At 71.5% G+C, this 56,879-nt stretch carries 48 protein-coding genes and 1 pseudogene (2 of these 49 only partly in view); 22 read left to right on the top strand and 27 right to left on the bottom strand.

The window, feature by feature from the left end; genetic code table 11:
• Positions 1-771, bottom strand: the 5' end (the start) of a protein-coding gene (locus ACIOKD_RS20945) for an ATP-binding protein (protein WP_402085961.1). Its footprint begins 1,302 nt before the window's first position; only the first 771 of its 2,073 coding nucleotides appear in the window; the start codon lies at positions 769-771; the stop codon falls past the left edge of the window.
• A 170-nt stretch (positions 772-941) separates the two neighbouring features.
• Here ACIOKD_RS20945 and ACIOKD_RS20940 point away from each other — a divergent pair, with 170 nt between their 5' ends.
• Together ACIOKD_RS20940 and ACIOKD_RS20935 are read left to right on the top strand one after the other, a co-directional pair.
• Positions 942-1,847, top strand: coding sequence for an MEDS domain-containing protein (locus ACIOKD_RS20940; RefSeq protein ID WP_402085959.1), 906 nt, complete (start codon positions 942-944; stop codon positions 1,845-1,847).
• On the top strand, positions 1,844-2,812 hold the full coding sequence (locus tag ACIOKD_RS20935) for an anti-sigma factor RsbA family regulatory protein (RefSeq protein ID WP_402085956.1): 969 nt from the start codon (positions 1,844-1,846) through the stop codon (positions 2,810-2,812). The genes ACIOKD_RS20940 and ACIOKD_RS20935 overlap by 4 nt, the downstream gene beginning before the upstream one ends.
• A 33-nt stretch (positions 2,813-2,845) precedes the next feature.
• Here the strand turns inward: ACIOKD_RS20935 and ACIOKD_RS20930 are convergent, their stop codons facing one another.
• Positions 2,846-3,424, bottom strand: a complete 579-nt coding sequence (locus ACIOKD_RS20930; protein ID WP_402085953.1) for a TetR/AcrR family transcriptional regulator — start codon at positions 3,422-3,424, stop codon at positions 2,846-2,848.
• A gap of 111 nt (positions 3,425-3,535) precedes the next feature.
• On the opposite strand from ACIOKD_RS20930, the gene ACIOKD_RS20925 reads away from it, so the two are divergent.
• Positions 3,536-5,734 carry an MMPL family transporter gene (locus tag ACIOKD_RS20925; protein ID WP_402085950.1) on the top strand — a complete coding sequence of 733 codons (2,199 nt, stop codon included), beginning with the start codon at positions 3,536-3,538 and terminating at the stop codon, positions 5,732-5,734.
• Positions 5,735-5,781: 47 nt separating this feature from the next.
• Here the strand turns inward: ACIOKD_RS20925 and ACIOKD_RS20920 are convergent, their stop codons facing one another.
• The 4 genes from ACIOKD_RS20920 to ACIOKD_RS20905 form a co-directional block, all read right to left on the bottom strand.
• Positions 5,782-6,528, bottom strand: coding sequence for a GntR family transcriptional regulator (locus ACIOKD_RS20920; protein ID WP_402085948.1), 747 nt, complete (start codon positions 6,526-6,528; stop codon positions 5,782-5,784).
• Between the two features lie 182 nt (positions 6,529-6,710).
• The gene (locus ACIOKD_RS20915) at positions 6,711-7,865 is read right to left on the bottom strand and encodes a serine hydrolase domain-containing protein (protein ID WP_402085945.1); all 1,155 of its coding nucleotides are present in this window, start codon (positions 7,863-7,865) and stop codon (positions 6,711-6,713) included.
• Between the two features lie 137 nt (positions 7,866-8,002).
• Entirely contained in the window at positions 8,003-8,971 is a 969-nt protein-coding gene (locus ACIOKD_RS20910) for an acetylxylan esterase (RefSeq protein WP_402085942.1), read from the bottom strand.
• A 517-nt stretch (positions 8,972-9,488) separates the two neighbouring features.
• Entirely contained in the window at positions 9,489-10,103 is a 615-nt protein-coding gene (locus ACIOKD_RS20905; protein WP_402085939.1) for a hypothetical protein, read from the bottom strand.
• A gap of 349 nt (positions 10,104-10,452) precedes the next feature.
• Here ACIOKD_RS20905 and ACIOKD_RS20900 point away from each other — a divergent pair, with 349 nt between their 5' ends.
• The 3 genes from ACIOKD_RS20900 (at position 10,453) to ACIOKD_RS20890 (ending at position 13,752) form a co-directional block, all read left to right on the top strand.
• Positions 10,453-12,954 (top strand): phosphoketolase, encoded by a 2,502-nt coding sequence (locus tag ACIOKD_RS20900; protein ID WP_402086418.1) that lies wholly within the window; start codon positions 10,453-10,455, stop codon positions 12,952-12,954.
• 77 nt (positions 12,955-13,031) lie between these two features.
• Complete coding sequence (locus tag ACIOKD_RS20895; protein WP_402085937.1) at positions 13,032-13,466, top strand: hypothetical protein; 435 nt, start codon at positions 13,032-13,034, stop codon at positions 13,464-13,466.
• 121 nt (positions 13,467-13,587) lie between these two features.
• Positions 13,588-13,752: a hypothetical protein gene (locus ACIOKD_RS20890; protein ID WP_402085935.1), complete on the top strand. Its 165-nt coding sequence runs from the start codon at positions 13,588-13,590 to the stop codon at positions 13,750-13,752.
• Positions 13,753-13,790: 38 nt separating this feature from the next.
• Here ACIOKD_RS20890 and ACIOKD_RS20885 read toward each other — a convergent pair whose 3' ends face one another.
• The gene (locus tag ACIOKD_RS20885; protein WP_402085933.1) at positions 13,791-14,600 is read right to left on the bottom strand and encodes a ferredoxin reductase; all 810 of its coding nucleotides are present in this window, start codon (positions 14,598-14,600) and stop codon (positions 13,791-13,793) included.
• 7 nt (positions 14,601-14,607) lie between these two features.
• Positions 14,608-15,213, bottom strand: a complete 606-nt coding sequence (locus tag ACIOKD_RS20880; RefSeq protein ID WP_402085929.1) for a sulfite oxidase-like oxidoreductase — start codon at positions 15,211-15,213, stop codon at positions 14,608-14,610.
• 297 nt (positions 15,214-15,510) lie between these two features.
• Here ACIOKD_RS20880 and ACIOKD_RS20875 point away from each other — a divergent pair, with 297 nt between their 5' ends.
• Both ACIOKD_RS20875 and ACIOKD_RS20870 read left to right on the top strand, forming a co-directional pair.
• Complete coding sequence (locus ACIOKD_RS20875; protein WP_402086416.1) at positions 15,511-16,449, top strand: zinc-binding alcohol dehydrogenase family protein; 939 nt, start codon at positions 15,511-15,513, stop codon at positions 16,447-16,449.
• On the top strand, positions 16,446-17,174 hold the full coding sequence (locus ACIOKD_RS20870; protein WP_402085928.1) for a GNAT family N-acetyltransferase: 729 nt from the start codon (positions 16,446-16,448) through the stop codon (positions 17,172-17,174). The genes ACIOKD_RS20875 and ACIOKD_RS20870 overlap by 4 nt, the downstream gene beginning before the upstream one ends.
• A gap of 71 nt (positions 17,175-17,245) precedes the next feature.
• Here the strand turns inward: ACIOKD_RS20870 and ACIOKD_RS20865 are convergent, their stop codons facing one another.
• Positions 17,246-17,788 (bottom strand): MarR family winged helix-turn-helix transcriptional regulator, encoded by a 543-nt coding sequence (locus ACIOKD_RS20865; RefSeq protein ID WP_402086414.1) that lies wholly within the window; start codon positions 17,786-17,788, stop codon positions 17,246-17,248.
• A gap of 342 nt (positions 17,789-18,130) precedes the next feature.
• On the opposite strand from ACIOKD_RS20865, the gene ACIOKD_RS20860 reads away from it, so the two are divergent.
• The 3 genes from ACIOKD_RS20860 to ACIOKD_RS20850 all read left to right on the top strand — a co-directional run bounded on the left by ACIOKD_RS20860 (position 18,131) and on the right by ACIOKD_RS20850 (position 22,069).
• Entirely contained in the window at positions 18,131-18,931 is an 801-nt protein-coding gene (locus tag ACIOKD_RS20860) for a putative protein N(5)-glutamine methyltransferase (protein ID WP_402085926.1), read from the top strand.
• 527 nt (positions 18,932-19,458) lie between these two features.
• Entirely contained in the window at positions 19,459-21,474 is a 2,016-nt protein-coding gene (locus tag ACIOKD_RS20855) for an FAD-dependent oxidoreductase (RefSeq protein ID WP_402085923.1), read from the top strand.
• A 40-nt stretch (positions 21,475-21,514) separates the two neighbouring features.
• On the top strand, positions 21,515-22,069 hold the full coding sequence (locus tag ACIOKD_RS20850; RefSeq protein ID WP_402085921.1) for a PadR family transcriptional regulator: 555 nt from the start codon (positions 21,515-21,517) through the stop codon (positions 22,067-22,069).
• Between the two features lie 50 nt (positions 22,070-22,119).
• Here the strand turns inward: ACIOKD_RS20850 and ACIOKD_RS20845 are convergent, their stop codons facing one another.
• Both ACIOKD_RS20845 and ACIOKD_RS20840 read right to left on the bottom strand, forming a co-directional pair.
• Positions 22,120-22,668, bottom strand: a complete 549-nt coding sequence (locus ACIOKD_RS20845) for a hypothetical protein (RefSeq protein WP_402085918.1) — start codon at positions 22,666-22,668, stop codon at positions 22,120-22,122.
• A 160-nt stretch (positions 22,669-22,828) separates the two neighbouring features.
• Positions 22,829-23,827 (bottom strand): fibronectin type III domain-containing protein, encoded by a 999-nt coding sequence (locus tag ACIOKD_RS20840; protein ID WP_402085915.1) that lies wholly within the window; start codon positions 23,825-23,827, stop codon positions 22,829-22,831.
• 418 nt (positions 23,828-24,245) lie between these two features.
• On the opposite strand from ACIOKD_RS20840, the gene ACIOKD_RS20835 reads away from it, so the two are divergent.
• Positions 24,246-25,019 (top strand): glycoside hydrolase family 75 protein, encoded by a 774-nt coding sequence (locus tag ACIOKD_RS20835; RefSeq protein WP_402085913.1) that lies wholly within the window; start codon positions 24,246-24,248, stop codon positions 25,017-25,019.
• A 112-nt stretch (positions 25,020-25,131) separates the two neighbouring features.
• Here ACIOKD_RS20835 and ACIOKD_RS20830 read toward each other — a convergent pair whose 3' ends face one another.
• The 4 genes from ACIOKD_RS20830 to recA all read right to left on the bottom strand — a co-directional run bounded on the left by ACIOKD_RS20830 (position 25,132) and on the right by recA (position 28,701).
• Entirely contained in the window at positions 25,132-25,575 is a 444-nt protein-coding gene (locus tag ACIOKD_RS20830; RefSeq protein ID WP_402085910.1) for a PTS fructose transporter subunit IIA, read from the bottom strand.
• Positions 25,568-26,167 carry a dihydroxyacetone kinase subunit DhaL gene (dhaL, locus tag ACIOKD_RS20825; RefSeq protein WP_402085908.1) on the bottom strand — a complete coding sequence of 200 codons (600 nt, stop codon included), beginning with the start codon at positions 26,165-26,167 and terminating at the stop codon, positions 25,568-25,570. Before dhaL ends, ACIOKD_RS20830 begins: the two co-directional genes overlap by 8 nt.
• 68 nt (positions 26,168-26,235) lie before the next feature.
• Positions 26,236-27,228, bottom strand: coding sequence for a dihydroxyacetone kinase subunit DhaK (dhaK, locus tag ACIOKD_RS20820; protein WP_402085905.1), 993 nt, complete (start codon positions 27,226-27,228; stop codon positions 26,236-26,238).
• A 396-nt stretch (positions 27,229-27,624) separates the two neighbouring features.
• Positions 27,625-28,701, bottom strand: a complete 1,077-nt coding sequence (recA, locus tag ACIOKD_RS20815; protein WP_402085903.1) for a recombinase RecA — start codon at positions 28,699-28,701, stop codon at positions 27,625-27,627.
• Positions 28,702-29,025: 324 nt separating this feature from the next.
• On the opposite strand from recA, the gene ACIOKD_RS20810 reads away from it, so the two are divergent.
• From ACIOKD_RS20810 to ACIOKD_RS20800, 3 genes and pseudogenes are all read left to right on the top strand, one after another.
• On the top strand, positions 29,026-29,556 hold the full coding sequence (locus ACIOKD_RS20810; protein ID WP_402085900.1) for a hypothetical protein: 531 nt from the start codon (positions 29,026-29,028) through the stop codon (positions 29,554-29,556).
• Entirely contained in the window at positions 29,553-29,906 is a 354-nt protein-coding gene (locus tag ACIOKD_RS20805) for a transcriptional regulator (RefSeq protein WP_402085897.1), read from the top strand. Before ACIOKD_RS20810 ends, ACIOKD_RS20805 begins: the two co-directional genes overlap by 4 nt.
• Positions 29,900-30,316, top strand: a pseudogene (locus tag ACIOKD_RS20800) (ABC transporter permease); the annotation flags it as partial. The gene ACIOKD_RS20805 and the pseudogene ACIOKD_RS20800, both read left to right, overlap by 7 nt.
• A 387-nt stretch (positions 30,317-30,703) precedes the next feature.
• On the opposite strand, the gene ACIOKD_RS20795 reads toward ACIOKD_RS20800, so the two are convergent.
• Complete coding sequence (locus tag ACIOKD_RS20795; protein WP_402085894.1) at positions 30,704-32,953, bottom strand: MMPL family transporter; 2,250 nt, start codon at positions 32,951-32,953, stop codon at positions 30,704-30,706.
• Positions 32,954-33,667: 714 nt separating this feature from the next.
• Between ACIOKD_RS20795 and ACIOKD_RS20790 the strand changes: the two genes are divergently transcribed.
• Together ACIOKD_RS20790 and ACIOKD_RS20785 are read left to right on the top strand one after the other, a co-directional pair.
• On the top strand, positions 33,668-34,546 hold the full coding sequence (locus ACIOKD_RS20790) for a helix-turn-helix transcriptional regulator (RefSeq protein ID WP_402085890.1): 879 nt from the start codon (positions 33,668-33,670) through the stop codon (positions 34,544-34,546).
• Between the two features lie 28 nt (positions 34,547-34,574).
• On the top strand, positions 34,575-35,045 hold the full coding sequence (locus tag ACIOKD_RS20785; protein ID WP_402085888.1) for a nuclear transport factor 2 family protein: 471 nt from the start codon (positions 34,575-34,577) through the stop codon (positions 35,043-35,045).
• A 67-nt stretch (positions 35,046-35,112) separates the two neighbouring features.
• On the opposite strand, the gene ACIOKD_RS20780 is transcribed toward ACIOKD_RS20785, so the two are convergent.
• The 11 genes from ACIOKD_RS20780 to ACIOKD_RS20730 form a co-directional block, all read right to left on the bottom strand.
• Positions 35,113-35,793 carry a response regulator gene (locus tag ACIOKD_RS20780; protein ID WP_402085886.1) on the bottom strand — a complete coding sequence of 227 codons (681 nt, stop codon included), beginning with the start codon at positions 35,791-35,793 and terminating at the stop codon, positions 35,113-35,115.
• Positions 35,790-37,061, bottom strand: a complete 1,272-nt coding sequence (locus ACIOKD_RS20775; protein WP_402085884.1) for a sensor histidine kinase — start codon at positions 37,059-37,061, stop codon at positions 35,790-35,792. The genes ACIOKD_RS20780 and ACIOKD_RS20775 overlap by 4 nt, the downstream gene beginning before the upstream one ends.
• A gap of 7 nt (positions 37,062-37,068) precedes the next feature.
• A complete protein-coding gene (locus tag ACIOKD_RS20770) occupies positions 37,069-39,312 on the bottom strand; it encodes an MMPL family transporter (protein ID WP_402085881.1) in 2,244 nt (747 codons plus the stop codon).
• 172 nt (positions 39,313-39,484) lie between these two features.
• Positions 39,485-40,813 (bottom strand): alpha-glucosidase/alpha-galactosidase, encoded by a 1,329-nt coding sequence (locus tag ACIOKD_RS20765; protein ID WP_402085879.1) that lies wholly within the window; start codon positions 40,811-40,813, stop codon positions 39,485-39,487.
• Complete coding sequence (locus ACIOKD_RS20760) at positions 40,813-41,778, bottom strand: carbohydrate kinase family protein (RefSeq protein ID WP_402085876.1); 966 nt, start codon at positions 41,776-41,778, stop codon at positions 40,813-40,815. Before ACIOKD_RS20760 ends, ACIOKD_RS20765 begins: the two co-directional genes overlap by 1 nt.
• A 125-nt stretch (positions 41,779-41,903) precedes the next feature.
• Complete coding sequence (locus ACIOKD_RS20755) at positions 41,904-42,839, bottom strand: carbohydrate ABC transporter permease (RefSeq protein ID WP_402085874.1); 936 nt, start codon at positions 42,837-42,839, stop codon at positions 41,904-41,906.
• Positions 42,836-43,870: a carbohydrate ABC transporter permease gene (locus tag ACIOKD_RS20750; protein ID WP_402085871.1), complete on the bottom strand. Its 1,035-nt coding sequence runs from the start codon at positions 43,868-43,870 to the stop codon at positions 42,836-42,838. Before ACIOKD_RS20750 ends, ACIOKD_RS20755 begins: the two co-directional genes overlap by 4 nt.
• 11 nt (positions 43,871-43,881) lie before the next feature.
• Complete coding sequence (locus tag ACIOKD_RS20745; protein ID WP_402086411.1) at positions 43,882-45,219, bottom strand: ABC transporter substrate-binding protein; 1,338 nt, start codon at positions 45,217-45,219, stop codon at positions 43,882-43,884.
• 593 nt (positions 45,220-45,812) lie between these two features.
• Positions 45,813-46,658 carry a hypothetical protein gene (locus ACIOKD_RS20740; protein ID WP_402085868.1) on the bottom strand — a complete coding sequence of 282 codons (846 nt, stop codon included), beginning with the start codon at positions 46,656-46,658 and terminating at the stop codon, positions 45,813-45,815.
• Between the two features lie 349 nt (positions 46,659-47,007).
• Positions 47,008-48,348, bottom strand: a complete 1,341-nt coding sequence (locus ACIOKD_RS20735) for an AbfB domain-containing protein (RefSeq protein ID WP_402086409.1) — start codon at positions 48,346-48,348, stop codon at positions 47,008-47,010.
• A 340-nt stretch (positions 48,349-48,688) separates the two neighbouring features.
• Positions 48,689-49,942, bottom strand: a complete 1,254-nt coding sequence (locus ACIOKD_RS20730) for a right-handed parallel beta-helix repeat-containing protein (RefSeq protein ID WP_402085865.1) — start codon at positions 49,940-49,942, stop codon at positions 48,689-48,691.
• Positions 49,943-50,240: 298 nt separating this feature from the next.
• Here ACIOKD_RS20730 and ACIOKD_RS20725 point away from each other — a divergent pair, with 298 nt between their 5' ends.
• The 5 genes from ACIOKD_RS20725 to ACIOKD_RS20705 form a co-directional block, all read left to right on the top strand.
• Entirely contained in the window at positions 50,241-50,642 is a 402-nt protein-coding gene (locus tag ACIOKD_RS20725) for a four-helix bundle copper-binding protein (protein ID WP_402085861.1), read from the top strand.
• A gap of 108 nt (positions 50,643-50,750) precedes the next feature.
• Entirely contained in the window at positions 50,751-51,941 is a 1,191-nt protein-coding gene (locus ACIOKD_RS20720; protein WP_402085858.1) for an acyl-CoA dehydrogenase family protein, read from the top strand.
• 62 nt (positions 51,942-52,003) lie between these two features.
• Positions 52,004-52,861: an oxygenase MpaB family protein gene (locus tag ACIOKD_RS20715; RefSeq protein WP_402085855.1), complete on the top strand. Its 858-nt coding sequence runs from the start codon at positions 52,004-52,006 to the stop codon at positions 52,859-52,861.
• Positions 52,862-52,921: 60 nt separating this feature from the next.
• Complete coding sequence (locus ACIOKD_RS20710; protein ID WP_402085851.1) at positions 52,922-55,291, top strand: tetratricopeptide repeat protein; 2,370 nt, start codon at positions 52,922-52,924, stop codon at positions 55,289-55,291.
• A 342-nt stretch (positions 55,292-55,633) separates the two neighbouring features.
• Positions 55,634-56,879 carry the 5' portion of a phytoene desaturase family protein gene (locus ACIOKD_RS20705; RefSeq protein WP_402085848.1) on the top strand. 317 nt of this gene lie beyond the right edge of the window, so only the first 1,246 of its 1,563 coding nucleotides appear in the window; its start codon is at positions 55,634-55,636; its stop codon lies beyond the right edge, outside the window.

The raw sequence follows: 56,879 nt of genomic DNA, 5'->3' as shown, positions 1-56,879 counted from the left end.
GCCGATCGCCGTGCGAAGCGTCTGGTGCCGGGCGGGCCGAGGCCGGGCGGGCGAGACGAGCAGGTCGAAACGCGAGTCGAGACCCTGCAGCAGACGCCCGAGAGAGAAGCCACGCAGGCGTACCGCCGCCAGTTCCAGGGCGAGCGGAATCCCGTCGAGCCGGGCGCAGACCGCCGCGACGTCGGCCCGGTTGGTGTCGGTCAGCGCGAACGACGGCACCGCGGCGGCGGCGCGGGCCGTGAACAGCGCCACCGCGTCGGCGTGCTCGCCGAGTGGCAGCGGTGTCACCGACAGCAGATGCTCACCGGGCACGCCCAGCGGCTGACGGCTGGTGGCCAGGACACGTAACTCCGTTACACGCGCGAGGAGTTCCTGGACCACACGGCCGCACTCGGCGAGTACGTGCTCACAGGTGTCCAGGACGAGCAGCAGGGGCCCGTCGTCGAGATGCTCGCAGAGCGCCACCAGGAGCGGGCGGAGTGTCTGCTCGGTCAGCCGTGTCGCCTCCGCCACCGCGTTCGTGAGGAGGTCCGCGTTCTGCAGATCGGAGAGGTCGACCAGCCATACTCCGCCGGGGAACGCGGTCTGCGCGGTGTGTGCGGCCCGCAGCGCCAGCCGGGACTTGCCGACGCCTCCGGGGCCGGTGAGGGTGAGGAGGCGCGTGGCATCCAACAGCGAGCCTATTCGGGCGAGTTCCACGTCGCGGCCGACGAACGTATTGGGCTCGGCGGGAAGATTGCCGCTCCTGCCGTTGCGTACCGAGGTGCCCATCGTTCCTCCTCACCCCGACCGATGGCGGTCACCCTAACGCTCGGCGACGCCCGTGTCCGAGTCCCGGCGGAGTGACGGAAATCGGGTACTCATCCTCTCGCAGAGGTGCCGACGGGCGTAGCGTGGAGGTGTTCCGGCACACCGAGCGGGAGATCTGGGAGGTGCGGGAAATGGAAGTTGTGCCCGCGCTCAGAGCGGTCGGAGGGATGCGCGCCGGAGACCACCTGCTGCTCGGTTACGACGCGGACGAGGAGCGCGAGACCGTGGTCGCCGCGTTCCTCCTCGACGGGCTCGCCAGCGGGCACCGGGGGCTGGTGCTGGGCCCGGCCGATCTGCCGGCCGAGCTCGCGCTCACCTTTCTGGAGTCCCGCGGCTGTGCCGTCGACGACGAACTCGCAGCCGGCCGGCTGACGGTGGACCCGCACCTCGGGACGCCCGAGGGGCTGTGGGACCTCGACGAGGTGATCCGCCGCGAGACACGCCGTGCGGTCGGGGACGGCTATCTCGGCCTGCGCGTCAGCATGGAGATCATGCGCGGCCAGGCGGGCAAGGGGCTCAAGACGCTGCACGACAGCGAACTCCTCCTGGAACCCGTCTTCGCGTCCCTGCCGGTCCTCGGGATCTGCCAGTACGACCGCAGGGTCTTCGACGACGTCGAACTTGCCCCGCTCGACGGGCTGCACCACGGGCGGGTCGCCGCCGACCTGGTGTGGCGCGACGAACTGCTCTCCATCACCCGCACCTTCGCCCCGCCGGGCCTGGCGCTCGACGGCGAGGTGGACGACACGAACGTGACGGCCCTGGCCCGCGCCCTGCGGGCCGAGACCACCCGCGCCCGGGCCCGTCCGGTCAACGGCACGAGCATCCGGCTCGACCTGCGCAAGCTGGCGTTCATCGACGTCGGCGCGCTGCGCCTGCTGGTCTTCTCGGCCCTGTCCCTGCACACCTCCGGCGCCACCCTGGTCCTGCACGGCGTCGCCCCGCACATCCAGCGGCTCATGCGCGTCACCGGCTGGGACAGGATTCCCGGTCTGCGCCTCGACCCGGGCGACGTGAGGGAGGGAGCGATTCCATGACCCGTCCGGGGTTCGTCCACCAGGCGCTGTGTTACGGATCGGACGAGGAGTTCCTCGACGGCGCGGCCACCTTCGCCCTCGACGGCGTGCACGCCGACGACACCGTCCTCGCGGTCCTCGCGCCCCGGAACATCGGCCTCCTCGGCCGGGCGCTCGGCCGCCGTTCGGACGAGGTGGAGTTCGTCCGCGCCGACGACTGGTACGGCTGCCCCTCCCGCACCCTGGGCCGCTACCACACCTACTGCGCGGAGCACGACACGGACGGGGCGGGCCGCCCCACCCGGGTCCGGATCATCGGCGAGCCCGTCTGGCGGGGCCGCACGGACTTCGAGACACGTGAGTGGATGCGCTACGAATCCCTGCTCAACGTGGCCTTCGCGGACACCGGCCACTGGATACTCTGCCCGTACGACACCCGGGTCCTGCCGGCCGCGGTGGTCCGGTCGGCGACCCGCACCCACCCCGAACTCGCCCTGGGGGCAGGCGAGGCGACAGCCAGCGACCGCTACGCGGACCCGGCCGACTTCTCCGCCGAGTGCGACGCGGCGGACCCCCAAGAACTGCCCGCCGGCCGTGACGACATCCCCTTCGGCCGCGACCGGTCGGCGCACGTACGGTACGCCCTGCGCAGCTACGCCCGTGACCTGGGAGTGCCCGAGCAGCGGACGCACGACATGGTCGCAGCGGTGCACGAGGTGATGGTCAACTCCGTGCGCCACGGGGGCGGCCGAGGGGTTCTGCGCCTGCGCAACGACGTCGAGTACGTGATCTGCGAGGTCTCCGACATCGGTACGGCCGGACCGACCCGGGCGCCGCCCTTCCCCGGGCATCTGCCGCCGGACCGCCGGGCCGAGCGCGGCCACGGGATGTGGGTGGTGCGTCAGTTGAGCGATCTGCTCACGGAGACCTTCGATCCCGCGGGCTCGGTCGTGCGCCTGTACTTCAAGAGAGCGGTGCCCGTGTGACCGCCCGCCGACGGCGGTCGCAGGGCGTGTCCCTCAGGAGGCCGGGCCGGGCGGCAGGGTCGCGAGTCCGGCGCGCAGGAAGGCCATCGCCGTGTCGATGTCGGCTTCCTGGGGCCGATAGCACACTTCACTGACGACCGCGGCCGCGGCGGCCGACGCCATGCGCGGTCCGAAGTCCTCGGGTGAGCTGCCCTGCTCCTCGGCGAGGATCTGCGCGCCGAACTTGATGACCTCCGTCAGCCGAGCCTCGGCGACCGCGCGCAACTGCGGGTTCAGTTCCAACACGCGGTCGGTGAGATCCGCCAGGCCCCTGGGGTCGGCGATCTCCTCGCGCAGCCAGCGCTCCAGCGCGTCCAGGATCGTCAGGCCGGGCTCCCGGTCGTGCACGGCGGTCCTGACCCGGTCGGTGACGGAGTCGAACTCCGACATCGCCAGTTCCAGTTTGGACGGGAAGTACAGGGTCACCGTACGGGGTGAGACCTCCGCCGCCGCCGCGATGTCGGCGATCGTCGTCGCCTCGAACCCACGGTCGGCGAACAGCTCGTAGGCCGCGCGGACGATTGCCTCCCGACGTCGCGCCTTGCTGCGTTCCCGTAGGCCGTCACTCATCATGACCGCACTTTACCACCCTTAGCTAATTTACATCGGACTGTAAAAATGCTTTAAGATGTAGAGATGTCGCGGTCCGACCGGGGTCTGCGGGGAGAGGGAGGAAGACGGTTCATGGCGTCACGCCTGTACACCTTGGGACGATGGGCGGTACGCCGCCGGGGCCGCGTCCTGGCCGTCTGGCTGCTGCTGCTCGCCGTGGTCGGAGGCCTCGGAATCACCCTGCACGGCAAGGTGAGCACCGAGTTCTCGGTGCCGGGGATCGAGTCCCAGAAGGCCCAGGAACTGCTGAAGGAGCAGTTCCCGGCCGCCGCGGGCGGGGTGGCCCGGGTCGTGTTCGCCGCCCCCGACGGAGACACGCTCAGTGAGCCCAAGGCCGAGGCGGCCCTCACCGCGAGCCTGAAGAAGGCCGCGGGGGTGCCCGGCGTGGTGGACGTCTCCGATCCGGCCGGGACCGGGACGGTCTCGCAGAACGGGCGCATCGGCTACTCCGACGTGCTGTTCCGCCAGGCGGCCGACAGCGTGCCCGAGACGTCCAAGGACGCCCTGTCGGACGCGATGGAGCAGGCCCGGGACGCCGGTCTCGAAGTCGAGTTCGGCGGCTCGGCGATGCAGCCTCAGACCGAGGTCGGCGGCCCCGCGGAGATCGTGGGCGTCGTCATCGCCTTCGCCGTCCTGGCCCTCGCGCTCGGCTCACTGATCGCGGCCGGACTCCCGCTGCTGACCGCCGTCGTGGGGGTCGCGATCGGCGTGCTGGGCGTCCAGTTCGTCTCCCGCTTCGTGGAGATGACCAGCACCGCCACCGTGCTCGCCCTCATGATCGGCCTGGCGGTGGGCATCGACTACGCCCTGTTCATCCTCTCCCGCCACCGAGAGCAGCTCGCCGACCCCGACATGGACGTCGAGGACTCCATCGCGCGGGCCGTCGCCACCGCGGGCGGTGCGGTCGTCTTCGCCGGAGCGACCGTGATCATCGCGCTCTCCGCGCTGGCGGTCACCGGCATCCCGTTCCTCACGATCATGGGCCTGGCCGCCGCCGTGACCGTCCTGCTCGCCGTGCTCATCGCCATCAGCCTGGTGCCCGCGGTGCTGGGGATGCTCGGTGAGCGGCTGCGCCCGCGCCCCCGCCGCTCGGAGCGCGCCCCCGGCTCCTGGGCCCTGGGCTGGGCCCGGCTGGTCACCGGCAAGCCCGTGATCGTTCTCCTGGTGGGTGTGGTCGGTCTCCTCGCGCTCGCCCTGCCGGCCCGCGATCTGCGTCTCGGCCTGCCCGGATACGCCTCCCAGCCCGTCGAGAGTACCCAGCACAAGAGCTACGACCTGCTGAGTGAGGGCTTCGGAGTCGGCTTCAACGCGACCGTCACCGCCGTCGTCGACACCAGCGGGATACCGGCCGCGGAGCGCACCGAGACACTCACCCGGCTGCGTACGAGCCTGGCCGGTGACTCCGGAGTCGCCGCCGTCGCCAAGCCGGTGACCAACCCGGACTCCAGTCTCGCGGTCGTCGCGGTCGTGCCGAGGACCGGCCCGGACGCCCAGGCCACCACGGACCTGGTGCACCGGCTGCGGGACAACGCGCCCAGCGTCGACAAGGCGGGCGGCACCCTCTACATCGCCGGCGCCACCGCCGCGGCCATCGACGTCGCGGGCAAACTGTCCGACGCCCTGCCACTGTTCATCGCCATCATCGTGATCCTGGCGCTGATCCTGCTGACCATCGCCTTCCGGTCCCTGCTGGTTCCGGTCAAGGCCGCTCTCGGATTCCTGCTGTCGGTCGCCGCGTCCCTCGGCGCCACCGTGTGGGTCTTCCAGAACGGTCACCTCAACGGCGTCCTCGACATCCCGTCCGCCGGACCCGTCACCAGCTTCCTCCCCGTCCTGCTCATCGGCGTCCTCTTCGGGCTGGCCATGGACTACGAGGTCTTCCTGGTCAGCCGGATGCGCGAGCACTACGAGCGGACGGGCAGCACGTCCGAGGCCATCGTCCACGGCGTGGCGCGCAGCGGCCGGGTGGTCAGCGCCGCCGCACTGATCATGGTCGCGGTCTTCGGCGGCTTCGTCTTCAACCACGACCCGATCATCAAGTCCATAGGTTTCGCGCTGTCCTTCGGCGTCCTGGTCGACGCGTTCGTGGTCCGGATGACCCTCGTCCCGGCCACCATGGCGCTCATCGGCCGCCGCGCCTGGGGACTGCCGGGCTGGCTCGACCGGGTCACGCCCGACGTGGACATCGAGGGTGCCGAACTGCCGCAGCGCGCCCCGGCCGGACAGGAGGACGAGCACCGCGAGGCTGTCGGCGCCCCTGGTTCCCGCTGACCGCCACACCCGCCGGCCGGAGCCCCCGCGCGTCTTTTGGCCGGCCCTTACGACCCGTGCGGCTCGGTGACCGCCGGGAGCGTGAACTCGTAGACCAGTGCCTCCTGTTGTGCGTTCACCACCAGATCGGTGATCTCCAGGGGCCGGGCGTACTGGTCGTGCACCCGCCGCGTCACCCGCACCGAGGCCGCGTCGCCGGGCCCGGTGATGGAGTCGCGGTGGTGCAGGGTCAGCCCCGCCCGGCGCATCCAGTCGTACACGCGCCGCAGTTGGGCCGACGACGTACCGTCGGCGCGGTCGCGGTAGCGGGCGAGTTCCTCGACCTCCGAGAGCGCGACCGCCGAGAACGACGTCATCGCTGTCCGCCGCCCGTGCCCGTCCGGTGCGGCGGACTCGTAGCGGTGCACCAGCGTCGGCCGCCACGGGGCCAGTCCCAGCGCCGCCGCGTGGTCCGGCGGGGGAGTCTCCCAGGTCACGGTGGCACGGTCGGCGGCGCGTGACGGCCTCGTGTCGGCGCCGAGCGGAAAACCGAGCGACGGGAGATGCCCGACCGGCAGGCCGGGCAGCTTCGCATGGGTGCCGCGCCGGTCGGTGGAGACCAGACCGTCCCGGCGAAGGATGTCCAGGGCCTGCCGGACCGTCTCCCGGCTGGCTCCGAAGTGTGCGGCCAACTGCCGCTCGCCCGGCAACCGTTCGCCGGGCGGAACGGATCCGTCGCGCAAGGCCCCGAGCAACTCCGAGGCGATCCGCGAGTACAGCGGCTGAGGTTCATCGTGCGTGGTGCTGCGGGCCATGTCCGCGCTCCCCTTGTGACAAGACGTAGCCGTGCGGGCTGTGGACCCGCGCCCCCCGGAGCCCTGGTCATGGGGCTGTGAAGGCGCGGTTCCTCGTACGCCACCATCTCTAGCATTGGTCTAAACCATGCTGGAAGTGCGTCCCCGTGGATCGGCCGATTCCAGCCCGTCCGGCCCCGCCCTCAGAGCGCGCTGTAGAGGGCGTCGACGAGCGCCGTCTTCCGTGGGTCGTCGGCGATGCGCGGCCCCATACGGTTCATGACGTACCCCAGTGAGACACCCGCCTCCGGGTCGGCCAGACCGCAGGACCCGCCGAAGCCGTCGTGTCCGACAGCCCGGGGGTTGGGGCCGTAGGAGCGGTTGGAGCCGCTGAGCCACAGGCCCAGGCCGATCTCCGTCTCTCTCTCGAAGCCGGCGCCCAGCACCAGGTCGCGGCAGGCGCCCTGTCCCTCGCGGACCCGCTCGGCGGCCTCGGGCGACAGGACGCGGTGCGCCCCGTACGAGCCCCGGCCGGCGAAGATCCCGTACAGCGCGGCGACCGCACGGGCCGTGCCGTGCCCGTTGGCGGCCGGGAGTTCGGCGGCTCGCCACGCCGCCGTGCCGGCCTCGGGCGCGCCCGCCGCCGGGTTCGTCAGCGCGGCCAGCGCCACCGGTGTCAACTGGCTGAAGATCGCCGCTCGTTCGCTCGGCTCGGCGGCCGGCGGATGCACGAGTTCGGCCGCGCGCCCCGCCTCCTCCTCCGGCAGCCCGATGGTGAAGTCGATACCGAGCGGCCCGGTCACCTCCCGCCGAAGGAACGCGCCCGGCAGCAACCCCGAGACGCGGCGCACCACTTCACCGACCAGGAAGCCGTACGTCAGCGCGTGATAGCCCGACGCCGTCCCCGGCTCCCACCAGGGCTCCGTCGCCGCGAGACGCTTCGTGGTGAGCTCCCAGTCGAAGAGCTGCTCCAGCGAGTGCGGCTCGCGCAGCCCGGCGAGACCCGCCCGGTGCGACAGCAGATGCCGTACGAGCACCGACTCCTTGCCCGCCGCCGCGAACTCCGGCCAGTACGCGGCCACCGGGGCGTCCAGATCGAGCAGCCCGCGGTCGGCCAGGATGTGCGCGCACAGCGCCGTCGGCCCTTTCGAGGTCGACCACACGTTGACGAGCGTGTCCCGTTCCCAGGCGCGCGTCCCGGCCGCGTCGGCCCAGCCGCCCCACAGGTCCACGACGACCTCGCCACCCACCGTGACGCTCACGGCCGCGCCCAGCTCCCCGCGATCGCGAAAGTTGACCTCGAACGCGTCACGCACAGCCGCGAAACGTGTCTCGCAGCGCCCCTGAACCTGAAACATGGCTCCTCCGTCATCCGTCGGCAGACTTGCTCCCCAGGGGCGCGGGAAACGGCGCGACAAGCCCCCACCGGCCTCGCCGGCCCGCAGCGACCCGACAACCCCGACGCCCCGCCCACAACAACAAGCACGAGACCCGCTCAGAAATACGCAGGCAGCCAAGCCAACTTGACCGCCTCCTGATAAGGCCCCCCACCCTCGTGGTCGTTGAAGTCGTAGACCTCGATCCCCTTGTCCGCATGCCCCCACGCGTTGAACGCCGCGAACACCGTGGACGGAGGACACGTCTGATCCTCCAGCGCCGCTGAGAACAGCGCGGGCGCCCGCCCCCGCGCGGCGAAGTGCACCCCGTCGAAGTACGACAGCGTGTGCAGCACCGACTCGGTACGCCCGCGATGCGTCTTGAGATAGTTGCCGATCTCCCGATACGGATCGCGATCCGTCAGCCTCGTGGCGCGCGGGTAGTCGCACAGGAACGGCACATCCGGCGCTACCGCCACAAGATCCGGCACCAGCCCGCCCACCGCGATCGAGATACCGCCACCCTGACTCGTACCGACGACCGCGGTCCGCGAGGCGTCGACCAGCGGATGCGAACGCGCGGCCTCCACGGCCCGTACCCCGTCGGTGAACACCCGCCGGTAGTAGTAGTTCTCGGGAGCGTCGATGCCCCGCGTCATGAACCCGGGATACGCGGGCACGCTGCCCACCGGGTCCGGGGTGTCACCGCCGCCGCCCCACGCACCGCCCTGGCCCCGCGTGTCCATCACGAAGTGCGCGAACCCGGCCGAGGCCCACAGCAGATGCGTGTGCGAGAGACCGCGTCCGCCGCCGTACCCGATGAACTCCACGACCGCGGGCAGCGGCGCGTCCGCCCCGGCCGGAAGGGTCAGCCAGCCCCGCACCGGGTGACCGCCGAACCCGGCGAACGTGACGTCGTACACCGTGACGTTCCGCAGGTGCGTCTCGACCGGCTCGAAGCGGGCGCCCAGATCGTGCTCGCGCGCCTCGTCCAGCGTCTTTCCCCAGAAGGCGTCGAAGTCCTCGGGCTCCACGGACGCGCTGCGGTAGGTCCGCAGTTGATCGAGAGGAAGGTCGAACAAGGCCATGGAAGACCGCCTTTGCTACGGATAAGGGTGCGGATGATCCACACGGTACGGGTGGTGTCCGAAGGCCGCCAGGCCATGTCCACGGACCGGCCGACGGTCCTGGCCGCGCTGACGGCAGGGTCGCCGCCGTGGGCGGGCCGGGGGCCGACTCGACGGACCACGCCTCCCTGTGGTCGAAGACCCGAGGAGCCCTCCGCCTCGACCGCTACCGGGGCGGCCCCGGCACGAGGACGGCCCGCGACGCCCTCGACATCGCGCCCGGTGGTTCGGCCCAACGCCTCTGCCGTGCAGCTGAGTTGGGGTGTCCGGGACCTGCCCCGCACGAGGTGGCGCCCGTCGGCACGCTGAGCGACCCCGTCGAGGCTTGCCTGTTTACCTGCTCACCTGACTGGACTGCGGGCCCGGCCGGGGAGCCGACCGGCGACAACGGCCAACAGGACCTGCCACTGGCGTGGTTGGCCCGGTCCCCGTGGACGGACGGACCGCTTTCGCCGCCCGCCGGGGCCGCCCCCGCCCGTCAGGTCCGGTGCCGCGCCCATTCGGGCCCCGTACGCGCCCACTCCCGTTCCCACTCGGCCAGACGGCGGCGTACGGCGACCCGGCGTATCAGGGCGTGCAGCGCCAGCACGCCGGCCGCGGCCACCCCCGCGGCACAGGCACCCACCGCCAGCGTGTGCTGCCAGACCACCGTGCCGCTCGTCGGGGCCGGGACGATCCGGTCCTGCTGGTCCAGCCAGATGTACGTGCGGTCGCCGACCCCGGCTCCGGCGGGCACCCGGGTCTCACCCGTGCGCGTCCGCTCACCCGGCTCGGTCCAGCGGACGCTCACCCGCTTGACCGGCCGCCGGTCCCCCTCGCCGCTGGGCGGGGAGGCGTGCCTCCCCTCGACGATCTCCGCGAGGACCCGGTGGCGTTCGGCCCGCTGCTCCGTCGCCGTGGACCGCGCTCCGCCGTACGCCCACCAGCCCGCCGCCAGCCCGGCCAGCGGCGCACCGGCCCACAGCACGACGGAGACGACCAGCGCGGTCCACGCCTCCACCACGTCCGCGCGACGGCACAGCGGATTGTGCCGCCAACGCCGCCCGATCACCCGCGCCCGCTTCTCGCTCGCCCGCTGTTCCCGCGTCCGCATGTCCCGCCTCCTCAGCACCCGCGACCGTGCCGCGCCGCCCGAGCCACCGCCGTACACCGTGCGTGTGCCCCGTGTAGGCCGAACGGATCCCTCCAGGGGCCGGTATCGCCACTTCCGGCCGGCCGGCGGCCGGTGCGAGCGACACGGGGGCCGTCCGGAGAGGGCCGACCACCGGACACGACCACCATGGCCAGGAGCGACCGCGGCCAGGAGCGACCGCGGCTGACGATGACCGCGGCCGAGATCCGCCGGTCCCGCACACGAACGGCCGAACAACGTGTCCTTCCACGACTGATCGGAGCCCCGTGTGGAACCCGCGTCGCATCCCCCGGAATCCCGGAATCCCGGAATCCTGGAATCCTGGAATCCCGGAGCCACCGCGACCCCGGAACCTTCAGAACCCCCGGAACAGGAGTCCCTCACCATGGCCAAGGACCGCATGGCGGCGCTCGACGCGCACTGGCGTGCCGCGAACTACCTGGCCGTCGGTCAGATCTACCTGCTCGGCAACCCGCTGCTGACCGAGCCGCTGAAGCCCGAGCACATCAAGCCGCGGCTGCTCGGACACTGGGGCACCTCGCCCGGCCTCAACCTGGTGCACACCCATCTCAACCGCGTCATCGCCGAGCGCGACCTCGACGCGATCTGCGTGTGGGGCCCCGGCCACGGCGGCCCCGCGGTCCTTGCGAACTCCTGGCTGGAGGGCAGCTACACACAGACGTACCCGGACATCACCCGGGACGCCTCCGGCATGGAACGCCTCTTCCGGCAGTTCTCCTTTCCCGGCGGAGTCCCCAGCCATGTCGCCCCCGAGACCCCGGGCTCCCTCCATGAGGGCGGCGAGCTGGGCTACTCGCTCGCCCACGCGTACGGGGCGGCCTTCGACAACCCGGACCTGCTGGTCACGTGTGTGATCGGGGACGGCGAGGCCGAGACGGGACCCCTCGCGGGCTCCTGGCACTCCAACAAGTTCCTCGACCCGGTGCACGACGGCGCCGTCCTGCCCGTCCTGCACCTCAACGGGTACAAGATCGCCAACCCCACCGTGCTCGCCCGGCTGCCGCGCGCCGAACTCGACGAACTCCTGCGGGGATACGGACACGACCCCATCCACGTGTCCGGCGACGACCCCCGTCGCGTACACCGGGAACTCGCGGAGGCGATGGACCAGGCGCTGGACCGCATCGCCGGGATCCAGCAGGAGGCCCGCGGCGGGAGGACCGGCCAGGGCGGCAAGGGGCAGAGCGGCAAGGGACGAAGTGGCAGGGGCCGCGGCGGCACGAGCGACGGCGCGGGGAGCGGGCGACCCCGCTGGCCCATGATCGTCCTGCGGACCCCGAAGGGCTGGACCGGCCCGGCCGAGGTCGACGGGGAGCCGGTCGAGGGCACCTGGCGCTCCCACCAGGTCCCGCTCGCCGGTGTCCGTGAGAACCCCGAGCACCTGCGGCAGTTGGAGGCCTGGCTGCGCTCGTACCGACCCGAGGAACTGTTCGACGCCGAGGGGCGTCCCACCCGCCTCGTCCTCGACGGTGTGCCCGAGGGTTCCCGCCGCCTCGGCGCGAACCCGCACACCAACGGCGGTCTGCTGCTTACTTCGCTGCCCATGCCGGACCTGGACGCCTTCGCCGTCCCCGTGGACAAGCCCGGCGCGAGCATCCACGAACCCACCCGGGTCCTCGGCGGGATGCTCGCCCGCATCATGGCCGACACGGCCGAGCAGCGGAACTTCCGTGTCGTGGGCCCCGACGAGACCGAGTCGAACCGCCTGGGCGCGCTGTACGAGGCGACGGGCAAGGCCTGGCAGGCGGAGACCCTCGACACCGACGAACACCTCGCCCGCGACGGCCGGGTGGTGGAGGTGCTCTCCGAACACCTCTGCCAGGGCTGGCTGGAGGGTTATCTCCTCACCGGCCGGCACGGTCTGTTCTCGTCGTACGAGGCGTTCGTGCACATCGTCGACTCGATGGTCAACCAGCACATCAAGTGGCTGAAGACGTCCAGGGAGCTGCCGTGGCGGGCGCCGCTCGCCTCCCTCAACTACCTGCTCACCTCGCACGTCTGGCGCCAGGACCACAACGGCTTCTCCCACCAGGACCCGGGCTTCGTCGACCACGTCCTCAACAAGAGCCCGGAGGTCGTACGGGTCTATCTGCCGCCGGACGCCAACACCCTGCTGTCCGTGGCGGACCACGCCCTGCGCAGCCGCGACCACGTGAACGTGATCGTCGCCGGGAAGCAGCCCTGCTTCGACTGGCTGTCCATGGACGAGGCCCGCGCCCACTGCGCCCGGGGCGCGGGCATCTGGGAGTGGGCCGGCACGGAGAACGGGAGCCGCGAACCGGACGTGGTGCTGGCCTGCGCCGGCGACGTACCCACCCAGGAAGTACTCGCCGCCGCCGCGCTGTTGCGCACCCACCTGCCCGACCTGGCGGTCCGTGTCGTCAACGTCGTCGACATGGCCAGGCTGATGCCACAGGGTGAACACCCGCACGGTATGGCCGACTCCGAGTACGACGCCCTCTTCACCGCGGACAAGCCGGTGGTCTTCGCCTATCACGGCTATCCGTGGCTGATCCACCGGCTGGCCTACCGGCGCACCGGCCACGCCAACCTCCATGTGCGCGGCTACCGCGAGTCGGGTACCACCACGACCCCCTTCGACATGGTCGTCCGCAACGGCCTCGACCGGTACCGCCTCGTCATGGACGTCATCGACCGTGTCCCGGGCCTCGCCGTGCGCGCCGCTGCCGTACGCCAGCGGATGGCCGACGTACACACCCGCCACGAGGCCTGGATCCGCGAACACGGCACCGACCTGCCCGAGGTCGCCGAGTGGACCTGGTCCGGCTGACGACGAGAAGACGGGGACCGAAGACCGAAGACCGAAGACCGAAAGGCAGAGGTGGTGAACCGGGAGGGGCGCGCACCGTGAGGAAGAGCATCCGAGCCGTCACCGTGAGCGTCGACGGCTCCCGCGCCGGTCCCGATACCGCCGACCGGGCGGCCCGCGAGGCCGAGCCCCGCCGTCTCACCCTGCGGCTGCTGCACGCGTGCGGCAAACCCACCGCGTCCGTGCCCGTCGCCGGGTCCGTCCGCGGCTTGGCGCCCGCATCCGAGGCCGCGGGCGGACTCCCCGTGGACGAGCGCGTACCGGTCGACGCGGGCGAGGACACCACAGCCTGGGCCCGGCCCCCGTACCCGCCGGTGGTCCTGCGGCTCGACCCGGCCGACCCGCCCGACGAGCTCATCGGCTACGCCTTCGGCGCGGCCGACTGTCCGGGCCGTGCCCGTGCACGTCGTGCACGCCTAAACGCTGCAGCCGCTGCAGCCGCTGCAGCCGCTGTAGCCGCTGCGCGATGGTGACGGCGGCGCGGGGGCGTCGGATGCGAGGGCGCGCAGCAGGACGCCGGGGGGACGCGCCCTGGCGGCGGTCCTGGAACCGTGGCGCCACGAGTCCCCGCGGACCGAGGTCTCGCGGGAGGTCGTGTACGGGCACGCCGGTCACCATCTGCTGAAGGCATCGACGCGGGCGACGCGGGCGGGGCTGCTCGTCGTCGGCCGGTCCGTGGCGGACCAGGGCCTGGGACGGGCAGCGCACTCCCCGGTCCACCACTTCACGTGCCCGGTCGCCGTGGTCCCGTACGGCTGACGGCCGCCGGGACCGGCTCGGTTCCGGGACCGGGGCGGTCAGCCGAAGCGTTCGATCCGGATACGGTCCACCGGCTGGCCCGCGTCCACCAGCAGCCGCGAGGCATGCTCGGCGAACCCGTTCGAGCCGCACACATAGGCCTCCCACCCACCATCGGGCCGGTCGGCCAGGAGCCGAGCCACATGTGAGGCCGCCACACGGCCCACGGCCACACCCTCCGGGGCGCCGCGCGTGAACACCGTGGTGGTCTCGGCGCCGTACTCCGACGCATAGATCAGTTCCTCGGGACGGCGCGCGGACACGAGGAGCCGCAGGGGCACCGCGAGGTTCCGCGCACGGTGGTGGCGGACCATCGACATCAGTGGTACGACGCCGGAGCCCGCGCCGATCAGCAGGGCGGGCCGGTCGCCGGGCCAGGCGAAGAACCCGCTGAGCGGTCCGCGCAGCTCGACCTCGTCGCCCGGTTCGGCGACCGTGTGGAACCAGCCGGACACCTCCCCGCCGTCGACGTGGTCGAGGGTGAGTTCGACGTGTCCGTCGTCGTCGGGAGGCGAGGCGATCGAGTAGTGCCGCTGGGCGACGTAACCGTCCTCCGCCCGCAGCCGGAGCATCAGATGCTGGCCGGGCAGATGCCCCGTCCACGCGGGCACGGCGAACCGGAAGGTCGCCGCGTGCGGTGTCTCCCGGCGGATCTCGGTGAGGGTGGCACGCTGCCAGGTGGCCGCGGCGCGGTTGCTCACCGCGATCCGGCCGGGCACGGCGAACCGCGTCGCGGGCGCCCGGCCCGCGGGGGCGGCAGCCGTCGGGGACGAGGGAAGCGCCGGGGCGGCGGGAGTCGTCGGGGTCATGGAGGTCTCAGTCACCGGAGTAGCGCTGCTCTTCCCAGGGATTGCCGCGGTGGTGGTAGCCGTTCTGCTCCCAGAAACCCGGCTCGTCGTGATCGAGCAGCCGGATGCCCGCGATCCACTTGGCGCTCTTCCAGAAGTACAGGTGCGGCACGATCAGCCGCGCCGGGCCACCGTGCTCGGCGGGCAGCGGCTCGTCCCCGTACTCCCAGACGATCCAGGCCCGTCCGCCGGTCAGATCGGCGAGCGGCAGGTTCGTGGTGTAGCCGGTGTGCGAGTAGGCGACCGCGTGGGTGGCCTCGGCGGCCGGGCGGGCGAGATCGAGGAACACGTCGAGCGACACGCCCGCGAACCGCACCCCGAACTTCGACCAGCTCGTCACGCAGTGGATGTCGCCCTCGTAGGCGGACGGCGGCAGCGCGTGCGCCTCGTCCCAGGTCCAGGTGCGCTGCTCGGCGACCAGCCCGTCGACGGTGAACGTCCACTGCTCGGTCGCCAGCTCCGGCGTGACCTCCGCGGACAGGACGGGCCAGTCGTCGCGGGCGTCGTACTGGCCGGGCGGCAGTCCGTCGTCGCGGACGCGCGGACGCCCGGCGAAGCCCCGGGTGACGTTCATCGGGTCACGTTCATGCGAGTGGTGCCTCCAGGCCGGCCGGACGCCAGCCCTTGATCGTTGCGTACGTCCTCCACGGTACCGGGCCCGCCATGACACCCGACCGGGGATCATTGCCGCCGTATGAACACTCGTCGGGTGCGGGGGCTCCCGGGAATAGCCGCACCCGCGATCTTCCTTCCCGATAGTGCCCGGCCAGTGCCCGGCCAGTGCCCGGCCAGTGCCCGGCCAGTAGCCGGCCAGGAGCCGGTCAACAGCCGGCCAGTGCCCTCATCGGCGTGAAGGAGAGTGACGGAGCAGATGCCCAAGGCGTACGTCTTCACCCAGTACGGCGGTCCGGAGACCGAGGCCCTCGTCGAGCAGGACCGGCCGGCCCCCGGGCCCGGCCAGTTGCTGGTCGCCGTCCGGGCGGCGGGCGTCAACCCCGTCGACTGGAAGCAGCGCACCGGCTACCAGCGGCCCGGCCAGCAGCGGCGTGAGCTGCCCGCCGTCCTCGGCAACGAGGCCGCCGGTGTGGTCGAGGAGATCGGCGAGGGGGTCACGGGATTCGAGGTCGGCGACGCGGTCTTCGGCAACCCCGTGGCCGGCGGCTATGCCCAGTACGCGCTGTTCCCCGTGGCCGTGACCGCGCACAAGCCCGCCGGGATCTCCTTCACCGACGCGGCCACCCTGCCCGTCGCGGCGGCCACCGCCTACGACGGAGTACGCCAGCTGGCCCTCCCGACGGGCGCGACCCTGCTGGTCACGGGCGCGGGCGGCGGTGTGGGCGTCGCGGTCGTCCAGATCGCCCGCGCCGACGGACTGAACGTCATCGGCGTGGCGAGCGCGGGCAAGAAGGACCTGGTCGAGTCGCTCGGCGCCGCACACGTGCCGTCCGGTCCGGACTTCGCCGAGGGCGTCCGGGCCCTGGCGCCCGACGGAGTGGACGCCGTGTACGACCTGGTCGGCGGCGAGGTCCTGGAGGCCGCGGCCGAGCTGGTGACGGACCGCACCAAGCTGATCACCGCGGGCGGCAAGGACATCGTGGAGGGCCTCGGCGGCTCACCCGTCGTACGGGCCCGTACCGCCGCGGTGCTCGACGAGGTGGCCCGGCTCGTCGTCGACGGGAGTCTCGACCCCCTGGTGACGCGGACCTTCCCCCTCGAAGAGGCCGCCGAGGCGCTGCGTACCGTCGAGGACGGCCACGCCCGCGGCAAGGTCGTGATCGAGGTCATCGAGGTCATCGAGGCCGCGGAATGAGCGCCACGCCCCACGTCCTGGACAACCCCGCGCGGGCCTCGCTGACCGGCCCGCACGCCCACTTCGCCGAACGCCGCGGTCGCGTGCTGCGCTACCAGGCCGACGTGTCGCCCTGGCTGGCCCTGCCCGACGACCCCGACGCCGGTGACTGGGCCGACGTCGCGGTGCTCGCGGGACCGGGCGAGGAGATCGCGCTGCCCGGTTTCCGCGGTGAGATCCCGGAGGGCTGGGAGGTGACGTTCCGCGCGGAGGGCGTGCAGTTCGTGGACGACGGCCTGGCCGCCGCGCCGGACCCGGAGGCCGTGCGGCTGGGGCCCGCCGACGTACCGGAGATGCTGGCCCTCGTGGAGCGGACCAGACCGGGCCCGTTCCTGCCGCGCACGGTCGAGCTCGGCACCTATCTCGGGATACGCCGGGGCGGGGCCCTGGTCGCCATGGCGGGGGAGCGGTTGCATCCGCCCGGCTGGACGGAGATCAGCGCGGTCTGCACCGATGCCGCCGTCCGCGGTCAGGGCCTGGCGACCCGGCTGACGCTGGCGGTCGCGCACGGCATACGCGCCCGGGGCGAGACCCCGTTCCTGCACACCGGCGCGGACAACACCACCGCCGTCCGCCTCTACGAGTCGCTGGGCTTCCGGCTGCGGCGCAGGACGAGGTTCCTGGCTGCGCGGGTGCCGGAGCGGCCGAACCGGCCGGCGGACGGGCGGGTGGTGGTGGTCGGCTGAGGGGCGGGGAGGTCGGGGCCGGAGGCCGCTCGCTCAGAGGCCGTTCAACCGCCGCTCAGCCGCTCAGCCGCTCAGCCGCTCGTGGGCGAGTCGATCGGCGACGCGGTCACCCCGGGCTCCGGCTCCGGGTCCGGCTCCGGGTCCGGGTCCGGCTCCGTGTCCGGGTCTGAGCCTGTGCCTGGGCCTGGGCCTGGGCCCGCCGTGTTGTACCGCAGCAGGTAGCCCGCGAACCGTCGCAGATCCTCCTCGGGCCAGCCCGCCAGCCGTTCGCGGAAGGCCACCCGGCGGCTCGCGGTCACCTGGGCGAGGATCTCCGTCCCGGCCGACGTGAGGTGCAGCACCTGGACGCGCTGGTCCTGCGCATCGGATCGCCGCTCGATCAGCCCTGCGCCTTCGAGGGCCGACACCTGACGGCTCACCGTGGACTTGTCGAGGGCGTAGTGGGCGGCGAGATCGGTGGCGCGGCAGCCGCCGCTCTCCTCCAGATGACCGAGCAGCGTGTACGAGACCAGGGACAGCTCCGGGTGCAGACGGCCGGCCGAGGCCCGTGCGCGACGGGCGAAGGCGGTCATCTCGTGGTGGATCGTCTCGATGGCCACGTCGGCCGCGGTCACGGCTGGGTTCACGGGTCTGTCCCTTCGCGGATGGTTGCACACTACAACCGTAGGTTGTACAGGGCAATCAGAAGGTCTGCAGGGGGGTGGGGTGGGGGAGTTCGGGGTCCGCGCCCCGGCCGGGAGCCTCGGCGTGTAATGTTGCCGTCCGGCTGAGGACTGCCCCAGCCGTGCCGGACCAGGACCGGCCAGGACGGACCAAGGAGGTGAGCCCCATTACCGCTGTGTCAGCTCGGGTGCTCCCGCCTCGTGGCTTCGTCGGCACCAGGTGACCTGAACCAGGCCTGGGCCCTGTCGGCCCGGAGAGCGCCCTTCGGCTTCCCGAAAGGCTCCTCGGCTTTCATGCCACCTTCATACGCCCATGTCGTCACCGCGCTCCGCTCCGCGGGCTGTGTGTTCGCGGAGGACGAAGCACGACTCATCCTCACCGCCGCCCGTACCCCGGTCGAACTCGCCGCCATGGTGGACCGTCGTGCCGCGGGCCGGCCTCTTGAACACGTCCTGGGCTGGGCCGAGTTCAGTGGTCTGCGGATCGCGGTGGAACCCGGCGTCTTCGTGCCGCGCCGACGCACCGAGTTCCTCGTCGGGCAGGCCGTCGGCCTAGCCCTCGCCCTCGCCTCCGAGTCGCCGGTCGTCGTGGACCTGTGCTGCGGCTCGGGGGCGGTGGGTGCGGCGCTCGTGGCGTCTTTCCCCGGCGCCGAACTGCATGCCGCCGACATCGACCCCGTGGCCGTTCGCTGCGCGCGCCGCAACGTCGGCGAACGCGGCCGGGTCTACGAGGGGGACCTCTTCGGGCCGTTGCCGCGCGGTCTGCGCGGGCGGGTCGGGGTCCTGGCCGCCAACGTGCCGTACGTGCCCACCGGGGAGGTGGGGCTCTTGCCGCCGGAGGCCCGCGACCACGAACCGCTCGTCGCGCTCGACGGGGGAGGGGATGGGCTCGACGTCCTGCGTCGCGTGGTCGCGGAGGCGCCGGAGTGGCTCGCGCCCGGGGGGAGTCTGCTCGTCGAGACGAGCGAACGGCAGGTGGAGCTGGCGGCCTTGATCTTTGCCGATGCGGGGCTTATGCCGCGCGTGGAGGTCTCGGAGGAGCTGCACGCGCACGTCGTGACCGGGCGACGCCCGCTGCGGCCGGACTACGCCTGAGCGCCCCGCTCGGGGGCGTGCCGCAGGACTATGTGTGCGGCTCCGCTGTGGCTGGCCGCGCAGTTCCCCGCGCCCCTTAGGGAGTGGAGCGTGTCGTGGGTTCGTGTGCGGGTCCGTCGTGGCTGGCCGCGCAGTTCCCCGCGCCCCTCAGGGAGTGGAGCGTGCTGCAGAACTGCGTGTGCGGGCCGTTGTGGCCGGCCGCGCAGTTCCCCGCGCCCCTGTACGACGGCGGCCCGCGCCTCCAAGGGTGCCAACAGCCCCCTGAAGGGGCGCGGGGAACGGCGCGGGCAACCGCTACGGACCCGCACGTTCCTTCGCTGCCGAGCCCCCATTCCCTGAGGGGCGCGGGGAACGGCGCAACCAGCCACAGCGGACCCGCACCCGCAAACGAAACTCCGCCCCCCTCCCCGGAGGGGCCCCGACGCGAGGTGCTCGTCACAATGACCCCCCACCCTTTTGCAACTAGTTGCATAAACGCCCGGGCGTCGTCTACAACCATGGGGACGACGCCGCGCACGGAGGGGCCAATGACCCGTTACCCGCACCTGCTCAACCCACTGAACCTGGGCTTCACCACCCTGCCGAACCGCGTGATCATGGGCTCCATGCACATCGGCCTGGAAGAGGCCGAGCGCGGCTTCGAACGCATGGCTGAGTTCTACGCGGCCAGGGCCCGCGGCGGCGTCGGCCTCATCGTCACCGGCGGCATCGCCCCCAACGAGGCGGGACGCCCGTACGAGGGCGGCGCCAAACTCACCACCGGGGCAGAAGCCGAACAGCACGCCGCCATCACCGCCGCGGTACACCGCGAAGGCGGCAAGATCGCGATGCAGATCCTCCACTTCGGCCGCTACGCCTACCACCAGGACTTGGTGGCGCCGAGCGCGCTCCACGCCCCCATCAGCCCCTACCCGCCCCGCGCCCTCACGGACGACGAGGTCGAGCAGACCATCGACGACTACGCCAGGACCGCCCGCCTCGCCAGGAGCGCCGGCTACGACGGCGTGGAGATCATGGGCTCCGAGGGCTACCTGATCAACGAGTTCATCGCCACCGGGACCAACCGACGCGACGACCGCTGGGGCGGCTCCTACGAGAACCGCACGCGGTTCCCCCTGGAGATCGTCCGCCGCGTGCGCGAGGCCGTCGGCGAGGACTTCATCATCGTCTACCGGCTGTCGATGCTGGACCTGGTCCCGGGCGGCTCCTCCCTGGACGAGGTGATCGCCCTCGCCAAGGCCGTCGAGGCCGCCGGCGCGACCATCATCAACACCGGCATCGGCTGGCACGAGGCACGTATCCCCACCATCGCGACCTCGGTCCCGCGCGGCGCGTACGCCTGGGTCACCAAGAAGGTCATGGGCGCCGTGTCGATCCCGCTCGTGACGACGAACCGCATCAACACCCCGGAGCTGGCCGAGCAGTTGCTCGCCGAGGGCCACGCGGACATGGTGTCGATGGCCCGCCCGATGCTCGCCGACCCCGACTTCGTGAGCAAGGCGCGGGCCGGCCGGCCCGAGGCCATCAACACCTGCATCGGCTGCAACCAGGCCTGCCTCGACCACACCTTCAGCGGAAAGATCACTTCCTGCCTGGTGAACCCGCGCGCCTGCCACGAGACGGAACTGGTCCTCGCTGCGACCCGTACCCGTAAACGGATCGCCGTCGTGGGTGCGGGCCCGGCCGGGCTCGCCTGCGCGGTCGGTGCTGCCGAGCGCGGCCACGACGTCACGCTCTACGACGCCGCGGGCGAGATCGGCGGCCAGCTCAACGTGGCCCGCAAGGTCCCCGGCAAGCAGGAGTTCGACGAGACGATCCGCTACTTCCGTACGCAGCTCGAACTGCACGGCGTGGACGTACGGTTGAACACTCCGGTCGACGACGGGGACCTCGCCGCGTACGAGGAGGTCGTGGTCGCCACGGGAGTCGGCCCGCGCACCCCGGAGATCCCCGGCGTGGACCATCCCAGCGTCGTCGGATACCTCGACGTGCTGCGCGACGGCGCACCCGTCGGGGACCGGGTCGCGATCCTCGGCGCGGGCGGCATCGGCTTCGACGTCGCCGAGTACCTGACCGACAGCGGCGACAAGGCGAGCGAGGACCCGGCGACGTACTTCCGGCACTGGGGTGTCGACATGGACTACCGGGCCCCCGGCGGCCTCGGCGCCCCCGAGCGGCCGGCCCCGCCGCGCAGCGTCCACCTCCTGCAGCGCAAGGCGTCCAAGGTCGGCGCCGGGCTCGGGAAGACCACCGGCTGGATCCACCGCGCCGAGCTCAAGCACCGTGGGGTCACCATGGTCCCCGGCGTCCGGTACGACCGCATCGACGACGCCGGACTGCACGTCACCGTCGACGGCGAGAGCTCCGTCCTGCCGGTCGACACCATCGTGCTCTGCACAGGCCAGGAACCACGCCGCGACCTGTACGACGCACTGCGCGCCGCGGGTCGCAGCGTGCACCTCATCGGCGGCGCCGACGTGGCGGCCGAACTGGACGCCAAGCGGGCCATCAAGCAGGGCACCGAGCTGGCAGCGGCGCTGTAGGCCTCCGGAGCCGGCCCGGACCCGTCCCTAGGATGACCTCATGTCACTCCCGCACGCGATCCTCACCGCTCTGCTAGAGAAGCCGTCGTCGGGGCTGGAGCTGACCCGTCGCTTCGACAAGTCGATCGGCTACTTCTGGTCGGCGACGCATCAGCAGATCTATCGCGAGCTGGGAAAACTGGAGGCCGAGGGCTCCATCCGGGCCCTCGCCTCCCAGCAGCCGGCCCGCGGACAGAAGAAGCGGTACGAGGTCCTGCCGGCGGGCCGCGACGAACTGGCGCGCTGGACCGCCGCGTCCCAGGACCCCAAGCCCCTGCGCGACACACTGCTGTTGCGGCTGCGCGCGGCGGCGGTGGTCGGCACCGCGGGCATCGGAGAGGATCTGCGCCGCCATCTCGATCTGCACCGGCGGCAGTTGGCGGAGTACGAGGAGATCCAGGAGCGCGACTTCCCACCCGGCAAGGACGCTCCCGCGGAGCGGCTCCAGCACCTCGTCCTGCGTGCCGGGATCGATCTGGAGACCTTCTGGACGGGCTGGCTCACGCACGCGCTGGAGGAGTTCGAACGGATCCCGGCCGAGGACTCCGCACCCTGACCGGCCACGGGTGACCGAGTCAAAGGTGGCTGAGTCGCAGGTCGGCTACGTCACAGGCGGTTCGGCTTGGAGCGCCGGCGCAGGACCCAGACGGTGGCCCCGACCCCGGCGGCGACCAGGACCCCGCCCGCCGCGTAGGTGACAGTGCCGTAGTCCTGACTGGTGCTGCCCATACCGCCCATCACCCCGCGCGACGGTGACGCCGTCGCCGAGATCGTGGGTGTCGAGACCGGCGAGACGGTGACGGACTGCGTGCCCGCCGTCGTGCCGTCGGCGCACACCACGATGACGGTGTAGGTGCCGGAGGTGACGCTCGACCAGGCCGCGGACTGAGTGCCGCTGGTCCCGGACAGGGTCACCTGGCGTCCCTGCGCGAAGTTCGCCTGCCCGCTGGAGAGCAGCGAGGCGTTCCCCATCGATCCGTTGGACCTGGTGACACACGCGGTGGTGGTCACCTGCACCGTCCCGCCACTGGTGGTCACGTTGATACCCGTGGCGGCCGCGGCGGCCATGCCGGGCATGCCCGCGGTAAGGGCCAGCGGCAGCGCGGCGACCGCCACGGCCTGCCCGGAGCGGACGAGTGTCTGAGTCATACGCATAGGACTGCCCTCCAGCGGCACGGTGGCGGTACATCCCATGAGCCGCCGAGGGTCGGGAACGCCCGTGCTGCCTTCGGACCGAGCCAATGCGACGGCCGCCGTTTCCGCATGCGGACCAGGGCCGTACAGGTGAACGATTCCCCGGAGGCCGGGCTCTGCCTCAGGGCAGCCGGGTCGTCACCGTCCGCTCCGCCGAGAAGGCGCCCCACGTGCCGTCCGGCAGCTTCGCCCGGATCCGTACCCGCTGGCTGAGTCCGGCCTCCCGGCCCACGTAGAAGCTGTACGTCGCCCTGCCGGGCGGAGGTGTCGCGCCCCAGACGAGCGAGGTGACCGGCTTCCGGTCGAGCTGGATCTGGTACTCCGTGATCACTCCGTCCACCTCAGGCTGGGTCCATGACAGGTCGAGGTAGTACGCCCCGTCCTCGCGATGCGTCGTGGCGCGGAACGCGGAGGGCGCCATGCCCGTCCCGGTGTCCGTGCCTTTCGCGTCGGGGGTGCCCGCCGGGGTGGTGATCCGGACGGCCTCGCTCGCGGGCGAGACGTTGTCCGCCGCGTCGCGCGCCCGGACCGTGAAGGAGTAGCGCGTCCCCGGCCGCAGCCCGGTGACCACGGTCGCCGTGTGGGCGCCGCCCACACTGTGGATCTTGGTACCGCCCTGATATACGTCGTACGAGGCCACACCCAGGTCGTCCGCGGACCGGGTCCACGACAACTGGGCGGCCCGGTTCCCGACCGCCTTTCCGCCAGGGCGCTCCGGGCGGCTCGGGGCCCGCTCGTCGGCCGCGGTCGCGGCGGGCGTGCCGGCCCGGACCGGCTCGCTCGGCGGCCCCAGCCTGCCGTCGGCGCCCCGCGCCCGCACGGAGAAGGCGTAACGGGTCGACGGCTTGAGCCGGGTGATGTCGACCATGTACTCGGAGCCGGGTACTTCCTTCACCTTTGTGCTGCCGCGATACACCTCGTAGCGGGATACCGCGGGCTTTCCCGAGGCCCGGTTCCACATGACGTGGACGCTGGTCGCGCTGCCCGCCGCCGCGGTGACACCGGCCGGAGCCGCGGGAGGCCGGCCGTCCTCGTCCGAACCCTGCCCGGTCAGCCCGCAGGACACCATCGTGAGCAGCGCGCCCCAGACCACGGCGGCTCGCAGGAGTACGCGTCGCACAGCCCTGCCCTCCCTCGACCTTTCCGCAACGAGATTGGTCCGGACCAATATGGCGTCCTCGGTGGGGCCGCAACAAGAGGGCCGCCGTTCGCGATTTCGGCCGTACGTTACGTATGCTGATCCTCCAAGCGGATGAACTCACCCATGTCGTGGGGAAGTTCATGCCGACGGTGCGGAACGCTGTCGTCGCTGATCCCGCGCCGGCGAGGGCGGCCGGGTGGCCGGAGTCGTCGACGAATCCGGCCACCCGGCCCCTGACGACACCTCACCCCACACGTCACCCGACACCTCACGCGGTACGTCCCGACGCGTCACCGGACGTGCACCGTACGGCCCCCCAGCGGTGGCCGCACGGAAGGACCCCCACCAGATTGGGCCGAGTGTTCGTCAGTGCCCGCTCAGGAGAGGGTCTCTTATCGTGCGTGTCCGGTCGCTGATGCTGGCCGCGGCGGGTGCCGCCCTGATCGCCCCCACCGCCCCTACCGCGCCCACCGGCGCCGCCCCGCCGCCCGAGGCCGGGCACGAGCGTGCCGGGTACGGCGGCCCGAGCGCGGGGAACGTCCCACGTGCGGGCGGCGCCGCGGACGCACGGAAGACACCGGGCCCAGGGAAGGTCCGGGCCACCGAACTCCTGGCCGCCGTGCGCGACTGCGCCCCCGTCTCGAACGACCGCTTCAGCAGCGACGACGGCGAGCCCGCGGACATCGAGGTCTGCGGCAGGCGGGAGGCCGTCTTCTGGAAGGCCGACCTGGACATCGACTGCGACGGCAGGCCGGGCCGGCACTGCAACGAACACACCGACCCGCTCTTCTGCGACACCACCGCCTTCCAGCAGTCCGACGGACGCCAGCTGAGCGCCGAGCGACTGCCGTACGTGGTCGTGCCCGGGCCGAGTCACCGCTGGAACCACCAGGAGCACGACGTCCGGCGCGGGACGGTCGCCGCGGTCATCCACGGCGACCGTGTCCGGTACGCGGTCGTCGGCGACATCGGCCCCGACGACATCATCGGCGAGGGCTCGTACGCCCTGGCCCGGAACCTCGGGATGCGCCCCGACCCGAAGGGTGGGGGCGCGGCGTCCGGGGTCACCTACATCCTGTTCAAGGGCTCCGGCGCCTCGCCCATCGAGAGCCCCGGGGCGGCCGAGGCCCAGGGGGAGCGGCTCGCCCGCGAACTCGTCGGCCGCGGCTGAGCGGAGACCGGCCGGCCGCCCATGCCCCGCGACACGTGCCGGAGCCACGGCCCGCGACACGTACCGGAGCCACCTCCGACACGTACCGGTGCCACACCTCCACGTACCGGTGTCACACCTTGCGGTACGTGTACGCCTCGGCTGCCGCGGCCTCCACCGCCGCCAGGTCCGCTCCGGCGGACGCCGTGACGACCGCCGCCACCGCGCCCTCGACGAACGGCGCGTCCACCAGACGGGTGTCCGGCGGCAGTTCGTCGCCCTCGGCCAGCAGGGCCTTCACCGTGAGGACCGCGCTGCCGAGGTCGGTCAGTACGGCGACACCGGCACCGCGGTCCACGGCGGCTGCAGCGGCGGAGATCAGCTCGGAACTGGTGCCCAGCCCGCCGTCCCCGTCACCGCCCGCCGCCGCGACCGGAGCGAGCGCGCCGCCGCCCGCGAGCCCCGTCGCCAGTTCGGCGACCGAGGCGGCCACCGCGGCGCTGTGCGACACGAGCACGACGCCCACGAGCTTCGCACCGTCACCTTCGGCCGTCCGACCGTTCACGAGATCACTCACCGGCCGTCTCCGCGAGCGCCGCGATCAGGATCGCCGAGGAGGTGGCCCCCGGATCCTGGTGCCCGATGCTGCGTTCGCCCAGGTAGCTCGCCCTGCCCTTGCGTGCCTGCAGCGGTGTGGTCGCCTGGGCGCCCTCCTCCGCGGCGGACCGTGCCGCGGCGAAGGACTGCCCCAGCGCGTCGACCGCCGGCAGGAGCGCGTCGATCATCGTCTTGTCGCCGGGCGCCGCGCCACCGAGCTGCATCACGGCGTCCACGCCGGTGCGCAGTGCCTGCGCGAACTCCCGCTCGTCGACCTCGGCGGCGTCACCGAGTGCCTTGCCGGTGCGCCGGAGCAGAGTCCCGTACAACGGGCCCGAGGCGCCGCCCACCGTCGAGATCAACTGGCGTCCGGCGAGGGTCAGGACGGCACCCGGTGTGGCCGGCTCGTCCTTCTCCAGGACGGCCGCGACGGCCCGGAAGCCGCGCAGCAGATTGCTGCCGTGATCGGCGTCGCCGATCGGCGAGTCGAGGGCGGTGAGCCGTTCCGCCTCGTGTTCCACGGACACGGCGGTCGCCGTCATCCAACGGCGGAAGAAGTCGGCGTCGAGCACTGGATCTCCTTGCGTGGTAGTGGTGTTGCCGGGTCGCGCCGGCAGGTACGAGAAGAGGGAGCGGCTCCTCACATACCCCAGCGCAGACCCGCGGTACGCACCGGCGCGTCCCACAGCCGCAGCAGGTCCTCGTCGACCTGGCACAGGGTCACCGAGGCGCCGGCCATGTCGAGCGAGGTGACGTAGTTCCCGACGAGGGTGCGGGCCATCGGGACCCCGCGGTCGACCAGGATCCGCTGCACCTCCGCGTTGAAGCCGTACAGCTCCAGCAGGGGAGTGGCGCCCATGCCGTTCACCAGGACCAGGACGGGGTTGCGCGGGTTCATGTCCTCCAGGATGGCGTTCACCGAGAAGTCGGCGATCTCCCGCGAGGTCATCATCGCCCGTCGCTCCCGGCCGGGCTCACCGTGGATCCCGACGCCCAGCTCCAGTTCCCCGGCGGGCAGATCGAAGGTGGGGCTGCCCTTGGCGGGCGTGGAGCAGGCGCTGAGCGCGACACCGAAACTGCGCGAGTTCTCGTTGACCTGGCGGGCCAGCGCCTCGACCTGCTCCAGAGGCCGGCCCTCCTCGGCCGCGGCGCCCGCGATCTTCTCCACGAACAGCGTGGCGCCGGTGCCGCGGCGGCCGGCCGTGTAGAGGCTGTCGGTGACCGCCACGTCGTCGTCGACGAGAACCTTCGCGATCTGGATGCCCTCGTCCTCGGCCAGTTCCGCGGCCATGTCGAAGTTGAGGACGTCACCGGTGTAGTTCTTCACGATGAACAGCACTCCGGCGCCGCTGTCCACGGCGGCGGCGGCCCGTACCATCTGGTCCGGCACCGGGCTCGTGAACACCTCGCCGGGACAGGCGGCGGACAGCATTCCGGGACCTACGAATCCGCCGTGCAGCGGCTCGTGCCCCGACCCGCCGCCCGAGACGATCCCCACCTTCCCGGCCACCGGGGCGTCCCGCCGCACGATCACCCGGTTCTCGACATCCACGGTCAGCTCGGGGTGCGCGGCGGCCATACCCCGCAGCGCGTCCGCCACAACGGTCTCCGCGACGTTGATGAGCATTTTCATCTGTACCTCCTGGGGAGCTCAGCAGGCGGGCGTCCGACCTGCGTCTTTGCTGGTCAAAGGGTGTGGCGCGAGTTCTGGATCCTGGCGGTCCGTAGCGGCTGGGGGCGGGTCGTGGCGGTATCGAGGCTCACCTGCCGCCGACTTCACCGACGGCCTGTCAGTTGTGCGGCGCGGTCGGATGAGGGTTGACGGAAGGGCTGCCCTCGGCAGTATCAACCTTGCGGCAGCCAAGGTCACGTGCAGGGAGGCGTATGAGGATGCCGCGCTGCCGGCTGCGTTCGGGGCGGCGACGGAGGGGCCTACCGCGGCGTGCTCCACGGCCTCTGCAATGCGCTCGACGACCGCGCCAGGGAGCCCGGACGCCCGGCCCTCCCGAGCGGGCCGCGCCCGTGCCTGTCAGGTGGCGTTTCCCGCCGGGGTCCGGGCGGTGTCGGGGGCCGGGACGGCGCCTGTGCCCTCTGCGACCGCGGTCTTCGCCGGTGTCCCGATTCCGAGCTTCTCCAGGATCTTCTTCTCGATCTCGTCGGCGAGGTCGGGGTTGTCCTTGAGGAATTTGCGCGCGTTCTCCTTGCCCTGGCCGAGCTGGTCGCCCTCGTACGTGTACCAGGCGCCGGCCTTGCGGACGAAGCCGTTCTCCACGCCCATGTCGATCAGGCCGCCTTCTCGGCTGATGCCCTGCCCGTAGAGGATGTCGAACTCGGCCTGCTTGAAGGGCGGGGCGACCTTGTTCTTGACGACCTTGACGCGGGTGCGGTTGCCGACCGCGTCGGTGCCGTCCTTCAGGGTCTCGATACGACGGATGTCGAGGCGCACCGAGGCGTAGAACTTCAGCGCCCGGCCACCGGTCGTGGTCTCCGGCGAGCCGAACATCACGCCGATCTTCTCGCGGAGCTGGTTGATGAAGATCGCGGTGGTCTTCGACTGGCTGAGCGCGCCAGTGATCTTGCGGAGCGCCTGGCTCATCAGACGGGCCTGCAGACCCATGTGGGAGTCGCCCATCTCGCCCTCGATCTCGGCCCGCGGCACGAGAGCCGCGACGGAGTCGATCACGATCAGGTCGATCGCGCCGGAGCGGATCAGGATGTCGACGATCTCCAGTGCCTGTTCACCGTTGTCCGGCTGCGACAGGATGAGGTTGTCGGTGTCGACGCCGAGCTTCTTCGCGTACTCGGGGTCGAGGGCGTGCTCCGCGTCCACGAAGGCCACCTGGCCGCCGGCCTTCTGCGCGTTCGCCACGGCGTGCAGGGTCAGGGTCGTCTTGCCGGAGGACTCCGGCCCGTACACCTCCACCACCCGGCCGCGGGGCAGACCGCCCACGCCGAGCGCCACGTCCAGGGCGGTCGACCCGGTGGGGATCACCTCGATGGGCTCATTGGGTCGCTCGCCGAGACGCATCACCGCGCCCTTGCCGAATTTCCGCTCGATCTGTGCGAGCGCGGTGTCCAGCGCCTTTTCCTGGTCGGTACCTGCCATGAGCTTCACCCGGTCCGATTGAGTGGCGCGCCGCACGTCGGAGGACGTGAGCGTCTACTGCCGACAACGGACGTCTCGGAGGTCTGGATAAACGAACATCCGATCGATTTTCGTGTCCAGTGAAAGGTACCAAACCGAGGGAAGCGGGACGGGCCGCACGCCGCACCACTTCGGACGCCATCGAAGGCGCACCCCCGGGTGGAGTCTCAGTGATGGCGCGGCGCAACCGCGCCCGGAGCCTTCGCCGACTTGCCCAACGGGAAAGTCGAAGATAGCTTTCCGAGTGGGAAAGCCGAGTGGCGACGGGCGAGTGGGGGCGTGGGCATGTCGATCGATGCCGAACAGGCTTGGAGGGATCTGCAGCGCATCCGTGTGCCGCAGGAGCGGGTGTACGACGAGGTCGAGCGGTCCGCCGCGGGCGGCTCGGGGGACCTCTGGGTCACGGCCGCGCTCATGTGGCTCTTCCTGGCCGGGCTCGGCCTGGAACTGCCCGGATGGGCCGTGGGGCTGGTCATGGCCGCGTACGTCGCGGCGCTGGGCGCGCTGGCCGTGCGCCACAACCGCCGGAGCCGGGTGCGTCTGCACCGCACCCGGTGCACCCGGCGCATGGTCGCCACGTTCGTCGCGGGGGCGGTGGTGACCGGCGGGACGGCCCTGCTGTCCGGTCGGCTCGTCGATTCGCTGGAGCCGATGTCCGCCGGTCTGGTCCAGGCCACCGTCTCGGCGACGGTGTTCGTGCTGTTCGTCGGACCGACGAGTCGCTGGGCGGCCGGGTCGGCGCGAGGCCGTGGCGCGGAGGCGGCACACACGGAAGCGGGCAGCACGAGAGAAACGGGTGCGGGGGCGGACCGATGAGCATTCCCGCCGGCTTCGACGAGCTGATCCATCCCGCCACCCGGCTGTCGGTGGTCGCGCTGCTCGCCGCCACCGAATGGGCGGACTTCGCGTTCGTCCGCGACAGCCTCTCGCTCAGCGACTCAGCGCTCTCCAAACAGCTGCACACCCTGGAAGAGGCCGGATATCTGGAGCTCCACAAGGAAGGTGGCGGCCGCAAGCGGCGTACCAGAGTGCGGCTGACGGAGCGCGGCCGTGCCGCCTTCGAGGGGCATGTCGCGGCCCTCCGCGCGATCGTCGAGGGCGCCGGGCCTCCGACGGCGGCCGAAACACCGCCACGACAGCGGCACGACTCGGGGGCAGGACGATGACGCCGATGCTCGCCGTCGTACCGCTGGGCGCGGCCATCGGCGCCGTGCTGCCCAACCCGCGCGAGGCGCTGGCGTTGATCATGCTGCCGACGATGGGGCTCCTGTTCACCTCCGGAACGGTGTTCCCCATCACCTCACTGCCCGTGCCGGTCCAGCAGGTGGCCGCGGTCTTCCCGCTCAAGTGGATGGCACAGGGCCTGCGTTCGGCGCTGCTCCCCGACACGGCACGGACCGCCGAGGCGGCCGGCTCCTGGGAACTGCCCATGGTCGCCCTGGTCCTGACCGCCTGGGCGGTCCTCGGATTCCTCCTCGCGGTGCCCCTGCTGCGACGCGCCGCCCGACGCGAGTCCGGCTCCCGCCTGTCCGCGCGCCACCGCAAGGCGGCACAGAGCGGCGCACTGCCCGCGTAGGCGGCCCGGCCCGGCGCGGCCTGACGGGCGTTTCTGCGATACGGGCGGAGGTCGGCGGCGACAGGGGGAACCGCCGCCCGGATCGCCCGTGGAGGCGCCGGCGGGCGAGTTCACGCGCGGTCGCCGCCCCCATCCCCGTTCCGGCGCCCGTGACGACGATCGGGCCGCGGGCGGGTGCTGTGGTGGGCATCGGGAACGCCGGACCACCGCAACCGCCGGCACACGGCAACCGGTCGCGGTCATGCCCGGCGGCCCTCGTACCGGCCGGGTGCACGCCTTGGGTGGAGCGCATGACCAGCCGAAGGCCGCCTGAGCGTCGGGCAGTTGGCGAGACCCGTGATCAGGCCCCGAGCGCCGTTCGACGCCCGGGGCCGCGGATCAGGGGAGTCAGACCCCGGCCGAGCTCTTCGTGTCCGTCGAAGCCGCCGCCGCCGCCGCGGACGCGGCGGGCGCGGGCGTCGGCGTGGGACCGCCTTCGCTCAGTCCGTACCTCGCGTGGAAGGTACGCAGGAAGCCGGGCGCGTACCAGGCCGAGCGGCCGAGCAGACGCATCGCGGCGGGTACGAGGACCCCGCGGACGGCGATGGCGTCGAGGAGGACGGCCAGTCCGCTGCCGAGGCCGAACATCTGCATGAAGCTGAGCTTGGCCGTGCCGAAGGCGAAGAAGCTCACCGCGAGCAGACAGGCCGCCGCGCTGACGATGCGCCCGGTGTGGCCGAGACCGTTGACCACGGCGGACTCGTTGTCCTCGCCCTGGTCGTGGAGTTCCTTGATGCGGCTGGTGACGAAGACCTCGTAGTCCATCGAGAGGCCGAAGGCGATGCAGAACATCAGCACGGTCATCGACACCTCCATGGGCTGGGCGGTGAAGCCGAGCGGTGAGGAGAGGTTGCCGTCCTGGAAGATCCAGGTCATCACGCCGAGGGTGGCTGCCAGGCTGATCATGTTGAGGACCAGAGCGCGCACCGGCTGCACGATGCTGCCGGTGAACAGGAACAGCAGCAGGAAGGTGGTGAGGACGACCAGGGCCACCGCGAGGGGAAGCCGGTCGGCGACGGATTGCTTGGCGTCCACGAGTACGGCGTCCGTTCCCCCGACCAGGGGGTGTGCTCCGGCGGGCGGGGTGACCGAGCGCACCTGCTCGACCAGGTCCTGGGCGTCGTCCGACTTCGGTGTCAGGTCACTCACCACGCTGATCCGCTGTGCGTCGGGCCGGCCGAGGGCGGAGTCGGCGGGGCCGCTCGCCGCGGACTGTCCCCCGCTGTAGGTTCCCGTACTGGTCTCGACCCGCACCACGCCCTTGAGCGCGGCCAGTTGACCCGCGTACGAGGCCAGCGGGCCCTTGTCCACGGGCTGGTCGATGGCGATGTTCAGGGCCGAGTCCTCACTGCCCCCGAAGTGCTCCCGCAGCACCTGCGAGACCTGGCGGCTCTCGGCGTCCTCGGGCAGCACGCGTTCGTCCGGCGTGCCGAAGGTGATGTTCAGCAGCGGACTCGCCGCGAGCAGCAGTACGGCGAGGACGGGCAGCGCGGTGAGAGCGGGCCGCCGCATGACGGTACGGGCCAGCCGTCCCCACAGAGGTGTGCGGGCGTCGGACCGCTGCGACTTCGCCCACGGCAGCCGTCCGCTGTTGACCCGGTGCCCCAGTACCTTCAGCAGGGCCGGCATCACGAACAGGGTGCTGAGGGCGGCGATGGCGACGACACCGACTCCGGCGAAGCCGAACGAGCGCAGGAAGTACTGCGGAAACACCAGCAGTGCCGCCAGGGCCGCCGCGACCGTCGCGGCGGAGAAGGCGACCGTGCGGCCCGCCGTGTGCACCGTGCGCCGGACGGCGTCGTCCACGCTCGCCCCGGCGGCGAGCTGCTCCCGGAAGCGGCTGACCATCAGCAGGGCGTAGTCGATGCCGAGGCCGAGGCCCAGGGCCGTGGTGAGGTTGGTCGCGGTGTCGGCGACATCGGTGACACTGCCGAGCAGGAAGAGCTGGGCGAACGAGCCCAGGATCGCGATGATCGCGATGACCAGCGGCAGCAGGGCCGCGACCACGCTGCCGAAGACGAACAGGAGCAGCAGAAGAGTCAGCGGTATGGCGATCGCCTCGGCGAGGATCAGATCGTCGACCACCTGTTTCGACAGACCGGCGCCGACGGCTGCGCCTCCTCCGGCCCGGACGGTGAGCGTGTCCTTGTACGTTCCGCTGAAGGTGTCGATGACCTCCGTGGCGTTCTCCCGCTGCTCCGTCGGGTCGCCTCGCACATGGGCGAGCACCATGGCCTCGCGGCCGTCCTCGGAGCGCAGGTCGGGGCTGTTCGTCTCCCAGTAGGAGACGACGTTGCTGAGCCGCTCGTCCTTCTTGAGGTCGGCCCCCAGGGCCCGGCCGCTCTCCTGGGAGGCGGGGGTGTCGATACGGCCGTCGGGGGAGCGGACCAGCAGGACGAGGTTGACCTCGCCACCGAACTTCTCGTCGATGACGGCCGCCGCTCGGGTGGAGGGGGAGGCGGGGTCGTCGAAGCCGCCCCCCTTCAGCTTGTCGAAGGCGCCTGCGCCCACCACGCCCATGAGGGCCACGGCCAAGGCGGCGACGACCAGGACCAGCCGAGATCGGCGGATCGCCAAGTCGGCCATGCGTTCGAACACGGAGTGTCTCCTTCGATGTCCTTCGGTGAAAGGCGAGAGCGTCGGCCGAACCGCGGTTGGCACAATGCGTCGCAGAGACCCTTCGCCCCGTCAGAGGGGGCGCGGTGCCGCGCTCTTCGTCGCCGAGAACGACGCTAGTGAGACAAGAGCTTCTTTGGCAGGGGGAGATTTACCTGACAGCATCAGATCTCCTTGACAGGGCTACGCCTTCGGTCGCCGCCGGGGCGACGCGCAGCAGGGCCGGTTCCTCCGACCGGGACGGCCCCCAACCGGACGGCGGGCCGCGGGATTCCCGCAGGGACATGGGTGCCGACGGTCCCGTCCCGTCCTGCGTCTGCGGCAGGGACGCGCGACCAGCTGTGCCGCAGCACGGGCCTCTGCCACCTCCCCCGCGTCGAGCAGGTCCGCGATGGAGGCCCGGCCGGTACCGAGCACGCCTCGCGGGTTCACGTCGCATCCGGTCCCACTCGGGCGTGTCCGGCACGTCGAACGGCGCCCCGGGCATCACACCCGCGTTGGCGACGACCAGGTCGGGCCCGGGCCGTTCCGGCCGCGGCGAATCGGTGTGCCATCTCGGCACCGATCCCGGCACCGATCCCGGCACCGATCCCGGCACCGGCCCCGGTGACCACCGCGCCCCGGCCGGCCAGGGCGGTCTGATCCTGGGTGTGCCACACCCAGGCAACCGGTTCCGTGCGCGCCTATCGTGGCGGCATGGACAGTGGCAACCCCTTGGGTGAGTTCCTCCGCGCCCGGCGAGAGATGACCGATCCGTCCCGGGCCGGACAGCCCTGGTCGGGGCGGCGCAGGACGCCGGGCCTGCGCCGGGAGGAGATCGCCCAGTTGTCCGGAGTCAGCACCGACTACTACGCCCGGCTGGAACAGGGACGGGAGAAGCACCCCTCCGCACAGGTGGTGCACTCCCTGGCCCGCGCCCTCGGACTGGATCCCGAGGAAACGGCGCACCTGCGCCAGCTGGCACGAACGGCTCGGGGCACCGTACGACGAGGTGGCCGTGTGCCCGTCGGGCCGAGTCTGCTGCGTCTGATGGACGGCTGGCACCGCACACCCGCGCTGGTCCTGGACCGCCGACTGGACGTGCTGGCAGGCAACCGGCTCGGACGCGCCCTCTTCGCCACGATGCTGGACCGGGACGAGACCAACCTGGTCAGGTTCACCTTCCTCGACCCGGACGCCCGGGACCTCTACCCCCACTGGGAGCGGGTCGCCCGGTCGGGGCTCGCGGCCCTGCGCGCGGGCAGCGGCGACTTGGTGAACGACCCCGGGCTCACCGAACTGGTCGGCGAACTGTCGCTGAAGAGCCCGGAGTTCCGCGCGCTGTGGGCCCGGCACGACGTACGGGGCAAGGGCCATGAGGCCAAGTCCTTCCACCACCATGAGGTCGGCGAACTGACCCTGACCTACGACTCGTTCACCGTCGACAGCGCGCCGGACCAGCAGCTCGTCGTGTACCAGGCCGAGCCCGGCAGCGCTTCTGAGCAGGCCCTCGCGCTGCTCGCCACGGTGGCCGCCGATCTGCCCGCCTCGGACCTGGTGGCTGTCCCCCGGGTGGGTGCGACGGACCCTGCCTGAGTTCAGCCCGCGGCTCTGGCGTCGAGTCATGACCGTTGAAAACGACGAACGAGCGATCGCGGAACTGCACAGCCGGTGGGTGTCCGGATGGGAACGCGACGAGGGGGACGCGCCGTTCGACTTCCGGCACACCTTCGGTACGTTCCACGACTTCAGCTCTCCGGACGTCCGCCTCTACGACGACTTCGACCCCGAGCAGCGCGGGGCGACGACAGCCACCCGCTACGGCTCGATCTGGGAGCCCGCCTTCCGCGAACTGGTTGCCGCACACCGTGTCGTCGACGACGGCCCGCACGTCGTGGCCGGCCACGATCTGGCCGCGTCCACCCTGACGTTCGTGGCGCGGATCACCATGCCCGACAGCACCGCGGACATCCGCACCACGACCTCGCTGGTCCGGCGCCGGACGCCGGACGGCCGGCGGATCGTCCGCGAACACAACTCGACCAAGGTGCTGCCCGCAGGGGACCTGGACGGCGTCCTGCGGGTCGGTCCGTAGCGACGCGACGCCATGCTGCGCGCCCTCGTCACCAGGCCCGCAAGAACGGCCGACCCCCGACAGCGCACTACGACAGGCTGTCGGGGGCGGCTTGGGCCAGACCCGTCCGATAGGCGATGACGACGAGTTGGGCCCGGTCGCGGGCCTCCAGCTTCGTCATGGCGCGCTGCACGTGGGCGCGTACGGTGAAGGGGCTGAGGTACATCCGCTCGGCGATCTCCTGGTTGGACAGACCGGTCGCGACCAGCGCCACCATCTCGCGTTCGCGCGGGGTGAGCACGGCGAGCCGTTCGGCGTGCCGCGGCAGGGCGTCGTCCGGCGTGGCCAGGAAACGGGCCACCAGGGAACGGGTCGCGGCGGGGGACAGAAGAGTGTCGCCGCCCGCGATCGTCCGCACGGCGTCCAGCAGGTCCTCGGCCCCGATCCCCTTGCCGATGAAGCCGCCGGCCCCCGCGCGCAGCGCCTGGGCGACGTACTCGTCGGTCTCGTACGTGGTGAGGATCAGGATGCGGCTGGTACGCAGTTCCGGGTCCGCGCAGATCTCCGAGGTGGCGGTGAGACCGTCCACCTCGGGCATACGGATGTCCATGATCACCACGTCCGGGCGCAGCTCCCGGGTGAGTCGCACCGCCTCCCTGCCGTCGCCTGCCTCACCGACCACGGTGATGTCGTCGGCACTGTCGAGAAGCATCCGGAACGCACCGCGCAGCAGGGCCTGATCGTCGGCGAGAAGCACCCGGAGCGTCACGACGCGTCCCCGCCGACCTTGCTGTCCCCGCTGTCCCCGATGTCTCCGCTGTCCCCGCTGTCCTTGGCGGGCGGAAGCGGCAGCTGGGCGGAGACGAGGAAGCCGCCCTCCGCGCGCCTGCCCGCGGAGAGGTGGCCCCCGACCGAGGCGGCCCGTTCACGCATTCCGATCAGACCGAAACCGGGCGGCGGACGGTCCGGCGCGGTGGACGCACTCGGTATCGCGCCGGCGCCCCCTCCGTCGTCGGCGACCGTGATGGTCACGCGATCGCGATGCCAGGCGAGACGCACCCGGGCGCTGCGGGTACCGGCGTGTTTGGTCACGTTGGTCAGGGCCTCCTGGACGATGCGGTAGGCGGTGAGGTCCACTCCCGGCGGCAGCGGCCTGGCCGTGCCCTCCTGGTGCACCGACACCTCAAGACCCGCGCGGTGGAAGGACTCGATGAGCGGGGGGAGCCGGGACAGACCGGGCGCCGGTTCGGAAGGGGCGGACGCGTCCCCGGACTGCCGCAGCAGACCGACCGTGGCCCGCAGTTCGTCGAGCGCGTGGCCGGTGGTCTCGACCAGCTCCCCGAGGCTCTTACGGGTCTGCTCCGGGCGCGTGTCGAAGAGGTGGGCGGCGACCGTGGCCTGCGCGTTGGCCAGGGTGATCTGATGGGCCACCAGGTCGTGCAGCTCGCGGGCGATCCGCACCCGTTCCTCGGCCACTCGCCGGCCCGCCTCCCGGTCCCGGCTCTCCTCGGCCCGCCGGGCCCGCTCCTCCACGGCCGCCAGGTAGGCCCGACGGGTGCGCACCGAGTGACCGAGCACGCCGGCCACCAGCGGGAAGGACGCCACCACTCCCATCCGGCTCGCGTCCTGCCACGAGAGGTCCCCGGTCAAGGGGATGGACGCGACCAGCAGCACCGCCGCACTGAGCGACACCGCGCCCGCCGCCCGCCGTTCGGTGCGCGCGGCGAGCGCGGAGGAGTACGCGGTGATCACGGCGGGGGCCACGATGAGCGGGCTCAGCAGGAGGCCCAGGGGCTGCACCAGCACGCCGGCCGCGGTCGTGGCCGCCAAGGTGGTCAGGGGCGCCCGGTGCCGCACCGGCAGCACCGCACAGGACAGCACGGCGACGAGGCAGGCGGTGACGGGCGGCGCCGACAGGGTGTCGTCGACCCGCACCGCGCCGCCGAGCAGACAGAGCACGAACGCCGTCGCCGTGACCGCTGCCTCCCGCCACCGCGTGCCGGGTGATCGCGGGCCACCGCCACCTGTGTCCGCCACGGCCGGTTCAGTGCCGGCCGACGGGGAACTGCGGCGCCGCCGAGCCCGGCCCGGTCGCGGCGGCCGGGGCGTGCCTGCTCAGCGCCTCACCCTCGATGTCCACATTCGGCAGCACGCGGTTCAGGATACGGGGCAGCCACCAGGCCCGGTGGCCGAGCAGTGCCAGGACCGCGGGTGCGATCGCCATCCGGACCACGAAGGCGTCGAAGGCCACGGCGGCGGCCAGACCGACGCCCATCGTCTGGATGGTCGGGCTGCTCATCCCGACGAAACCGCCGAACACACTGATCATGATGATCGCCGCCGCGGCGACCACACGGCCGCTGTGCCGGAAGCCGCTCACGATCGCCTCGCCGGGGGACGCGCCATGGACATAGGCCTCCCGCATCCTGGTGAGGAGGAAGACCTCGTAGTCCATCGCGAGGCCGAACACTATGCCGATGATGAGGATCGGCATCAGCGACATGACAGGACCGGTCTGCTCGATGCCGAGCAGGTCGGCCGCCCAGCCCCACTGGAAGACGGCGACGAGGACGCCGAAGGCGGCGCCCACCGACAGCAGGAAGCCGAGCGCGGCCTTGACGGGGACCAGGACCGAGCGGAAGACCACTGTCAGCAGGAGGACCGCCAGGCCGATGACCACGGTCAGATAGGGCAGGAGGGCATCGGACATGGCTTCGGAGATGTCGATGTTCAGTGCGGTGGTGCCGGTCACCAGGACGGTGGCGCCCGTGCCTGCCTCGACGCCGGAGACCGCGTCCCTGATCGCCTGCACCAGGTCCTTGGTCTCGCCGCTGTTCGGCGCGGTCCGCGGGACGGCGGTGAGGACGGCCGTGTCCTCGGTCCGGCTGAGAACCGGGTCACCGACCGACGCCACCCCGTCCACTCCCCGTACGGTCTTCACGACCAGGTCGGCGGTGGTTTCGGCGTCCTTGGACTCCGAGGTGTCCACGACCACGGTCAACGGGCCGTTGAAACCGGGACCGAAGCCTTCCGACAGCAGGTCGTAGGCACGGCGCTGAGTGGTCTCCACCGACTTGGACTCGTCGCCGGGCAGACCGAGTTCGAGACTCAGCGCCGGCAGGGCGACCGCCCCGAGACCGAGTACGGCGGTCAGCAGCACGGCTCCCGGCCGGCGCAGCACGAACCGCGCCCAGCGGGTGCCGAGCCCGGACCGGACAGGGGCGGTGGGCGCCTGGTGCACGCGCTCGCTGCCCGGCCGGCCGGCCTTGCGGACGGCACGGGACAGTACCCGCCGGCCGAAGAAGCCGAACAGCGCGGGGACCAGGGTCAGCGCGACGAGTACGGCCAGGGCCACGGCGCCCGCGCCGCCCATGCCCATTCTGGTGAGTTCGGGGATGCCGACGACGCCCAGTGCGACCAGGGCGATGAAGACGGTCGCGCCGGCGAAGACGACGGCGGAACCGGCCGTGCCCACCGCCCGCCCGGCGGCCTCCTCCGGACCGCTGCCCCGGGCGCACTCGTCGCGGAAGCGGGAGGTGATGAAGAGCGCGTAGTCGATGCCGACCGCGAGGCCCAGCATCAGCGCCAGGATGGCGACGGTGGACGTCAGGCCCAGCGGTACCGCCAGCGCGGAGACCAGGCCGAAGGCGATGGCCACGCCCACGACGGCGGTCAGCAGCGACAGCCCGGCGGCGACCAGTGATCCGAGGGCGAGGACCAGGACCACCGCCGCCACGGCCACGCCGATGATCTCCGTCGTGCCGCCCGGCTCCTCCTCCGAGTCCAGGGCGGAGCCGCCGATCTCCACGGTCAGCCCCGCGTTCCTGGCCCGGTTCGCGGCGCTTTCGAGGGCGCTCTTCGTCGGCTCGGTCAGATCGACGGCGTCCGCGGTGTAGGTGACCGTGGAGTAGGCGATGGTGCCGTCCTCGCTGACAGCGCCGGACTCGTAGGGGTCGGATGCCGACGCGACCTGACCGCTCCCGTCCAGTGAGCCGAGGGTGTCCTCGACGGCCGCCCTGTTCCGCTGGGCCGTCACCCGCTGCCCGTCCGGGGCCCGGAACACCAGACGGGCCTCGGCGCCCTGGGCGTTGCTCTCGGGGAAGCGCTCGTCCAGCAGGTCGAACGCCTTCTGCGACTCGGTGCCGGGCATGGAGAGGTCCTCTTCCTCCGTGGCCGGCGCCAGGGCGGCGGCGGCCACGGACAGCACCAGCACGCCCAGCCACAGCCCACCCACGAGCCGCCGGCGCCGGAAGGCCCACCGTCCGATCCGGTAGAGAAAAGTTGCCACCTGTCGATCACTCCAGACACCGGGAGAAAGGGGAGACGCGTGCGATTCACGCGTCTCCCACACTTCCCTCCGGCGCCCCTGCCGGGCATCGTTCCCCGCCGCCGTCCTCCCCTGGTGCGAACGGACCAGCGACACACATGTCCTGGTGCCTACGCACTACATGGGGTCGGTATCAGTGGCCCAGGGTGGCGCGCAGCGACGGCTGGAGGAGCTCCGCGTGTGCTCGTACCATGTCGTCGCACAGGTCCCAGATGCGCTCGACCGGCAGGGCGGCGGCGGTGGCGGGATCGGCCATGGCGGCCTGGCGGACGGACCGGGGGTCGTCCTCCACGGCGGCGCGGACCACCAGCTCGTTCATGCTGAGGTAGTTGCGGTTGAGCGCGGCCAACTGCGCGGGCAGCGGGCCGACCCTGGTCGGCTGGACACCCAGTCCGTCCACCAGGCAGGGCACTTCGACGGTTCCGGAGGCCGGGAGATTGTCGATCAGGCCGTGGTTGGGGACGTTGCCGTAGACCGTGCGCGGTGTGCCGGTCACGATGCTGTGGATGATCTGCGGGGCGTACTCCATGGTGCCCTCGACCGTGAGGGGCGTACCGGCGGCGAGTGCCCGGCGGGTCTCCTCGTAGGCCGCGACGTTCTCGTCGACGATGCCGAGGTAGGCGCCGATCGGGAGCCGGAGCCTTTCGATCTCGCTGTCGTGGTGCAGGTACCAGGGGACGTACTCGGAGGAGTGCTCGCTCGTCTCGGTCGGGTAGAAACCGAGGCGCCGGTACATGTCGACGCGGACCCGGCGCCGCAACTGCGGGTCCCGCTCGATCAGTTCGTCGAGGAGCGGGTAGAGGTCGGTGCCCTGGTGTTCCAGGCGCAGCACCCACGCCTGGTGGTTGACACCGGCGGCGCGGTAGGTGATCTCGTCGTACGGAATGCCGAGCAGTTCACCCAGGTCGTGGATGGTCCAGTACACCGAGTGGCACAGCCCCACCACGCGGGTCGGACCGGTGGCCCGGGTCAGGTACTGGACGTTCATGGCCATGGGGTTGGTGTAGTTGAGCAGCCAGGCGTCCGGGCAGACCTCGGCGATGTCGGCGGCGAGCGACTTCAGCACGGGGAAGGTCCGCAGCGCGCGGAAGATGCCGCCGATCCCCAGGGTGTCGCCGATGGTCTGCCGCAGGCCGTAACGCTGCGGGATCTCGAAGTCGGTCCGGGTGGCCTCGCCCATGCCGACCTGCACGATGTTGATGACGAAGTCGGCGTCCTGGAGAGCCGCGCGGCGATCGAGGTGAGCGGTCACCCGAGGATGGGAAGACCCGGTCCCGGTGAGCCGGTCCGCGATCTGCCGGGCCGCTCCCTCGGCGGTGGCGAGGCGCTCGGTGTCGATGTCGTGCAACGCGATGTGGGCGCCCCGCAGTTCGGGGAAGGCCAGCAGATCGGCCAGCAGGCCCTGGGTGAACACGACACTGCCCGCGCCGATGAACACGATCTTCGGAGTGCTGAGAGTCATCAGAGGTTCTTTCCGTTACGGGAGAGCGCGGCCACGGCCTCGTCCCAGGTGGGCTGGGAGGGGGTGCCGCCATGAGCGCGGGTGGACAGCGCGCCGCAGGCCGCGGCGAGGGCGAGGGCGTCGGCGGTGGACAGGCCGCGCAGGTGCGCGGCGACGAATCCGGCGTCGAAACTGTCGCCGGCCCCGACGGTGTCCACCGGCTGGGCGGGGATGCCGTGCGTGCGCAGCAGTGTGGAGCCGTCGTGGGCGACGGCTCCGTCCGGACCGTTCTTGACGATCACGTGCGGGCCGTGCGCCGCCAGGGCCGCGGCTGCCGCCTCGATGGACTCCGGGGCCGTTCCCGCACTTGCCGAAAGGGCCATGGCCTCCTGGGCGTTGGGCAGCAGGAAGTCGGTGACGGCGAGCGTGGCCGGCAGAGCGTCCGGCGCCCATCCGCCCGAGGGGTCGTCGTTGGTGTCGAGGGAGGTGGTGACTCCCCGGGCACGGGCCGTGCCGAACAACTCCGGCAGCGCGGCGGCCAGTCGGGGCAGCAGGAAGTACGAGGCCGCGTGGACGTGGCGGGCGGCGCCGAGCAGGGACTCCGGTACGTCTTCCGGTCCCGTGGCGGTCAGTGTGCCGGGCGAGGTGAGGATCGCCCGGTCACCGTCCGGCCGGGTCAGGACCACGGTCAGGGGAGTGGCCAGGGTCCTGTCGACGCGCAGGGCACTGGTGTCCACGCCGCGGTCGTTCAGGGCGGTCCGTACGAAACGGCCCGCGTCGTCGTCACCGATCCGTCCGGCGAAGGCCACCTTGAGACCGAGCCGCGCCGCGCCGCAGGCCATGATGGCGGCCGAGCCACCGAGTGTGAGGAGTCCGGAGTCGACGAGCTGCTCATGCTGCCCGAAGGCGAGCGGTGCGTCGAGCGGACCGAGGACGACATCGGGATTGGCGTCCCCGATGACCAGCAGGTCGAAGGTGTGCGGCATACGTCTTCCTGAGAGGCGGGTGCGGTGGGAGGAGAGAAGAGGGCAGCGGGCAGCGGGGAACGGGGTGTTGAGGTACGGGAGCGTGTCGGCCCGTGTCGGCGCCGGGCGCGGGTATCCCTTGGGACCTATCCCTTGAGGCCGCTCGACGTGATCGACTGGATGAAGGTCTTCTGGGCGAACAGGAAGGCCAGCAGCACGGGCAGCACGGTGATCATGTTGCCCGCCATGACCGCGGACCACCTGGTGTGGTGCTGGCCCTGGAAGGTCGTCAGGCCCAGTTGCAGGGTGTACTGGGTGTCATGGTTGATGGCGATCAACGGCCAGGTCAGGTCGTTCCACGTGGTGAGGAACGTCAGGACGGCCACGGTGCTCAGGGCCGGCCGGGACAGCGGCAGCACGATCCGCCAGAGCACACCCAGCCGCGAGCAGCCGTCGATCCAGGCCGCCTCTTCCAGCTCCCTGGGCAGCGACAGGAAGAACTGGCGCAGCAGGAACACCGCGAACGGTGTGACCAGCGAGGGGACGATCAGCGCGCCCAGCGAGTCGATGAGCCCCAGCCGCTTCATGACCAGGAAGGTCGGGATCATCGTCAGCTGGAACGGGATCGCCATCGTGGCCAGCATCAGGGCGAGCAGGATCCGCGAACCGGCGAACCGCATACGGGCGAAGGCGTATCCGCCCAGGGAGCCCAGCACCAGGTTGGACGCCACCGCGGTCAGGGACACGATCAGCGAGTTGGCGAACCACCGGGGGAACATCGCGTTGCCGATCACATAGCGGTAGCCCTCCAGGTCGATCCCCGACGGCCACAGCGAGGGCGGGAACCGGTTGATCTCGGCGTCGCTCATGACGGAACTGAGCAGCAGCCAGATCAACGGGATCGCGAAGACCAGACAGAGCGGAGCGAGCAGGAGGTGCCAGGGACTGAACGGCAGCAGCCTCCGGCGCCGGCCCGGTCCCGCGGGAGGTCCGGCGGCGGACCCTGCGGAAGCGGGATCCGCCGCGGGGGCGTACACCGTGGGCGAGGAGGGAGCGGCGGGCGAGGGGGATGCGGTCGTCATCGTGCGGCTCCTTCGAGGTGCCGGTCCGCGCGGGCCCGGTCGCGCAGGCCGCGCGTCAGCCGCGGCACCGCGGCGAGCACCAGCAGGGCGAGCGCCAGGGCGTACGCCGCCGCAGCGCCGTAACCCGCCGTGAAGTTCTTGAACGCCTGCTCCCAGATGAAGTAGACGATCACTGTGGTGGAGCCCAGCGGGCCGCCCTTCGTCGTGACATAGACGAGGTCGAAGACCTGCAGGGAGGTGATGGCCTGCCACAACAGGAGGAAGACCATGACGGGTCCCAGCGAGGGGAGGACGACGTGGCGCAGCAGGTGCAGACGTCCGGCCCCGTCGAGGCGGGCCGCTTCGACGAGGGAGGGCGGGACGTCCTGCAGAGCCGCGAGCAGGACCACCACGCAGAAGCCGGTGCCGCTCCACAGGGAGATCGCGAGCAGGGCGGCGAGTGCCTGGCCCGGGTCGTTGAGGAAGCCCTGGGGGGAGATCCCGAACTTGCCCAGGACGGCGTTGGCCGCTCCGAACTCCGGGTCGAGGATGAAGGAGAACAGCACTCCCTGGGCGGCGGCCGAGATGACGAACGGCACGAAGATGAGGGTCCGGTAGAGCCCGACGAGCCGGATGCGCCGGTTCAGGGCGAGGGCGAGCAACAGGCCGAAGCCGATGCTCAGCGGTACGTACAGCACCGTGTAGACGAGGGTGTTGCGGACCGCCTGGTCGAAGTGGGGGTCCTGTGCGAGAGCCCGGTAGTTGTCCAGGCCGACCCACCGGCTCGGCGTCACGAGGTCGTCGGCCTGGAAGGACAGCAGGAGTGACCAGACGACGGGGACGACACTCAGTCCGAGGATGACCAGGACGGAAGGCGCGACGAACGCCCAGGCGGTCGCCGTCTCCTGCCGCAACCGCCGGCGTGGCGTGTGACGGCCCGGTGGGGCGTCGGGGGCCGTACCGCCCTTGCCGAGGAGTGGTCGTGTTCGCGTACGGGGACTGCGCTTCTCGCCCCGGTCCGGGAGAGTCACTGGGGTGGGCAGGCGGGGCATGACAGGTCCTCTCAACGCGGAATGAGCAGGGCGGCGTTGGCTTCGTCCACGCAGTCGCGCAGGGCCTCGGCGGGGGAGCTGCGGCCGAGGAGCACGGCGGTGATCGCCTGGCCGAGTGACTGCGAGATCTGTGGATACGCCGGATGCACCGGCCGCACCCGCGCCGATTCCAGGGACTTGGTGAACACCCGCAGTCCCGGGGTGTCGTTCTCCTGCTTCCGCCACTGGGGCAGCGCCTGGGTGCCCCGGCTCATGGGCAGGCTGCCCGCCTTGATGTCCCACCGCACGTCCTGGGCGGGCCGCGACAGCCAGGTCACGAAGGTGCGGGCCGCTTCGACGCGGGCGGTGCCGTTGTCGAAGACGGTCCAGGTGTCGGGCCCGGAGATGGTGAGGGGTCTGCCGCTGTAGCTGGGCAGAGGCACGACGTGGTAGTCGACCTTCGCCTGCCGGATGTCGGGGAGTTGCCACGGGCCGGTGACGGCCATGCCCATGCGGCCCGAGAGGAAGACCCGGTACATCTGTTCGCTGCCGGGCTTGGCGTCGATGTAGACGCTCCGCGTCTTCACCAGGGCTTCCACCGTCTGCAGGGCCCGGAGACCGGTGTCCTCGAAGCCGATCCGCCGTCCGTCCCGGCTGGTGACATCGCCTCCGAGGTCCCAGATCATCGGCCACAGCCGCCACACGGTGTCCTCGTCGCCCACGCCGGGCCAGCCCGTGCCGAAGACACCGCGTGCACGATCGGTGAGCTCGGCCGCCGTCCTCGTGAAGTCGTCCCAGCTCCAGCCGGGCCGGGGCAGCGGCAGACCGGCGTCACGGAAGAGCTTCTTGTTGCACACCACCGCCAGCGAGTCGATGAGCGCGGGCGCGGCCCGTACCTGGCCGTTGAGGGTGACCGCCTCGCGGGCCGGCGCCCAGAAGTCCTTCCAAGGAACAGGGCCGGAGTGGAACGTGTCCGTCAGATCCACCACGGAGGGGCTGCGGGCGACGCTCGCCAGGTCGGAGCCGAAGATGTAGGCGATGTCCGGGAACGAGCCGGAGGCGAGGGCGGCGGTGATCTTCTGCAGCATCGCGTCCGAGAGGACACCGCCGCCGAGGTCGACCCGGATGCGCGGATGGGTGCGGTTGAACTCGGCCGTCAGGTCTTCGATCGCGGCCCGGCCGGTGTCGGTCTGTCCGTGCCACACCTCGATCCTCACCCGGCCGTCGGCGTCGACACCGCTGCCCGGTCCCGCGCATGCCGACACGGCTGCTGCCGCGGCGGCGCCGCCCGCCACCGCCGCACCGCGCCGCAGCACCGTACGGCGGGTCGGTCGTGCGGGAGTGCCGCTCGGGCGATGTGCTGCGGCCATATGAGCCCCCAGGAGTACGTGCGTGAGGCGGTACGGGATGGTGGTGCGGGGCGCCACGACCCGGCCGGCGGTGCGGGTCGGTGAGGTGACGCGCGCTGCCACCGGCGGCGACGGTGGTACCGGCATGACCGGCAGCGCGGGTTGCCCGAAAACGCGGAGTGCGCGATGCGCGGTGCGCGGGGCGGCGCCGAGGCGATCAGCGCGTACGGTGCCGCATTCGCGGAGAGGTGGGCTCCTGGCACCCGGCCACGCTCACGTGGTCACCGAACGAGGTCATCCGGTGGGGGAGGGGGAGGAACATGATGAGCTCCAGGGACCGGGGGGTACGTCCCCGCCTCGGAATCCGCCGCTGTGCGGCCGTCCTGGCGACTTTGTCCGGGCTCACGGTGCGTGGACCGTCTACCGGCTGGGCGTCCCTCTCGCGCCAGGTGCTCGGCTGGCGTTGGATGGAGTAAAGCGACCTGGTCCGGGCGTGTCAAGAGCCGCCGGGGAGACGCGCATCGCGCGTGACGGGCCGAGCCGTCCCGTGTCGCGCCAGGTCACGCGCCCGCGCCCGTGGGCGTACGGCGGAGGACGGCGCAGGACGGCGGCGATCAGGCGCGGCCGAGCAGGCGGTGGAGCGAGGCCTTGAAGCTCGCCACGAAGGAGTCACGGGTCGCGTCGTCGAGGAGGTCCAGGGACAGATAGGGGTTGAGATCCTCCAACTCGACCAGGAGCAGTCCGCCGTCAGGGGCGCGGCAGGCGTCGACGCGCTGGATTCCGTGGTCGATGTCGTTCCAGTCGATGAAACGCGCCGCGAAATCCAGGTCGGCGGGCGTGGGTTCGTAGCGTTCGAGGTGCCAGCGCCGGTCGGGGCGGGGCGCGTACAGGGCGTACTGGAAGGTGTGGTCGACGTAGTAGAACGACACCTCGTACCGGAAGTCGATGCGCGGCTGGACGAGGACACCCGGACCGTCGTCGTAGGTCAGGGTCCGCAGCCGCTCCCGGGGGACGAACTCCAGGCCTATCGAGTCCGCGCCGAACTTCGGCTTCACCACGTATGCGGCCGCCTCCGGGAGCAGCCCGAGATCCTCCGGCCGGTCGACGGTCGGGATCACGGGGAAGCCCTGGGCGGTGAGGTCGACCAGGTACTGCTTGCCGGCCTGGTCGCCCTTGCCCGTCAGCTGGGTGCAGACCGGTACACCGCGGCCCGTCGCCCGGTCGCGGAAGTCGTCGTACGCGGCCTGGTGGTGCAGGACGGGTCCGCTGTTGCGGACCACGGCCGCGTCGAAGCCGGGGCAGTCCATCAGTGCGGGCGCGTCGAGCGGGTGGCACAGCGCGAGGTCGAAGTCCTCGCGGAGCCGGGAGGTCAGGAAGATGTCCTCGGCGCAGTACCTGCGGCCCTTGGCGGGGTAGGCCAGATCGGTCACGAACAGCAGTCGGGGCCGGTCGGCGGCCATGGACACTCCCGGTGGTTCGGTCTCTGGCCTCCCATTACACACCGGCCGTGCGGTACGGAGTCGGCCGGATGCGGATTGCGCGAGGCGTTGACTAGAAAGCGCTTACCGAATACGTTCCGGTTCATCAGCGTGACTTGCGTCCGGAACCTCGAACGCGAGACGCGCCAAGAGGTTCTGCTCGGCAAGATGCTCCGCCCGGACGGTGACTCCGGCCCCACCCGGAGGCGCCGGCCCGGACACCACTCACAGGCACGCTGACATCCGGCGGCCGGACGGACCTCTCTTCCCCCATGGAGGTCCGCCCGGCCGCCGGACGCGCGTCTGCCGGAAACCGCTGTGGACAGAACACCTAGGCCCAGGCGGTGGCCGCCACGAACGAACTGTCCTGCCGGAAGAGGTCGGTGCCGTCCGACGGCTCCACGCGCAGTTGGTAGTTGTAGTGGCGCAGGTAGTGGCCGGGATAGTTGTACGACTCCAGCCGGACCGAGCCACTGGCGCTGCCGGTACGGGCGATGAACGTGGCGTCCCCGGCGAACGTGGACGAGCCGTCGTTCGCGTCGAAACGGCCCCGGAAGTCCCAGTGCCGCAGGTAGTTGCCGGCCGCGTTGCGGAAGGAGCGGCCGTTCCCGTCGGCGAGACCCGCCACGACGGTGAACGTGGACGCCTGCTTCTCCGCGGCCGTGCTGGACGCGGTGACCACGGGCAGGTTGAGCAGGGCGGACTGGTCCTGCCAGTAGCGGGTGGTGTAGTTGCCCGACCGGAGCGAACGGGTCACCCCGGTCGGCAGGCTCACCCCGCCGGAGACCGTCTCCTTGAGCACGGTGAAGTGGCGCGCGGTACCGGAGACGCCCGGCAGTGCCCGGGGCGCGCTCCAGGTGGTGAAGCTGTCGTAGCTGTCGCTGTAGTAGTAACTGCCGTCGCCGTACCCGTCGAAGAAGATCCGCCACGCCCCGTTGTCGAGCTGGATCAGCGCGGCGCCCTCACGGGTGCCGCCCCAGCCGGCCCAGTTCCCGGTCCGGCTGATGGTGTACGGCCCGGTGAGGGCGCCGGCCGTGGCGTACTCGATGTACTTCGACGTCTCGTTCTTCGTGAAGGCGTGGTAGGTCGAGCCGGTCCGTACCACGAACGTGTCGATGTGGTTGGTGCCGATGCCGGACAGCGCGACCGGTGAACTCCACGCCGTCAAAGCCGAGTTAGTGGCCCGCAGACGGTACGGGGTGAAGATCCACTCGTCGTTGGCGGTCGAGCAGGACACCAGGATGTTCACGCTGCCGTCGCTGTCGACGAACCACTCCGGCGCCCAGGCGCGCGACAGGTTGGTGATGGGGACCGTGTAGTCGTACAGGAACGTCCAGTTGCTCCGGTCCGAGCTGCGGGCGAAGCCGATGGTGGTGCTGGTGTCCTGCCAGGTGTGGGTGGTGTAGGTGATGTAGTAGTAGCCGTCGGTGTGCTTGAGGAGGCTGGCGTCCCGGATCCGGTTCGCCGGCGGGGTGTACGCGGAGGCCTTGAGGAGCCGGAAGTCCGTCGCGTCGTCCGACTGGTAGACGTTCACGGTGCCGTCGTTGCTGTTCAGGAACGGCACGATGGTGTAGCGGGTGGCGGAGCCGCTGGGCGGTGCGGCCGCCGCGGCCGAACCGGGCAGGCCCGGCAGTCCACCCACGGCGAGGGCCGAGACCGGGACGGCGGCCATGGCCCGCAGCAGGTTCCGGCGCGAGGGGGCGAAGGACCGGGGCGCGCCGGTCGCGTCCGGCGTGGGGGTGGATCCGGTGTATCCGGTGAATCCGGCGGGTCTGTCTGGCGTGATCATGTGCGGCTCTCCTCGTGGACGCGTGCCTGCCGTTCGTGTTGCGCTGGGCTGTGGTGGTGCTGGTGGTGCCGGTGGTGCTGCGGTGCTGGTTGTGCGGACCCCGTGGGCCCCGGGGTCGTCCGTCCCGGGGCCCACGGGGTGGTTCGGGTGCAGCGTTCAGGCGGATGGTTCATGGGGATGGTGCAAGGGGCCGGTTCATGGGGCCGGTGTTCCTGCGGGTGGTTCAGAACCTGGCGCCGATCGGCGTACCGTCCCGCGGGACCAGGAAGTCCCGGGCCGGTGGCAGTGAGCCGTCGGGCGCGCGCGGTCCGGTGATGGCGCCCGTGTCCGTGCTCACGACCGACGACTCGCCCCAAGTGCCGCCCAGATCCCAGGAGTTGCCCGAGGACGTGGTCGTGGGGCCGAGGGCGGCGGCCCGGGAGTCCGCGACGGAGAGGTTGGCGGTGAGGACCGCAGTGCCGCCCGAGCCGTCCGCGTCGAAGCCGGTGCCCGTGTTCCGGAACGTCGTGTTGCGGCTCAGGGCGAGCGCGCCGGGATTGCCGTTGTCGGTGACGCCGTGCGCCGCGTTCCGGTACGCGGCCGAGTTCCGCAGTGCGTGGGCCACCGCCGGGGCCGGACTCCCGCCGCCCAGCTTGAAGCCGTTGCCGTCGCCCGCGAAGTCGGGGAAGTTCCAGCGGTTGTAGCCGTTGCCGTACGCGATGGTGTTCTCCACCACGACCGGCGAGGTGAACTTCCAGGCGTCGTAACCGTCGTCCACGTTGTTCCACAGCCGCGCGCCCCGCACGATGTTGCCGGTCCCGCTGCCCTCCTTGATGGCCAGCCCGTCGGCGCTCTCGCCGTTCTTGCGCGGGTCGCGGTTGCCGTAACTGTCCAGGTTCAGGATCTGGTTGCCCGCGGAGGCGCCCTGGAGCTGGAAGCCGGACTCGTAGTTGTCGTGCGTGGTGAGGCGGGAGAACACGTTGTTGTCGCAGCCGTCGCAGTAATAGCCGTACGGCCCGTTGACGATCTCCAGATCGGAGACCTTCCAGTACGAGGCCTCCTGGTGGACGGCGCCACGCTCGGCGCGCGGGATGCTGCCGCCGACCGGTGTGTGACTGGCCGGCAGCTGTTCGCCGTCGATGACGACCCGTTCGCCAGGGTAGGCGCCCAGAGAGATTGGCTGCGACGCCGTTCCCGAGGTGGTGACGGTGATGTTGTCGGTCAGGGGATAGGTGCCGCCGCGTGCGGCGATGACATCACCCGGCTTCGCCCTGTCGACGGCCTTCTGGATGGTCCGCAGCGGTTGTCCGAGTGTGCCCGCGGCGGAGTCGTTCCCGTCGACGGCCACCACGATGGTCGGCGCGGTCGGCGCGGTTGGCGAGGTCGATGCGGTGGGTACGGCTGGTACGGCCGTCGCCGGAGCCGGGGTCACCACCGTCGTCAGCGCGACACTCAGCGCTGTCAGCGCTGTCCCTGTGAGCATGCCCGCAGTGCGCACGAGGCCTCCTTGTCTGCCGATCCGTACGTTGTCGCGGATCAGTGGTCGCCCGCACCGGGATGGTTGCCGGGGCACGCACTCGCCGTGACCTGTCGGAATCCGACGGCCGTCGTCGGATCCGTCGGTATATCGACCGTCGGTATATCGAACAAGGTTCGGTGAGCCGGTCAGAACGTAGAGCGCGGTCGTGACCACGTCAATAACTTCAGCACGCTCGGCATATTCCGCACGCCGGGCCACTCTCGACCCGCTTGTTCTCACCGGGTTTGGCGCGGCGGCGTCCGGTCACCCGGACCATGTGTCAGTAACAGAGCTTCAGGAACTCGTTCGTTTCCTAGAGGACCGGTTCGCCTGTGCGCAGGCCTGCACCGAGTGCGCGAGGGCGTGTGCCCTGCGTGCGAGCCTGGCCGACATCGACGGTCCCGAGGGCCAGCAACTGATCCGGCGTAAAGGCATCCTGTGCACGGAGGTCTGCGACGCGACGTGCCGTCTCCTGGCGGAGCAGGTCACGCAGTCCGAGGACGCCATGCGATCCCAGGTCGAGTGGTGCCGCACCGTCTGCCTCGAAACCGCCCGCGTCTTCGAGCTCGACCTCGGTTCCGGTTCCGGTTCCGGTTCCGGTTCCGGTTCCGAGGAGAGTGCCCAGGCCTGCCGCGACTGCGCCCGTGCCTGTACGGAGTTCCTCCGTCAGCTGCGATGACCCATCGGGGCATGTCGCCGGCATTCCCTATTTCTGGAACACGTTCTACGGTGTGCGCCGTCAGGTCCGGGTGCCCGCGGCAGCGGGTCGGGGAGTCAGGGAGGCGCCGTGCATCTCGAATACACGCCGGAGCAGCGGCGGTTGCGCACCGAACTGCGCGCCTATTTCGCCGAACTCGTACCGGACGACGTGCACGCCCGGTACGACGCCCCGGCCGCGCAGAAGCGCTTCTACCGTGAAACCATCCGTCGGCTTGGCTCCGACGGCTGGCTGGGCGTCGGCTGGCCGAAGGAGTACGGCGGGCGCGGTCTGACACCGATGGAACAGTTCATCTTCTTCGACGAGGCCGCCCAGGCCGGCGTACCGCTGCCGCTGATGGCACTGAACACGGTCGGGCCGACCATCATGAAGTTCGGCACGGACGAGCAGAAGGCGTACTTCCTGCCGAAGATCCTGTCCGGCGAGATCGACTTCGCGATCGGCTACAGCGAGCCCGACGCGGGCACGGACCTGGCCGCCCTGAAGACGAAGGCGGTCAGGGAAGGAGACGAGGAGAGCGGCCACTACACGGTCAACGGCCAGAAGATCTGGACGACGAACGGCGACACGGCCGACTGGGTCTGGCTCGCCGTCCGCACCGACCCTGGCGCCCCGCCGCACAAGGGCATCACCATGCTCCTCGTGCCGACCTCCGACCCCGGCTACTCCTGCACGCTCATCAACACCCTCGCCTCGCACGACACCACCGCCAGTTACTACGAGAACATCCGCGTCCCCGCCTCCCGCCGCGTCGGCGAGGAGAACAAGGGCTGGCGGCTGATCACCAACCAACTCAACCACGAGCGCGTCACGCTCGCCGCCCACGGCACCATGGCCGTCCGCGCCCTGCACGACGTACAGCGCTGGGCCATGGAGACCAAACTCGCCGACGGCCGCCGGGTCGCCGACCTGCCCTGGGTGCGCCGGACCCTCGCCCGGACCCACATCAGGCTCGACGCGATGAAACTCCTCAACTGGCAGATGGTGAACGCCGTCCAGGAGGGCAGCCTCACTCCGCAGGACGCCTCCGCGGTCAAGGTGTACGGGTCCGAGGCCCGCCGTGACGCGTACGCCTGGCTCATGGAGGTCGTCGCCGTCGCGGGCGTCCTCAAGGAGGGGTCGGCGGGCGCGGTCCTCCACGGCGACCTGGAGCGCGGCTACCGCTCAGCCGTCATCTTCACCTTCGGCGGCGGCAACAACGAGATCCAGCGGGAGATCATCGCGTGGATCGGCCTGGGGATGCCGAGGGTGCGGCGCTAGCTGACTGTGCGGTCCACGTACAGCACACAGAGGGTGAGCGTGTGGATGTGGAGGGGGAACACATGGATGCGGAGCACACCGGCGACCCAGGTCTGTTCGGTCCGGATTCCGTGACCTGGCGGTTGCACAGTGACCCCATGATGTGGGTCGCCGGGGTCCGCGCGCTCTACCTCCAGGCGCTGCACCCGCGCGCGGTGCGCGGTGTCATGCAGAACTCCGACTTCCGCAAGGACGCCTGGGGCCGTCTGATGCGTACGGCCCACTTCGTCGGCACCACCACGTACGGGACGAGGGAGGCGGCCGAGGAGGCCGGTGCGCGCGTGCGGAGGATCCACGCGATGCTCACGGCGACCGACCCCGGCACGGGGGAGCGCTACGGGATCGACGAACCCGCGCTGCTGCTGTGGGTCCACTGTGCCGAGATCGACTCCTATCTGCACGTCCTGCGCCGCTCCGGTCTCCGGCTCACGGACGCGCAGGCCGACCGGTACATCGACGAACACCGCGTCAGCGCCCGGCTGGTGGGTCTCGACCCCGCCGACGTACCGTCCGACCAGGGCGAGCTGGCGGCGTACTTCGAGAAGACGCGGCCGGAACTGACCGCGGGACCGGAGGCGCGGGACGTCGACGACTTCCTGCGCAGGCCGCCCGTCCACCCGCTGCTGGTCCCGGCGCGGGCCCTGCTGTGGCAGTGGGTGGCGCAGACCGCGTACGCCTCACTGCCGCCGTACGCACATGAGTTGTACGGAAGATCCGTACGGTCGCCCCGGACGGCGACCCGGCGGCTACGCCTCACGGGCACCGTGCTGCGCTGCGTTCCCGCACGTCTGCGCTGGCAACTGCCGCCCAAACACATTATCCGCGCCATGTCACGGCTCGGCCCCGGCTCGCGCCCCGCACCGTACAAAGTCGGACCATAGCTCGTCATACTGGGCGGGCCAGGGGAGGGCGGGTCCGGACGACGGGGGCGATCGCGGCAGATGGGGGAGACCAGGCTCATCCAGGGCCGGTACCGATTGCTCGACCTGATCGGTCGAGGGGGCATGGGAGAGGTGTGGCGGGCGCGGGACGAGTCGCTGGGCAGACAGGTCGCCGTCAAGTGCCTCAAACCGCTGGGCCATCATCACGAGACCGCGTTCACGCGTGTGCTGCGGGAGCGGTTCCGGCGCGAGGCGCGGGTGGCCGCGGCCCTCCAGCACCGCGGCGTGACCGTCGTCCACGACTTCGGCGAGTACGACGGCGTCCTGTACCTGGTGATGGAGTTGCTCGACGGGCGCAACCTGAGCCAGCTCCTGGAGGACAACAGGCAGCATCCTCTGCCGGTCGGCGACATCGTGGACGTCGCCGAGCAGGTCGCCGCCGCCCTCGCCTACACCCACCAGCAGGGCATCGTGCACCGCGATCTGAAGCCCGCCAACATCATGCGGCTCGACGACGGCACGGTGAAGATCTGCGACTTCGGCATCGCCCGCCTCGGCCACGACATCGGCTTCACCTCACGCCTCACCGGCACCGGCATCGCCATGGGCACTCCGCACTACATGTCACCCGAGCAGATCGGCGGCACCGAGGTCGACCAGCGCAGCGACCTCTACTCCTTCGGCTGCGTGCTGTACGAGATCGCCACCGGCGCCCCGCCGTTCGACCTCGACGACGCGTGGGCGGTCCTCGTCGGACACCGCGACACGGCACCCGAGCCGCCACGCAGCCGCCGGGCCGAACTCCCCGAGTTCCTGGACCGGATCATTCTCGACCTGCTGGCCAAGGAGCCCGGACGGCGACCGCACGACGCCCGCGAGCTGGGACGCCGGATCGGCGCGGGCCGCACCACACCGGCGTATGTACCGACCGAGGTGTCGGCGCCCGTGCGGCCCGAGGCGGTGAAGTGGCCCGAGGTGCGGGAGTGGCCCGAGGCGGCGGGACGCTCCGAGGTGACGGGACGACCTGAAGCGACGGCAGGCTCTGCGGCGATGGCAGGCCCTACAGCGACGGCAGGCCCTGAGGTGGCCGAGCGGCCGGTCTCCCGCGAGGCGCGTCTGCCGTCCTGGACCCGCGGTATGAGCACGGGCCACAAGGCGACCGGGACCGGCGCGGGACTGCGCGTCACACCCCCGGACGCCGCCGCGGGCCTCACCGGCGACTGGATCGCGCGCACCGACACCCGCGGCACCCCGGACCCGCTGCCCGCCGAACGGCTCACCCCGTCCCCCGAGTCGCTCACCGCACTCACCGGCCGCCACAACGCGGGGCTCAGCCTCGGACGGCTGAGCCGCTGGGCGGAGGCCGGCGAGGTGCACCGCGCCGTCGCCGCCGAACGCGAGCACGCCCTGGGGCCCGACCACCCCGACACCCTGGCCAGCCGCTACGAGGTCGGCTTCACCCTCAGCCGCACGGGCCGCCCCGCCGACGCGCTGCGCGAATACACCCACGTGGCCCGCGCCAGGGAGCACGTGCTCGGCCCCGACCACCCGGACACCCTGGCCGCCCGCCAGGAAATGGCGTACGTACTGGGCCAGTTGGACCGACACTTGGAGGCGCACCAGGTCTATACGGGCGTGCTCGCCACCCGGGAACGCGCGATGGGACCCGACCACCCTGACACCCTGCGCTGCCGCCACAACCTCGCCTTCAACCTCAGCAGGCTCGGGCGTCTTGAGGACTCGTACCGGATGGCGAGCGAGGTGGCCGCGGCCCGCGCCCGTGTGCTCGGCGCGAACCATCCCGACACACTCGTCACCCGGTACGAAGTGGCGTACGCGCTCGGCCAGTTGGGGCGGTGGACCGAGGCGCTGGGCAGCTACCGGGAAGTCGCCGGGGCCCGGGCGCAGGCGCTCGGCCCCGACCACCCGGACACACTCGCCGCCCGCTACGAGGTCGGCATCAGCCTCGGCCGGCTCGGGCACAGCGCGCAGGCCCTGCAGCTGTACCGGGAACTGATCGACGACCGGACCCGCGTGCACGGGCCCGCCCATCCCGAGACCCTGCGCGCCCGGCACGGCCTCGGGGTCAACCTCGGACGGCTCGGCCGGTGGGAGGAGGCGCTCGCCGAGTCCCGTGACGTGTGCGCCATCCGGGAGCGGGTCCTCGGGCCCGATCACCCGGACACCCTGGTGAGCCGTCGCGAGGTCGCCGTCGGGCTCGGCTGGCTCGGCCGGTGGGGGGACGCGCTCGCGGAGTACCGGCAGGTGGCCGGGGCGCGTGAGCGGGTGCTCGGTGCCGACCATCTCGATGCTCTGGTCAGCCGTAATGACGAGGCGCACTGTCTGGAGCAGTTGGGGCGGGTGGGGGAGGCGGCGGAGTTGTACCGGAGAGTGGCTGCGTTGCGGCAGCGGGTTTCCGGGGCCTATTGAGGCGCCGGGCTGCCTTTGCCTGCACTGGGGCTGTGCCCCACGCCCCCCCCGCCCCTGGGTTGCTTTTCGGGTGCGGGGCCGTCGTGGTTGGTTGCGCAGTTCCCCGCGCCCCTTGGGGGGTGGGGGTTGGGCGGGGTTTTTGGGTGCGGGGCCGTCGTGGTTGGTCGCGCCGTTCCCCGCGCCCCTTGAGGGGCGCGGGTTGGGCGGGGTTTTTCGGGTGCGGGCCGCTCGTGGCCGGGTGCGCCGTTCCCCGCGCCCCTTGGGGGGGGGCGTCCCCGCCTGGGGGGCCGCCGGGTGCGTGTGAGGGTGGTCGGTGTGGATCTTTGCGTGTTACCTAGGGGCATGGGTGCTCACGAGGGATACCGGGAACACGACGTCGTCATTGTCGGCGGAGGGCACAACGGGCTGGTGGCCGCCGCCTACCTGGCCCGCGCGGGGAAGTCCGTGCTCGTTCTGGAGCGGCTGGGGAACACCGGCGGTGCCGCCGTGTCGACGCGGCCGTTCGCCGGAGTCGACGCCCGGCTGTCGCGCTACTCCTATCTGGTCAGTCTGCTGCCCCGGAAGATCGTCCGGGATCTGGGTCTCGACTTCCGGGTGCGCGGCCGCAACGTGTCCTCGTACACCCCCACCGAGCGGAGCGGCAGGCCCGCCGGACTGCTCGTCGGGGGCGGCGAGCGGCGCACCCGGGAGGCCTTCGCCAAACTCACCGGTTCGGGCAGCGAGTACCAGGCCTGGCAGCGCTTCTACGGCATGACCGGCCGCCTGGCCAAGAAGGTCTTCCCCACCCTCACCGAGCCGCTCCCCACCCGCGACGAACTGCGCCGCCGCATCGACGACGAGGACGCCTGGCGCGTCCTCTTCGAGGAGCCGCTCGGGATCGCCGTGGAGGACACCTTCGCCGACGACCTCGTGCGCGGAATCGTCCTCACCGACGCCCTCATCGGCACCTTCGCCGACTCCCACGACCCGTCCCTGCGGCAGAACCGCTGCTTCCTGTACCACGTGATCGGCGGCGGCACCGGAGCCTGGGACGTTCCGGTCGGCGGCATGGGCGCGCTCACCCACGCGCTGGCCGCCGCCGCGCGCAACGCCGGCGCGGTCCTCGCGACCGGCCATGAGGCGGTCCGGGTGGAGACCGACGGACGCGCCGCCGAGGTCACCTACCGCACCGCGGACGGCGAGGCAACGGTCGCCGCCCGGCACGTGCTCGTCAACGCCTCCCCGCAGGAACTCGCGCGGCTGACCGGCGGCGAACCGCCCGCCCCCGCCGAAGGCGCCCAGCTCAAGGTCAACATGCTGCTGAAGCGGCTGCCCCGGCTGCGCGACACCTCCGTCGACCCGCGCGAGGCCTTCGCCGGGACCTTCCACATCGCCGAGGGGTACGAGCAACTGGCGACCGCGCACGCGCAGGCCTCGGCCGGCCTACTGCCCGAGGCACCGCCCTCCGAGATCTACTGCCACTCGCTGACCGATCCCACGATCCTGGGCCCCGACCTGGTCCAGCAGGGCTACCACACGCTCACGCTCTTCGGGCTGCACACACCCGCCCGGCTCTTCGCGAAGGACAACGACGGCGTACGCCGGGAAC

The organism is Streptomyces sp. NPDC087844 (assembly GCF_044742785.1).
Taxonomy (GTDB): domain Bacteria; phylum Actinomycetota; class Actinomycetes; order Streptomycetales; family Streptomycetaceae; genus Streptomyces.
The sequence above is the reverse complement of the archived record's forward strand: the minus strand, read 5'-3'. Positions and strand labels throughout refer to the sequence as shown.

What these genes read in the sequence shown, in the direction of transcription:
- ACIOKD_RS20915 (WP_402085945.1), bottom strand. Translation starts at nt 7,865, where the DNA reads ATGTTTCAGGTTCAGGGGCGCTGCGAGACACGTTTCGCGGCTGTGCGT.
- ACIOKD_RS20920 (WP_402085948.1), bottom strand. Translation starts at nt 6,528, where the DNA reads ATGGCCCGCAGCACCACGCACGATGAACCTCAGCCGCTGTACTCGCGG.
- ACIOKD_RS20710 (WP_402085851.1), top strand. Translation starts at nt 52,922, where the DNA reads ATGGGGGAGACCAGGCTCATCCAGGGCCGGTACCGATTGCTCGACCTG.
- dhaK (WP_402085905.1), bottom strand. Translation starts at nt 27,228, where the DNA reads ATGAAAATGCTCATCAACGTCGCGGAGACCGTTGTGGCGGACGCGCTG.
- ACIOKD_RS20935 (WP_402085956.1), top strand. Translation starts at nt 1,844, where the DNA reads ATGACCCGTCCGGGGTTCGTCCACCAGGCGCTGTGTTACGGATCGGAC.
- ACIOKD_RS20750 (WP_402085871.1), bottom strand. Translation starts at nt 43,870, where the DNA reads ATGCCCCGCCTGCCCACCCCAGTGACTCTCCCGGACCGGGGCGAGAAG.
- ACIOKD_RS20760 (WP_402085876.1), bottom strand. Translation starts at nt 41,778, where the DNA reads ATGCCGCACACCTTCGACCTGCTGGTCATCGGGGACGCCAATCCCGAT.
- ACIOKD_RS20855 (WP_402085923.1), top strand. Translation starts at nt 19,459, where the DNA reads ATGACCCGTTACCCGCACCTGCTCAACCCACTGAACCTGGGCTTCACC.
- ACIOKD_RS20785 (WP_402085888.1), top strand. Translation starts at nt 34,575, where the DNA reads ATGACCGTTGAAAACGACGAACGAGCGATCGCGGAACTGCACAGCCGG.
- ACIOKD_RS20765 (WP_402085879.1), bottom strand. Translation starts at nt 40,813, where the DNA reads ATGACTCTCAGCACTCCGAAGATCGTGTTCATCGGCGCGGGCAGTGTC.
- ACIOKD_RS20735 (WP_402086409.1), bottom strand. Translation starts at nt 48,348, where the DNA reads ATGGCCGCCGTCCCGGTCTCGGCCCTCGCCGTGGGTGGACTGCCGGGC.
- ACIOKD_RS20715 (WP_402085855.1), top strand. Translation starts at nt 52,004, where the DNA reads ATGGATGCGGAGCACACCGGCGACCCAGGTCTGTTCGGTCCGGATTCC.
- ACIOKD_RS20745 (WP_402086411.1), bottom strand. Translation starts at nt 45,219, where the DNA reads ATGGCCGCAGCACATCGCCCGAGCGGCACTCCCGCACGACCGACCCGC.
- ACIOKD_RS20740 (WP_402085868.1), bottom strand. Translation starts at nt 46,658, where the DNA reads ATGGCCGCCGACCGGCCCCGACTGCTGTTCGTGACCGATCTGGCCTAC.
- recA (WP_402085903.1), bottom strand. Translation starts at nt 28,701, where the DNA reads ATGGCAGGTACCGACCAGGAAAAGGCGCTGGACACCGCGCTCGCACAG.
- ACIOKD_RS20940 (WP_402085959.1), top strand. Translation starts at nt 942, where the DNA reads ATGGAAGTTGTGCCCGCGCTCAGAGCGGTCGGAGGGATGCGCGCCGGA.
- ACIOKD_RS20910 (WP_402085942.1), bottom strand. Translation starts at nt 8,971, where the DNA reads ATGGCCTTGTTCGACCTTCCTCTCGATCAACTGCGGACCTACCGCAGC.
- ACIOKD_RS20930 (WP_402085953.1), bottom strand. Translation starts at nt 3,424, where the DNA reads ATGATGAGTGACGGCCTACGGGAACGCAGCAAGGCGCGACGTCGGGAG.
- ACIOKD_RS20810 (WP_402085900.1), top strand. Translation starts at nt 29,026, where the DNA reads ATGTCGATCGATGCCGAACAGGCTTGGAGGGATCTGCAGCGCATCCGT.
- ACIOKD_RS20860 (WP_402085926.1), top strand. Translation starts at nt 18,131, where the DNA reads ATGCCACCTTCATACGCCCATGTCGTCACCGCGCTCCGCTCCGCGGGC.
- ACIOKD_RS20875 (WP_402086416.1), top strand. Translation starts at nt 15,511, where the DNA reads ATGCCCAAGGCGTACGTCTTCACCCAGTACGGCGGTCCGGAGACCGAG.
- ACIOKD_RS20905 (WP_402085939.1), bottom strand. Translation starts at nt 10,103, where the DNA reads ATGCGGACGCGGGAACAGCGGGCGAGCGAGAAGCGGGCGCGGGTGATC.
- ACIOKD_RS20850 (WP_402085921.1), top strand. Translation starts at nt 21,515, where the DNA reads ATGTCACTCCCGCACGCGATCCTCACCGCTCTGCTAGAGAAGCCGTCG.
- ACIOKD_RS20845 (WP_402085918.1), bottom strand. Translation starts at nt 22,668, where the DNA reads ATGCGTATGACTCAGACACTCGTCCGCTCCGGGCAGGCCGTGGCGGTC.
- ACIOKD_RS20885 (WP_402085933.1), bottom strand. Translation starts at nt 14,600, where the DNA reads ATGACCCCGACGACTCCCGCCGCCCCGGCGCTTCCCTCGTCCCCGACG.
- ACIOKD_RS20790 (WP_402085890.1), top strand. Translation starts at nt 33,668, where the DNA reads ATGGACAGTGGCAACCCCTTGGGTGAGTTCCTCCGCGCCCGGCGAGAG.
- ACIOKD_RS20880 (WP_402085929.1), bottom strand. Translation starts at nt 15,213, where the DNA reads ATGAACGTCACCCGGGGCTTCGCCGGGCGTCCGCGCGTCCGCGACGAC.
- ACIOKD_RS20925 (WP_402085950.1), top strand. Translation starts at nt 3,536, where the DNA reads ATGGCGTCACGCCTGTACACCTTGGGACGATGGGCGGTACGCCGCCGG.
- ACIOKD_RS20870 (WP_402085928.1), top strand. Translation starts at nt 16,446, where the DNA reads ATGAGCGCCACGCCCCACGTCCTGGACAACCCCGCGCGGGCCTCGCTG.
- ACIOKD_RS20805 (WP_402085897.1), top strand. Translation starts at nt 29,553, where the DNA reads ATGAGCATTCCCGCCGGCTTCGACGAGCTGATCCATCCCGCCACCCGG.
- ACIOKD_RS20755 (WP_402085874.1), bottom strand. Translation starts at nt 42,839, where the DNA reads ATGACGACCGCATCCCCCTCGCCCGCCGCTCCCTCCTCGCCCACGGTG.